The organism is Mycobacterium sp. 29Ha (assembly GCF_032883055.1).
GTDB lineage: Bacteria > Actinomycetota > Actinomycetes > Mycobacteriales > Mycobacteriaceae > Mycobacterium > Mycobacterium gallinarum.
On the sequence record NZ_JAMQTI010000013.1, the window covers coordinates 113,352 to 168,190 of the forward strand.

Genomic DNA, 54,839 nt, shown 5'->3' on the forward strand with positions numbered 1-54,839 from the left:
GCCCTGGTGACGGCTGGGCCATCGTCGAGGGTCCGGCCGCTGAGGTGTCGCGGGCATTCGACGTGCCCATCCACGACTACCGCGGCCGTAAGGGCCAGGTGTTCTACGCGTCCACCCATCAACCGTCGATACCGTCACCCCTGCGTGGCGTGGTGGCGGGGGTGGGCCGGATCAACAGCTACACCCCGCACCACCTGAAGAGCCCCGGGTTCCTGCCCCTCGATGTGCGGTGGGGTGGGCTGACCCCCGACGGTCTGCTGCAGGCTTACAACGCCGACCCGCTGGCCGAGCAAGGCATCACCGGTAAAGGCCAGACGATCGTCTTCTTCGCGTTCGACAGCGCCGACCAGGAGGACTTGGACCTCTTCGCCGACACCTCCGAACTGCCCCGATTCACCCCGGTGATCGTCGGCGGGAAGCCCGAGGAACAGCACGGCGAAACCGCGATGGATCTTCAAGTGGCCCATGCGATTGCGCCGGACGCCCGGCTCGTCGTCGTCAACGCCCGGGCCACGGTCCAGGGCGACGGCGCCTTCGAGAAGATCGGCAAGATGTTCGAAGAGGCCGACCGCCAGTTCCCCGGGGCGGTGTGGAGCCTGTCGATCGGATGGGGTTGCGACAAGCTCGTCACTGCGGCGGATCTGGCGCCGGTGGCGGCGGCGCTCGAAAGGGCGCAGCGTCGTGGCACCTCCGCGTTCGACGCGAGCGGCGACAACGCGGGCCTCGAGTGCAAAGCCAGCGACGCATGGTCGGCCCCACCGGGTCCCGATGACATTGGCCTGGACGCGGTCTCGTCGATACCGGCGATGACGACGGTCGGTGGCACGACGTTGTCGACAAGCCCTCGCGGCGACTGGGTGGGGGAACGCCCATGGGTGGATTCACCGCTGTCCCAAGGCTCGACCGGTGGTGTGTCGGTGCTGTTCGACCGGCCGCAATGGCAGAGCCAGCTGAACATCGAGCAGGACCCCCAGCGTCGCCGCCTCGTGCCCGATGTCGCGGCGGTCGGGGATCCCTTCACCGGCGTCAGGTTCATCTACAAGCAGACCGAGGTGCTCGGCGGCGGCACGTCGCAGTCGGCGCCGATCTGGGCCGCGATGACCGCGCTGATGAACCAGTACCTCGTCGAGCGCGGCGGCCATCAGATCGGGAACGCGAACCCGCTGCTGTACCGCGTGGCCGCCGGTTCGTATCTACCGGGATTCCGTAACGTAGGCCGCGGCGGGAACGCGGTCTACTACTCGAATCCCGGCTACGACCTGGTGACCGGACTGGGTAGCCCGAACATCGACAACCTCGCCCGCAATATCCTCGGACTCCAGAAGGGGGTGGCGCCTCGGTGAGCAGCCCAGGTGGCTCATCCACCATGGTCTGTCGGGCGTGCGAAACCGAAGTACCCGACGCGGGCTTCTGCGGCAGTTGCGGCGCAAAACAGGCCGGCGGACAAGGGCGTTTGCGCCTTGGCGCGTACGCGGTCGCCCCGAACGAACACACTCTGCTGCCATTCTTCGTCACGTCGCTTTTCCCGCAGCTGTCACAGCGGTCGCACATGGTCTTTCGGGTGGGGCTGGCGGTGCCCCTCCTCGGGGTGATCGCGTTCGCATTGCTGCGGTGGCAGGCGCCGCTGATCACGGTGGGCGCGCTCGGACTGCTGATCCTGTTCGTGCTGTTTCTGCGCGAATCCGACGTCGACGACGATCTGCCGCGCGGCTTGTTGGCGCTGACCGCCGCGATGGGAATCGCCTTGGGTGTCGGCTGTGCCTACGCCGTCAACGAGTTCGTCCCCGACGACTACGTCTTGACGCTGGGAAGCGAGTACACCACACAGACGCCGTTCGACAAGGTGCTCGTGATCGTGACCCCGGTCTTCTACGCGCTGCTGATGCTGATTCCGACGGCGGTGATTCGGCTGATCCAGCGCGGACCACGGGAGTCGTTGGACGGCTATGTAATCGGGGCGCTCGGGTCGATCAGTTTCACCTCCGCGGCGACCTTGACGCTGCTGTCTCCTCAGTTCGAGACGGGGATCAGGGCCAGCGACCGAGCGGTCGACACCTTGGTCGTGCAAGCCGGAATTCAGCTGATCGCCGTGCCTCTGACGGCGGCGATGCTCGGCGGGTTGTTCGGGATGGCACTGTGGTTCGGCCGTCGGACCCTCATCGCGATCAGCGTGCTGTTGATCCTCGGCTTGTACGCCCTGTTCGGTCTGATGGATCTCGAGACGATTCCGATATTCGCGGAGTTGGTGCTCTACCTGTTCATCGCGCTGTTCGCCGTGATCGCGCTCAGGCTCGGCGTCCAGTTCGTCTTGATGACCAAGGATCACGACCCGGGAACCCACAGCGGGTTTCTGCGCTGCTTTCACTGTCACTACGTTGAGCCCGACATGCCGTTCTGCCCCAATTGCGGGGTCGCCACGCATGCGGCATCGCGGTCCTCGCGCGATGTTCGACGCACCGCACACGATGTCGAGACCGCGCCGGTGCGTCGCCCGAGCCATGCCCGTCTGATGACGGCGCTGGCCATCGGCACGGCGGTCGCGGCGGCTGCGGGCATCGCCGCCGCGTTTGCGTCCACGCCCGCGGTGGTCGCCTATCAATGCCCGCCCGACTGCGGACGTCCGCCGATCTACGAACCGATCGAATCGTATCCGCGTTACGTCTCCGAGGACGGCGCGTTCTCGGTGCAGTACCCCGGGCCGGGAACGGCTTACGTGGCCACACTGCAGCCGGATGGCGTCGAATTGAAATTCACCGGCGGCGACACCGGCACCATGGAGTTGTTCGGACAGCCCGCCGAGGGTAAGACGGCGAAGCAGATTACGGAAAGCCTTGTCGCCGAACATTTCCCGAATGCGACCGTCGATTATCAGATCCCCAACGCCATGGTCGGCTACGAACCCGGGTATGGCGTCGTCTACGACGAGTATCCACAGGACGCCCGCGGATCGTTCGCCCGGCTGCGGCTCCTCGTCATGGTCGCGGTCAAGAACGACTATGCGTTGGCTGCCGCCGCGATCGGGCCGTACCGCGAGTTCACCCGGGACGACGGGCCGGGCCACCCATCCGCAGCGAATCTGCAGCTTGCCATGGATATGGGCAAGTACGTCAACAGTTTTCGGTGGACAGAGCCGAAGGACTGACCGTCAGATGCTCGAGAAGCAGGAGTCTTGCTCGCTCCTGGGGATCGTCGCGTTCTGGGTGGAGAACTGGGTTTCCACGCCCGCGTCCGTCACCTTCACCGAGTCGGCCTTGATGTCCATCGGCAGCTCCTGCTCCAACTGGGCGGTGAGCGAGTCGAGTGCGGGCTGAATCGTCTCCCGCGGCAACGTGAAACCGAGCCCGGTCAGCTCCGTCACCTCCAGCGTCAGAGCGCCGTTCTTGACCGTTGGCTTGGTGACGATGCTGCCGAGTGCCGCCTCCAACTCGACCGTGCCATCGGACGGGTTGGTTGTGACGCCGGAGATCAACGATCCGACGAGCGGAATGGCGTCCTGAATGGACTGTGACATGCCGGCCGATGTCCAGTCGATCTTCGCGACGAGCGACCCGATCGTGCCGCCGCTACCGGAGCCGGCGTCTTCATTCAGTTTGACGTTCTCGACGGTCACATCGGCTTTCATGCCCTGCAAACTGCCGATCTGATTGCCCGCGGTTTCGATGTGCAGGCTCGAATAGTGCCTGGACATGTGCTGTATCAGGAAGGGCGGCATGAAGGCGAAGGACACCTCGGCCTTGTCCTCGACAAGACATTCGACGGCGGAGGCGACCCTGGTCTCGCCTTCGTTGCGGGCGTACAGCTCGACGCCGATCAGCGCTGCCGCGATGACCGCGACGACGATGACCAGCGTCAGAACGATGGACAGCGGGTCGCGAAGGAAGCCCTTCGACCGCTTCTTGGGGGTGGGCTCCTCCTGCTGCGGCGCCGACGTCTGCGGCCCGGGCCCCTGGGGTGGCGGCGCCGAGTAACCCGGCGGCGGGCCCTGCGGCGGGTGTTGCGGGTACTGCGGCTGGCTCTGCGGGTACTGAGGTGGGCCCTGCGGCTGGTTGCGGCCGTCCCAAGGGTCTGTCATCCCCGCGATTCTGCCTTACGCCATAGGTGATCTGTGCGGTTGTGCATGACCGCGATGGTTTCGCGGACCTTCCGGGCCGCATCGAGGTCGACATCGGTGACGAGCAGAGCCGGATCGTCACCCGCCGATGCGACGACCTCGCCCACCGGAGACGCGACGACGCTGCCGCCCACCCCGGTGGGTCCCAGCGCCGCGATTTCGTCGCCCGGATAGGCCTGATCGACTGCGGCGACGAAACCCGTCGTGTCGATCGCACGGGCGCGGGCCAGCAGCGTCCACTGGTCAAGCTTGCCGGCACCGGTGCCCCACGATGCATGGACGGTGATGAGTTGTGCTCCGCGGCGGGCCAATTCGATGTACAGCTCAGGGAAGCGGACGTCGTAACACAGGGTGAGGCCGACGGTGACTGGACCTGCGTCACCGTCGACCGAGATCACCACGGGCTCGCGGCCCGGCGCCACGGTATTCGACTCGGTGAACCCGAACGCGTCGTAGAGATGGATCTTGTCGTAGTGGGCGTCCACTCCCGGTCCCGTCGCGATCAGGGTGTTCGTCACCCGCGCCCGCCCATCTCGGGTGTCGGCGGGGACGAACATGCCGGCGACGACGACGGTGCCTGCGCGCTCGGCGATCTGCCGCACTCCCGTCGCCCATGGGCCGTCGAGCGGTTCGGCGATCGAGGCCAGCGAAGCGCCGAAGCGGCACATCGTCGCCTCCGGGAACAACACCAGCCGCGCACCGGCATCGGCTGCGCGCCGGGTGTAGTCCTCGACCAGGCCGAGGTTGGCCGCGGGGTCGGTGCCGCTGCGGATTTGTGCCAGGGCCACACGCATGATCACCAGCGTAGGACGTTCAGGCGAGGGGATTAGGCGCCACGGCCTGCCACGGCACCGTCAGCACGCCGTCGCGCATCCGTCGTCGCGGTGGATCGACCTGGAAGCCGCTGTTGCGCAGGAGATCCAGCATTGCCCGCCAGCGCACCCTCGGGCCGAAGACACCGTGGCCCGCGACGCTGGCCCACGCGTGATCGGCCGCCGCGAGCAAAGCGTGGATCGGCTGACCACCGACATTGTGATGGATCAGCACCTTGGGCAGTCGCACGGCGAGGTCGGACGGGCGCTCGATGGCGAACGGGTCGCAGGCCAGCGTGAGGCTCAGCGGACCGTCGGCGTCGAGCAGCACCCAACAGCAGAGCCTGCCGAGTTCATCGCACGTGCCGTCGACGATCAGACCGCCGGGAGCCAACTGCGCTTGCATCGTCGACCACGCCTCGGCCACCGCGACGACGGGATATTGACGCAGCACGTTGAATGCGCGCACCAGGGCGGGGCGCCGCCCCGCCAATTCGAAACCGCCGAGGGCGAATTCAACGGTGTCGCTACCCGCGGCTCGTGCGGACGCGACTCGGTCGGGGTGGATTTCGAGGCCGATGACCCGAACGTCGTTGCGCACCATCCGCAGTCGCTCGGCCAGTTCGAGGGTCGTCACCGGCAACGCGCCGTAGCCGAGGTCGATGACCAACGGGTCGGCGGCGGACAGCAGTGCGGCGCGCACCCGCCGCGAATGCACCAGCCAGCGATCGCTGCGTCGCAGTCTGTTGTAGCCGGTGGTACCTCGCGTGAGCTGTCCAAGGGGGGCAGCCATGAATTCAAGTTTAAGCCGGTGCGGCCCTCGAGCCCCGCACCACGCCGCTGGGCCGACCTAAGTGTTCTCGGCGATCCACACCGTGGTGAAGCGCTGCTCATGGACCAAAAGGTCCACGAGTTGGCTGCCGATGAAGTTCTCGATCTTGCCGCCGACGAGCGGAATGTTCACTTCGACGGTGGCATTGAAGTCCAGCCGCGAGGCGGTGCCGGGATTCGCTGGAGCAAGGGTCGCGCTGCCGTGAAGATGCGCCGGTGCATCCTGAATTCTGAGTTTGACGGTCGCCGCCGCCTGACTGTCGCGGATCGGCGACCACACCTCTTCGCGGATCAACGTCAGGTCTCCGCGATGGAACTGCTGAACCACCCCCGGCAACCGGCTGGCGAGGATCTTCTGCGTGGTCACGATGTCGATACCGCAGTCGTCGCCGAGGATCAGCCGGTCGAGCGAGTAGGCGTCGGCGCCGGACTCCGTCAGGCGGGCCAGCCAGTACCTCTCATCGCGGAATGCGCGGTGGACTTGTTCGACAGTGCCCTCGTACTCGGTCGCCATGTCGAATGAACGCGGCATAGCTGGCCACGCTACCGTTACCGCCCGTGGTCACCTCGCTAATCGGCGGCGCGTCCGTCTCTGAAGCGGTGCCGCTGGCACCGCTGACCACTTTGCGCGTCGGGCCCGTCGCGCGGCGCCTGATCACCTGCGACACCACCCAGAAGGTCGTCGACGTGACGCGCGCGCTGGGCCCCGACAGCGATGCCCTCGTGCTCGCGGGTGGATCGAATGTCGTGCTGGCCGACGACCTCACCGACCTCACCGTCGTCCTGCTCGCCAACACCGAGATCACAGTCAAGGGCAACGTCGTGCGCGCGGAGGCCGGCGCGGCGTGGGACGACGTCGTCGTGACGTCGCTGGCGCACGGGCTGGGCGGGCTGGAATGCCTGTCCGGCATCCCCGGCTCCGCGGGCGCGACACCGGTTCAGAACGTCGGCGCGTACGGCGCCGAGGTTGCCGACACCATCCGGCGGGTTCGCCTGCTCGACCGGCGCACCGGCGCGGACTCCTGGGTGCCACCGTCGGCCCTGCAGTTCGGCTACCGCACCAGCATCCTCAAGCACTCATCGGCAGCGACCGTGCTCGAGGTGGAGTTCGAATTGCGCCCCGACGGACTCAGCGCACCGATGCGCTACGGTGAGCTCGCCAATGCCCTTGGTGCAGAACCGAATTCGCGGATCGACGCCGCCCGTGTGCGGGACGTGGTGCTGGCGTTGCGGGCCGGTAAGGGCATGGTGCTCGACGAGGCAGACCACGACACCTGGAGCGTCGGCTCCTTCTTCACCAATCCCGTCGTCGACCAAGAAGTCTTCGAGAGGCTCAAGGGCAGTGTCGACGGAGTCGTGCCCAACTATCCGGCGCCCGACGGCGTCAAGCTGGCCGCGGGATGGCTCGTCGAGCGTGCCGGCTTCGCCAAGGGCTATCCGGGCAACGACGCTGTAGCGCGGCTTTCGACCAAGCATGCGCTGGCTGTGACCAATCGGGGCACAGCGACGTCATCTGATGTGATTGCGCTGGCCAGGACGGTACGCGACGGTGTCAGAACGACATTCGGGATCGAACTCACCCCCGAACCGATTCTGATTGGCGCCGCTCTCTAGGTACCCTGGGTCCACGTGAGCCCTGCCGATGCCGTGCCCTCAATGCCGGCTATATCCAGACGGCGCGCCTTGACCGCTTTCGCGGTCGGGGTCATCGCGCCGGGCGCTCTGGCGGCCTGCTCCAGGGGGTCCCTGCCCTCGGCCGGCGAGGCGATCGCGCCGCCAGCCCCGTCGCTGACATACCAACCCGCGGACGCCACCGCTGATGTGGTGCCAACCGCGCCGATCGGGATCGAGGTCCGCGACGGCTGGTTCCAGCGGGTCGCGCTGACGAATCCCGAAGGCAAGGCCGTCGCGGGTGCGCTCAACCGCGATCGCACCGCCTTCAACATCACCGAACCGCTCGGCTACGGCGTCGAGTACACGTGGAGTGGCTCGGTGGTCGGCCGTGACGGCAATGCGCAACCCGTCGCAGGCAACTTCACCACCGTCAACCCCAGCGCTCAGGTCAGCGGCCGGTTCCAGCTCGCCGACGGTCAAGTCGTCGGCGTCGCGGCCCCGATCATCATCCAGTTCGACGCGTCGATCAGCGACAAGGCGTCCGTCGAGAAGGCGGTCAAGGTCACCACCGAACCGGCCGTCGAGGGCAGCTGGGCATGGTTGCCCGACGAGGTCGGCGGCTCGCGCATGCACTGGCGCACCAAGGATTACTACCCGGCGGGCACGAAGGTGCACGTCGACGCGAAGCTCTACGGGGTTCCGTTCGGTGACGGCGCGTTCGGCGCGGCGGATTCGACGTTGGCGTTCGAGATCGGCCGCCGTCAGGTGGTCAGGGCCGAGGCGTCGTCGCACCGCATCCAGGTGCTCGACGCCGGCGGCGCGGTCATCATGGACTTCCCGTGCAGCTACGGCGAGGGCGACCTGGATCGCAACGTGACGCGCAGCGGCGTGCACGTCGTCACCGAGAAGTACGAAGACTTCTATATGACCAACCCCGCGGCCGGATACGCCAACGTCCGCGAGAGGTTCGCCGTTCGGATCTCGAACAACGGCGAGTTCATCCACGCCAACCCGGCCAGCCTCGGTTCGCAGGGCAACTCGAACGTCACCAACGGCTGCATCAACCTGTCCGAGTCCGACGCCCAGCAGTATTTCAACAGTGCGATCTACGGCGATCCGGTGGAGGTCACCGGGACCCGGATCCAGCTGTCCTACGCCGACGGCGACATCTGGGACTGGGCGGTTTCGTGGGACGAGTGGACGTCGATGTCCGCGCTGTCGGACCAGGCGTCACCCGTGGGGATTCCCAGCACCGCTCCTGCCACGCCGTCGGGTGCACCGGAGCCCGCCGGCGCAGGTCGCCCCGGCGGCTAGGTCGTTTTCGCCGAACGTGGGTTACCCGCACGCATTCGGGCCTGTCTGCGTGTCACAAGTCCACGCTCGGCGTAGTGGGTTGACTCGTAGCTAGGTCCGGCGGTTGAAGCGCGATCCGCTGGCCCCGCTGACCTGGTCACGCGGCCGCACCACGATCAGATCAAGGTCGACGTGGGACGGACGGCTGGCGACGAATCCGATCACCTCGGCGATGTCCTCGGCCACCAGCGGTGTGACACCTTCGTACACCTTGGCGGCGCGCTCCTCGTCACCGTCGAACCGGCGCAATGAGAAGTCTGTCTTCACCATGCCCGGCGCAACTTCGGTGAGCCGCACCGGCTTTCCAAGCAGCTCGCTGCGCAGCGTGCGGTGCAGTACTCCCTGGGCGTGTTTGGCCGAGGTGTAGCCACCGCCGTTGTCATAGATCTCGACCGCCGCGATCGACGTGACGGTGACGATCAGCCCGTCACCGGAGTCGATCAGCTTCGGCAGCAGTGCGCGGGTGACCCGCAGAGTGCCCAGAACATTGGCCTCCCACATCCACCGCCAGTGCTCGATATCGGCCTCCGCCACCGGTTCCAGGCCGCGCGCGCCGCCGGCGTTGTTCACCAGGACATCGACCCTGTTCAGGCTGTCGGCCAGGGCGTTGACGGCGTCGGAATCAGTGACGTCGGTCACAATTGCGGTGCCACCGATCTCGTCGGCCAGGGCCTGGATCGGCTCGGCGCGCCGGGCTGCGCATACGACATGAAAGCCAAGGGCTGCAAGGGTTCTCGCGGTTGCTGCACCGATACCGGCGCTGGCGCCGGTGACCACCGCGACCCGCCTGTCGGTCTCTGGTGTTGTCATGGGCCCAACTTTAGTTGGCGTGCTAAATTCGCCGTGTGTCCAGGAGTCAGGCTGCCCGCATCACGCGGCATTGTTGTTGTTGCGCACTTCGCCGCTCCTGATTGCGCTGTCCTGATGACAGTCCCCGGGTGTGGCACCGACCCCCCGGCCGACTTCACAAAAGGACACTCCCGTGCGCACCGCATCTCCCACTCTCCATAAGCCCGCCGCCCCCGCTCACGCCAAGCGCGCGCTGCTCGCACGTCACCACGTCGTGGCGCCCTCGCTACGGGTAGCCGAGGCGGCCGCGGGCTCCGTGTTCAGCGCCGCGCGCCTCCGCGGCCCGATCGCGCGTGACGTCATCGCCCAGGTCACCGGACTCAGCATCGCCACGGTCAACCGTCAGGTGACGGCGCTGCTCGATGCGGGAGTCCTTCGGGAGCGCGCCGACCTGGCCGTCTCCGGAGCCATCGGCAGGCCGCGAGTTCCCGTCGAGGTCAACCACGAGCCCTACCTGACCTTGGGCATCCACATCGGTGCGCGCACCACCAGCATCGTGGCCACCGATCTGTTCGGCCGGACGCTCGACGTGGTCGAGACGCCCACGCCGCGTGCCCCACAGGCCGCCGCCCTGGCGTCGTTGGCCGCCAGCGCCCGCCGCTACCTGAGCCGTTGGCACCGCCGCCGCGCTCTATGGGTCGGCGTCGCCGCGGGTGGCGTCGTCGACAGCGCGACGGGTTACCTCGATCATCCGCGGCTGGGCTGGTCGGAGGCTCCCGTCGGGCCGGTGCTCGCCGAAGCGCTCGGCCTGCCGGTGTCGGTCGCCTCCCACGTCGACGCGATGGCCGGTGCCGAACTTCTGCTCGGGGGCCGACGGCTGCCGCTCTCCGAGAGCGCGGGAACAAGCCTGTATGTCTATGCCCGTGAGACCGTCGGCTACGCGCTGTCCATCGGCGGGCGGGTGCATTCGCCGAGCAGCGGACCCGGCACCATCGCCGCGCTGCCCGCGGACTCGGAGCTGCTGGGCGGCACCGGCCAGCTGGAGTCCACCGTGAGCGACGAAGCCGTGCTGATCGCCGCCCGCAGGGCCCGCATCATCAGCGGCGACGGTCCGGCCTCGACGATGCAGGCGGTGCTGCGGGCCGCCCGGCAGGGCAACGAGCAGGCGCAGGGCCTGCTCGCCGAGCGCGCCAGGGTGCTGGGCCAGGCTGTCGCGCTGCTGCGTGACATGCTCAACCCCGACGACCTCGTGGTCGGTGGCCAGGCCTTCACCGAGTATCCGGAGGGCATGGAATTGGTCGAGGCGGCGTACACGCAACGCTCGGTCATGCCGCCGCGTCGGATCCGGGTCACGGCGTTCGGCAATCGGGTGCAGGAGGCCGGCGCCGGCGTGGTGTCCCTCGTCGGGCTCTACGCCGACCCCATCGGTGCGATGAAGCGGGCCCTCAACCGGCGACCCGAGGTGAGTGCGTAGCGGGCCGGTGTCCGGCCACGGTGTAGACATGTGTGTGTGCGCCCAGCCACGGATCTGACAGGCCTTCCGGCTCCGGGGCCTGATGTCGCCGGCCTTCCGGCTCCGGGGCCTGATGTCGCCGGCCTTCCGGCTCCGCGGCCTGATGTTGCTGGCCTTCCGGCTCCGCGGCGAGTAGCCGTTCTTTCGGTCCACACCTCGCCGCTGGCGCAGCCAGGCACCGGAGACGCGGGCGGAATGAACGTTTACGTCCTGCAGAGCGCGCTGCAGATGGCCCGCCGCGGCGTCGAGGTGGAGATCTTCACCAGGGCGACGTCGTCGGCGGATGCGCCCGTCGTGCACGTCGCGCCTGGAGTTCTCGTCCGCAACGTCGTCGCCGGCCCGTTCGAAGGTCTGGACAAGTACGACCTGCCCACCCAGCTGTGCGCCTTCACCGCGGGCGTCCTGCGCGCCGAGGCCACCCACGAACCCGGCTACTACGACGTCGTGCACTCGCACTACTGGTTGTCGGGTCAGGTGGGCTGGCTGGCGCGGGATCGGTGGGCCGTGCCGCTCGTACATACGGCGCACACCCTGGCCGCGGTCAAGAATGCGGCGCTCGCCGACGGCGACGCACCCGAGCCGCCGCTGCGCGCGGTCGGTGAGCAGCAGGTGGCCGACGAGGCCGACCGGATGATCGTCAACACCGAAACTGAGGCACGCCAACTTGTTTCGCTGCACAACGCCGATCCGGCACGCATTGACATCGTCCACCCCGGCGTCGACCTCGAGCTCTTCACACCCGGTGACCGGACCGCGTCACGCACCGCGTTGGGACTGCGCGCCGACGAGCAGGTGCTGGCCTTCGTCGGGCGGATCCAACCGCTGAAGGCGCCCGACGTCCTGCTGCGCGCCGCGGCCCGGCTGACCGGCCGGTTCGGCGCACTGCGGGTACTCGTGGCCGGCGGACCGTCCGGCAGCGGGCTAGCTGCACCCGAGTCGTTGATTCAATTGGCCGACGAACTGGGTATCACCGCACACGTGACGTTTCTGCCGCCGCAGTCGCGCGATCAACTCGTCGACGTGTACCGGGCCGCCGATCTGGTGGCCGTGCCGAGCTATTCGGAATCGTTTGGGCTTGTCGCCATCGAGGCGCAGGCCTGTGGGACGCCCGTCGTGGCGGCCGCCGTCGGCGGGCTGCCGGTCGCGGTGCGCGACGGCGTCACCGGAACGTTGGTCGACGGCCACGACGTGGACGACTGGGCGAACGCCATCGGCGCCGTGTTGGACAAGGGGCCGGAGGCGATGCGCGCGGCCGCCGTCGAGCATGCCGCGACGTTCTCGTGGGCCCGCACCGTCGACGCGCTACTCACCAGCTACGGACGTGCGATGACCGACTACCGCGCCCGTCAGCGCAAGGACGTGGCGGCGCGCCGCAGTGTCCGGCGCTTCACGATCCGGCGCGGGGTGCGTGCGTGACTGCCAGCGTGCGGGACGTCATCGAGCAGACCTGCAAGGAGAACGGCCTCACCTGCACCCGCCATGAAGGCGCCCGCGGCGGGTTACCCGGCATCATCGTCGAACTGCCCGGCGAGCGTCGGCTGACAACCAACACCATCCTGTCCATCGGAGAGCATTCGGTGCGCGTGGAGGCGTTCGTCTGCCGTAAGCCCGACGAAAACCACGAGGGCGTCTACCGGTTTCTGCTGAAGCGCAACCGCCGTCTGTACGGCGTCGCCTACACGCTGGACAACGTCGGTGACATCTACCTCGTCGGGCGGATGGCGCTGGCGTCGGTGACCTCCGACGAGATCGACCGGGTGCTCGGTCAAGTACTCGAAGCCGTCGACTCGGACTTCAACACCTTGCTGGAGTTGGGTTTTCGGTCGTCCATCCAAAAAGAGTGGGAGTGGCGGGTGTCGCGCGGCGAGTCACTGAAGAACTTGCAGGCCTTCGCTCACCTCATCGACGAAGACGAGGCGGACCGCCAAGCCGGCACGAACGGCTCGGGATAGTCTTTCCTCCATGGGAGACTCCACGCTGATTCTGCTGCGGCACGGTGAGAGCGAGTGGAATGCGAAGAACTTGTTCACCGGCTGGGTCGACGTCGACCTCACCGACAAGGGCAGGGCCGAGGCGCTGCGCGCTGGCGAGCTGATCAAGGAGCTCGACCGTCAGCCCGACGTGCTGTACACCTCGCTGCTGCGCCGCGCGATCACCACCGCGAACCTGGCGCTGGACGCCGCGGACCGGCACTGGATTCCGGTGCACCGCGACTGGCGGCTCAACGAGCGGCACTACGGCGCCCTGCAGGGTCTCAACAAGGCCGAGACCAAGGACAAGTACGGCGACGAGCAGTTCATGAAGTGGCGGCGCAGCTACGACACCCCGCCACCGCCGATCGAGGCGGGCAGCACGTTCAGCCAGGACCGCGATCCGCGGTACGCCGATATCGGCGGCGGCCCGCTGACCGAGTGCCTCAAGGACGTCGTCGAGCGATTCGTGCCGTATTTCGAGGGCACGATCGTGCCCGATCTTCGGGCCGGCAAGACCGTGCTGATCGCCGCCCATGGCAACTCGCTGCGCGCGTTGGTGAAGTATCTGGACGGAATGTCGGACGAAGACGTGGTCGGACTGAACATTCCGACCGGCATTCCTCTTCGCTACGACCTGGATTCCGACCTCAAGCCCACGGTCGTCGGCGGCACCTACCTGGACCCCGAGGCCGCGGCGGCGGGCGCGGCCGCAGTTGCTGCGCAGGGCGCGAAGTAGACCGCGACGCAGTGCCGCCGGGCAAACGGCGGGTTAACGGGGGAAAGCCAGGGTTCGAATTTCCTAGATTCCTTCTGTGACTTGTCCCGATTTGGCCGCACGCTGCTGGGATGACGTTCACCGGATGCGTACGATTTTCGCGTGAGTGTGGTAACGGCGCTGCTGCTGTCGGCGCTCGTGGCACTGCTCGCCCTGGTGATCGGTGCGGCGCTCGGGGCGGGGTTGGCGCCCCGTCTGATGGAGCGCAGGCAACGGCGCGCGACCGCGCAGTCGGGGATCACCGTTTCCCAGATGCTCGCCCACATCGTGTCGCAGTCGCCGGTCGGGATCGTCGTGGTCGACACCTACCGTGACGTGGTCTACACCAACGACCGGGCGCGCGAGTTGGGTCTCGTGCGTGACCGGCTGCTCGACGACCGCGCGTGGCTGGCGGCCGAACGCACCCTGACGACCGGCGAGGACGGTGAGGTCGACCTGTCGCCACGAAAGCGTGCTCATCCGGGCCGATCGGGATTATCGATCCGTGGGCACGTCCGCCTGCTGACCGAGCAGGATCGCCGCTTCGCCGTCGTCTACGTCGACGACCAGTCCGAGCATGCGCGGATGGAGGCGACCCGCCGTGACTTCGTCGCCAACGTCAGCCACGAACTCAAGACCCCCGTCGGGGCGATGGGGGTGCTCGCCGAGGCGGTGCTGGCGTCGGCCGACGACCCCGACACAGTGCGCCGGTTCGCCGAGAAGATGTTGGTGGAGTCGAATCGGCTGGGCAACATGGTGGGCGAGCTGATCGAGCTGTCGCGGCTGCAGGGCGCCGAACCGCTGCCCGACCTGGAAGCCGTCGACGTCGACACCGTGGTGGCCGAGGCGTTGTCGCGGTACAAGGTGGCCGCCGACAACGCCGACATCGCGATCACCACCGACGCGCCGACCGGATTCCGTGTGCTGGGCGACCAGCCGCTGTTGGTCACCGCCATCGCGAACCTGGTGTCCAACGCAATTGCGTACTCGCCTAACGGTTCTGCGGTGTCGATCAGCAGGCGCCGCCGCGGCGACAACATCGAAATCGCCGTCACCGACCGCGGTTTCGGCATCGCCAGCGCGGATCAAGAGCGGGTGTTCGAACGGTTCTTCCGCGTCGACAAGGCGCGTTCCCGGGCCACCGGCGGCACGGGACTCGGATTGGCGATCGTGAAACACGTCGCCGCCAACCACAACGGAACCATCCGGCTGTGGAGTCAACCAGGAACGGGATCGACGTTCACCCTGTCGATTCCGGCATATCCGCAGGGTGACGATGACCTAGAAGTGCACGTCGAACGAGAGGACTAGCTAGACAATGACCAGCGTGTTGATCGTGGAGGACGAGGAGTCCTTGGCCGATCCCCTGGCCTTTCTCCTGCGCAAGGAGGGCTTCGAGGCCACGGTGGTGGCCGACGGGCCGTCGGCCCTGGCCGAGTTCGAGCGGGCCGGTGCCGACATCGTCCTGTTGGACCTGATGCTCCCGGGGATGAGCGGTACCGACGTTTGCAAGCAATTGCGTTCGCGCTCAAGTGTTCCCGTAATCATGGTGACTGCTCGCGATAGTGAAATCGACAAGGTGGTCGGACTCGAACTCGGAGCCGACGACTACGTGACGAAGCCGTACTCCGCGCGGGAACTGATTGCGCGTATTCGCGCCGTGCTGCGTCGCGGCAGCGACAACGACGACGCAGCGATCGGCGACGGCGTTTTGGAAGCCGGGCCGGTGCGGATGGACGTCGAACGGCACGTTGTTTCGGTCAACGGCGATATGATCACGTTGCCGCTCAAAGAGTTCGACCTGCTCGAGTACTTGATGCGCAACAGTGGCCGGGTGCTCACCCGCGGTCAGCTGATCGACCGGGTGTGGGGTGCCGACTACGTCGGCGACACGAAAACCCTTGACGTGCACGTGAAACGGCTGCGGTCGAAGATCGAGTCCGACCCCGCGAATCCCGTTCATCTGGTCACGGTCCGCGGCCTGGGCTACAAATTGGAGGGCTAGGAACCCAGGATCTCAAAAACCTCAAAGGTGTTGACCCCCGCGGTGACTGACGGATCGCGCTCCGCGATGGCCAGCACCTCGGCGCGGTCGGCCGCGCGCAGGACGCCAAGGCCCCACACGCCCTCGGGGTCGGCGACCGGACCGTAGACCACGACCCTGCCGTCGGCCTCCAGCTGCTGCCAGTAGTCTTGATGAGCTGCCATGGCCTGCTGTTCGGCCGGTGTCATCGTCTGCGCGAAATCCGCACGGGGCGGAGTGAGGCGAAAGAAGAAGAGGCTCATTCGGCCGCGCGGGTCGCGGGGTGCACGGCGATCAGCCCTAAAGCGCTGCGCCGCTTACACATCGCGGCCAGCTCTGCGTAAGCCTTCTCGCCGAGCAGTTCGGTGAGTTCTGCGGCGTAGGACTCCCAGACCTGTTTCTTCCCGACGTGCGCGTTCGGATCGCCGGTGCAGTACCAATGCAAGTCGGCGCCGCCCTCGCCCCAGCCGCGCCGGTCGTACTCGGTGATCCACGTCTTGAGTATCTCGGTCCCGTCGGGTCGTTCCACCCATTCCTGGGTGCGGCGGATCGGCAGCTGCCAGCAGACCTCGGGTTTGAGGGTCAGCGGTTCGACGCCGATCTTGAGCGCTTTCGAATGCAGCGCGCATCCGATGCCACCGGGGAAGCCGGGACGGTTCAGAAAGATGCAGGCGCCCTTGTACTTCCGGGTGCGCAGATTGGGTTTGTCGTCGTACTCGTCCATTTCGAGGTAGCCCTTTTTACCGAGACCCTTGTCCCGGAATTGCCAGTCCTCGTCGGTCAGGAGTTTGACCGCCTCTTCGAGTTCGGCGATGTCGTTCTTGTCCGACATGAAGGCCCCGTGGCTGCAGCATCCGTCGTCGGGTCTGCCCTCCACGGTGCCCTGACAGGCGGGCGTGCCGAACACGCACGTCCACCGCGACAGCAGCCACGTCATGTCGGCCGCGATCAGATGCTCGGGGTTGTCGGGATCGAAAAACTCCACCCACTCACGGGCAAAGTCGAGTTCAACCTCGCCGGGCCCGAGTGATTTGCTCTTCGCCCGAGGGCTCATCGCTGATGCGCTCACAGTATTCAACGGTAAACCCACTACCGTGTAGAGGTGCGATTAGGCGTGCTGGATGTCGGCAGCAATACCGTCCACCTCTTGGTGGTGGACGCGCGTCGGGGCGGCCACCCGACGCCCATGAGTTCGACAAAGGCGTCGCTGCGCCTGGCAGAGTCAATCGACAACAACGGCAAGCTCACTCGCAAGGGCGCCGACAAGTTGATCGGCACGCTCGACGAGTTCTCCAAGATCGCGGCGAGTTCGGGTTGCGCCGAGTTGATGGCGTTCGCGACTTCCGCGGTCCGCGATGCGAAGAACTCCGAAGAACTACTCGCCAGGGTGCACGCCGAGACCGGCGTGGCGCTGCAGGTGCTCAGCGGGGTCGACGAATCCCGGCTGACGTTCCTCGCAGTGCGTCGCTGGTACGGCTGGAGCGCGGGCCGCATCATCAACATCGACATCGGGGGCGGTTCGCTTGAACTGTCGAACGGCGTCGACGAGGAGCCTGAGGTTGCGCTGTCGCTGCCGTTCGGTGCGGGCAGGCTGACGCGGGAATGGCTGCCCGACGATCCCCCGGGCCGCCGCCGCGTGAACATGCTGCGCGACTGGCTGGCCACCGAGCTGGCCGACGCGGGCGCCGAGATGCTCAAGGCGGGCACTCCAGACCTGGCCGTCGCGACCTCGAAGACGTTCCGCTCGCTGGCCCGCCTCACCGGCGCGGCCCCGTCCGGGGCAGGTCCGAGGGTGAAGCGGACGTTGACGGCCACCGGCCTGCGGCAGCTCATAGCCTTCATCTCTAGGATGACCGCGGCTGACCGTGCAGAGTTGGAAGGGGTGAGCGCCGAACGGGCGCCGCAGATCGTGGCCGGAGCCTTGGTAGCTGAGGCGAGCATGAAGGCTCTGGATGTCGAAAGCGTGGATATCTGTCCATGGGCATTGCGAGAAGGGCTGATTCTGCGGAAACTCGACAGCGAGGCTGATGGAACTGCCTTGGTGGAGACATCTGTCCAGCGACGCTGACCAGCAGACTGGAGGCTTACACGGCGCCGAATCCAGGGGCCCAGAGGCGAGAGACGAATGACAGGACCAGAAGACAGCCAGAGCACGCGACCGATCTCGGTCGCGGAGTTGCTGGCCCGTAACGGCACAATCGGTGCCCCGCCGGTCGGGGGCCGCCGCAGGCGCCGTCGCGGCGACACCGACTCGATCTCCGTCGCGGAGCTGACCGGTGAGATTCCGATCGTCACCGATCGCGACATCGTCGAACAGCCCGTCGCCGAAGAACCGTCGGCCCAGCCGGATGTCGCCGAGCCCGTCGAGGTCCCTGTCGAACAGGGCGAATCTGTCGAGCCGCCGGAGCTGACCGGCCCCGCTGTGAGTAACGGCGCCGTCGACCATCAGGACACCGACGTGGTCGAAGCGGTCGAGGCCGATGAGGCCGATGAGGCCGTCGAACAGGACGCGGCCGATGAGGCCGTCGAACAGGACGCGGCCGACGAGACCGACGATGACTATGCCGACGCGGTCACCGACTACGCCGCGCACATCCAGCAGCGGGACACCGACGCCGACGTCGACTTCTTCGCGCCACCGCGGCGCTCGAATTACGCGCCGCGCCGGTTCGGCGCGCTGGTCGACGCCGAGGAGATGAGCCCCGATCCGGACCCGGTCGACGACGACACCGCCCTGGACTGGTCGGCGCCCGAGATCGAGTCCGAGGACGACATCGACGCCCTCGATACGGTCGGCGACCTCGAGGACGACGCCAAGGATTCCGACCGCTCGCCTTCCTATCCGCGCCCCGTCGAGGGTGCGTTGTTCGGCGGCCAGACCGTCGCCGACGACATCGCGCGCAGGGGCGCAGCGCCAACGCCCGAAGACATCGAACTCGACGACCCGGATCACGAGATCGAAGCGGCCGAGCCGACGACCATGTCGTCGTTCATGCACGGTGTGTGGATCGTGGGGCAGTGCGTCCTGGCGGTCGCGTTCGGCGCCGGCCTGTTCGTCGCTTTCGACCAGCTGTGGAAGTGGAACAACATCGTCGCGCTGGTGCTGTCGGTCCTGGTGATTCTCGGCCTCGTCGTCGGGGTGCGGGTGGTGCGCAAGACCGAGGACATCGGCAGCACGCTGATCGCAGTGGCTGTAGGGGCTCTCGTCACGTTGGGTCCCTTGGCGCTGCTGCAGTCGGGTTGACGGCGACCACCGCCGCCGAACAGCCAACGTGCGCCCCGCAATCAAGGTCGGTCTGTCGACGGCCTCGGTCTATCCGCTGAGGACCGAGGCTGCTTTCGAGTACGCCGCAACCCTGGGCTACGACGGTGTCGAGCTGATGGTGTGGGCCGAAACCGTTTCTCAGGACATCGATGCCATCGCCGAGCTGTCCGAGCGCTACGAGATGCCGGTGCTGTCGGTCCACGCACCCTGTCTTCTGATCTCGCAGCGCGTGTGGGGCGCCAATCCGATCCCGAAACTGGAGCGCAGCGTGCGGGCCGCCAAACAGCTCGGCGCCCAGACCGTCGTCGTCCATCCGCCGTTCCGGTGGCAGCGCCGGTACGCCGAGGGGTTCAGCACGCAGGTCGCCGAATTGGAGGCGTCCAGCGAGGTGATGGTGGCGGTGGAGAACATGTTCCCGTTCCGTGCCGACCGGTTTTTCGGTGCGGGCCAGACGTCGATCGAGCGGATGCGCAAACGCGGGGGTAAGCCAGGACCGGGCATCTCGGCGTTCGCGCCGTCCTACGACCCGCTGGACGGCAACCACGCGCACTACACGCTCGACCTGTCACATACCGCGACCGCGGGCACCGACGCCCTCGAGATGGCCCACCGGATGGGTGAGGGCCTGGTGCACCTGCATCTGTGCGACGGCAGCGGCGCGTCGACCGACGAACACCTGGTCCCCGGCCGCGGCACCCAGCCGACCGTCGAGGTGTGCGAGATGCTGGCGGCAAGCGACTTCTCCGGGCATGTGATCCTTGAGGTGACGACGTCGGGGGCGCGGTCGGCGAGTGAGCGCGAGGCGCTGCTGGCCGAGTCCCTGCAGTTCGCTCGCGCCAATCTGCTGCGCTGACCGAGGTGAGGATCCCCATGCCGAGCTCGACCCTGTTCACCGATGCCATGGCGCTGACGAGCCCCGGCGACGGCGTGTACGACGGTGAGCTGAACGAACATTGGACGATCGGCGAAAAGGTGCACGGCGGGGCGATGCTGGCGCTGTGCGCCAACGCTGCGCGCACCGAGCATGGGGGAGATGTTCAGCCGATTGCGATCTCGGGCAACTTCCTGTGGGCACCCGATCCCGGCCCGATGCGTCTGACGACGACCGTGCGCAAGCGGGGCCGTCGCGTCAGCCTCATCGACGTCGAACTCCATCAAGGTGACAGGACAGCGGTGCGGGCGTCGGTGACGCTGGGGGAGCCAGAGCATCACGTGCCTCCGCTGCTTTCGGTGAATCCCGTCATCCCGCTGATGCAGCCGGAACCGCCGCCTGGGCTGGACCCGATCGGCCCCGGCCACCGGATGGCCGACATCGTCCATCTGGCGCACGGGTGCGATATCCGTCCGTCGCTGACGACGATGGAGCCGCGCGCCGACGGAGGGCCGCCGGTGATCGAGTACTGGGTTCGCCCCAAGGGGGTGGCACCCGACGTGCTGTTCGCACTGCTGTGCGGCGATGTGTCGGCTCCGGTGACGTTTGGGGTCAACAGGTTCGGTTGGGCGCCTACCGTGCAACTGACCGCCTATCTGCGGGCATTGCCTGCCGACGGCTGGCTGCGGGTGCTGTGTACGACGGTGCAGATCGGCCAGGACTGGTTCGACGAGGACCACATCGTCGTCGACTGTGCGGGGCACATCGTCGTGCAAAGCCGCCAGCTGGCGTTGGTGCCGCCCCCGCAGTAACCGCGCGCTGCGTCTGCAATGCTTGCCCGCATGGCCAGAATCGCGATCATCGGTGGCGGGAGTATGGGCGAGGCGCTGCTGTCGGGCATGCTGCGCGCCGGTCGGCAGGTCAAGGACCTGGTGGTTGCCGAGAAGGATCCCGACCGCGCCAAGTTCCTGTCGGAGACGTACTCGGTGCTGGTCACGACGGTGGGTGACGCGGTCGACACCGCGACGTACGTCATCGTGGCGGTGAAGCCGTTCGACGTCGAGGGGCTGGTCGCCGAGATCGCCGATGCCGCGGCCAGGGCCGAAACCGATACTGCCGAAAAGGTTTTCGTGACTGTCGCGGCCGGCGTCACGGCGGCGTTCTATGAGAACAAGCTGCCTGCGGGGTCGCCTGTCATCCGGGTGATGCCCAACGCCCCGGTCGTCGTCGGGGGCGGGGTGAGCGCCTTGGCGCCGGGCCGCTTCGCTACTGCAGACCACCTCAAAGGGGTGTCGTCGATCTTCGACGCGGTAGGCGGTGTGCTCACCGTGCCGGAGTCACAGCTCGACGCCGTCACCGCCGTGTCCGGATCGGGTCCGGCCTACTTCTTCCTGATGGTCGAGGCCTTGGTGGACGCGGGCGTGGCCGCGGGTCTGTCGCGGTCGGTGGCGACCGATCTGGTCGTGCAAACGATGGCGGGTTCGGCCGCTATGTTGCTGGAGCGGCTCGATGAGGCGCAGCCGTCGGGGGAAGTCGCGCTGGGGACGGCGATCGACACCACGGCGGCTCAGCTACGCGCGACAGTTACCTCGCCCGGGGGTACCACCGCAGCTGGTCTGCGAGAACTCGAACGAGGCGGTTTGCGGGCCGCCGTAGCTTCCGCGGTCGAAGCCGCAAAAACCCGGTCTGAGCAGCTGGGAATTACATCCCAGTAATTCAATCAATTCAAATTGATTAGCCCACACCCGTCGCAGTAACCCCATACGCCACGCTATTCTCCTCGTGTAAGCACGGGTTGGTGCCAGCGGTGGGGAAGCTGCTGGGACTGCTCGTGCCTGAACTGAATGGGTTGCGATGACGTCTATGAACGGGCCATCGGGTCGTGATTCGGCGAGCGGCAAGCGGGACAGCAGCGCTTCCGACGGCCAGCCGCCTCGTGCTCAATTTCTCACCGTCGCGGAAGTGGCCAGCCTGATGCGGGTCAGCAAGATGACGGTATATCGCTTGGTGCACAACGGAGAGTTGCCCGCAGTGCGTGTCGGCCGCTCTTTCCGCGTGCACGCCAAGGCAGTGCACGACATGCTCGAAAGCTCGTACTTCGACGCGGGCTGATTGTTTGGTTGTCCTCGCCCCGCACCGCTGACCACCGAGCCCGATATCACCGAGCCTTCCGGCTCCGTCACGCGCTTTTCGTTTAGCCTGACCGCCCAGGTAAGGTAGCGGGTCGAGTCACGTGCGCGGAAGTGCACAAACATCATCTAGATTGCGGAGTTCATGGGTTCAGTCATCAAGAAGCGGCGCAAGCGTATGTCGAAGAAGAAGCACCGCAAGCTGCTTCGTCGCACCAGGGTCCAGCGCAGAAAACTCGGCAAGTAGTTCTCGCGCTCGGTCGCTAGGCTGACCGGATGGATTCTGAGGGTCGTTCTCCAGACGACACCGTCCACTACCCGAAGGTCGTGCTTGTCACAGGCGCATGCCGATTTCTCGGCGGGTATCTGACGGCACGGTTGGCCCAGAACCCGCTGATCAATCACGTCATCGCCGTCGACGCCATCGCCCCGAGCAAGGATCTGCTGCGCAGAATGGGTCGCGCCGAGTTCGTGCGTGCCGACATCCGTAACCCGTTCATTGCGAAGGTCATCCGCAACGGTGAGGTCGACACCGTTGTGCACGCCGCCGCGGCCTCCTACGCGCCGCGAGCCGGGGGGCGGGCCGTGCTCAAAGAGCTCAACGTGATGGGCGCGATCCAGCTGTTCGCCGCCTGCCAGAAGGCACCGACGGTGCGCAGGGTGATCGTGAAGTCGACGTCGGAGGTCTACGGCTCACACCCGCACGATCCCGTCCTGTTCACCGAGGCCAGCGGTGCGAGGCGGCCACCGGGCGAGGGCTTCGCCCGCGACAGCATCGACATCGAGGGCTACGCCCGCGGTCTCGGTCGGCGAAGGCCCGACATCACGGTCACGATCCTGCGGCTGGCCAACATGATCGGTCCCGCGATGGACACCGCGTTGTCGCGGTATCTCGCAGGTCCGGTGGTGCCGACGGTCATCGGCCACGACGCGCGACTGCAGCTGCTGCACGAACAGGACGCGCTCGGCGCTTTGGAGCGCGCGACGATGGCGGGCAAGTCGGGCACCTTCAACATCGGTGCCACCGGGATCATGATGATGAGCCAGGCCATCCGGCGCGCCGGGCGCATCGCCCTGCCGGTACCTCGGTCCGCGCTCTCCGCTGTGGATTCGCTGTCGCGCGCAACTCGCTACACTGAGGTCGATCGAGAGCAGCTTGACTACTTGAGCTACGGCCGCGTCATGGATACGACACGTATGCGTAACGAGCTTGGCTACAGCCCGAAGTGGACAACCTTGGAAGCGTTTGACGATTACGTGAGAGGTCGCGGGTTGACTCCGATCATCGACCCGAAATGGGTACGCTCAATGGAGAGTCGCGCCGTGTCCATGGCGCAGCGGTGGGGAAGATAACAGCAACGATTCGAATCGGGTCGGGGAGAAGGTACGAAGGTGGCGGGCGAGTCGAAGGCCAAAGTCATTCCGCTGCATTCCAATTCGGGTCGATCGACGGCCCAGCGGCGGGCTGCGGCAGCGCGCGCGGAGAGTTCCCGTCGACATCCGTCCGTGTTCTCCGACAGCGGTGCGCACGCCTCCGCTGAGCAGATCGCCGCGGTCGTTCGCGAAATCGATCAGGCCCGTGGCGGCGCCGCGGGTGCCGGCGCCACCGACGCGACTCCCTCCGAACTCGCCAAACGAATAGGTGCGGGAGCTGAATTCATCCGCCAGCGGATGATGGGCGACTACACCGTCGACGAGTTCGGCTTCGATCCCCACCTCAATAACGCAATCTTCTTGCCTTTGCTGCGAGGGCTTTTCAAGTCGTGGTTCCGGGTCGAGGTCAGCGGTATCGAGAACCTCCCGGAAACCGGTGCCGCGTTGGTCGTCGCCAACCATGCCGGGGTGTTGCCCTTCGACGGGCTGATGACCTCAGTGGCGGTACACGACAACCATCCAACCAATCGCGATCTGCGCCTGCTGGCCGCCGACATGGTATTCGACATGCCCTTTCTCGGGCAGGCTGCGCGCAAGGCCGGGCACACCATGGCCTGCACGTCCGATGCGCACAGGCTATTGGCAGCCGGGGAACTCACCGCGGTCTTCCCCGAGGGCTATAAGGGTTTGGGCAAGCACTTCAAGGACCGCTACAAGCTGCAGCGGTTCGGCCGCGGCGGGTTCGTTGCCGCGGCCCTGCGGACCAAGGCGCCGATCGTGCCGTGCTCGATCGTCGGATCCGAAGAGATCTATCCGATGATCGCCGACGTCAAGCTGTTGGCCCGCCTGCTCGGCCTGCCGTACTTCCCCGTCACACCGCTGTTCCCGCTGGCCGGGCCCGTCGGCCTGGTGCCGCTTCCGTCGAAGTGGCACATCCAGTTCGGCGAGCCGATCTACACGTCGGATTACGACGAAGCGTCCGCCGATGATCCGATGGTGACCTTTGAGCTGACCGACCACGTCCGCGAGACCATCCAGCAGACGCTCTACCAGCTGTTGGCCAACCGGCGGAACGCCTTCTTCGGGTAGCGGCGCGTAACGGAAGCTAGCTCTGCTTAGAGCTTTGCTTGGCAATCATTTTCGCGATGGCGTCGTCGCGCGCCGCGGCGATCCGTGCGCTCACCTCGTCGGCCTCGGTGTCGGATTCGGCTTCGCCCATCACCGTGACGATGCTGGTGATCACCGGCTTGCCCTCGGCGTCGGTCACCTCACCGCGGATCTCGGTGAGAATCGCGCCGTGCGACTCCATGACCGAGTCCAGATAGGAATCGAAATACAGCTTGTCGCCCGCCAGGATGGGCCGGTGGAAGACCAACTTCTGATCGCGGTGCAGTACCCGCTCCATGTTGATCGGCACATCGAACTGGTTGAAGAGCTCCATCTGTACCCGACGGCCCGCCACCGCCAGGAACGTCAGTGACGCGACGAGGGCGTCGTGGCCGTACTCCTTGGCGGCTTCCTCGGAGTAGTGCGCCGGGTGCTCGTCTTTGACCGCACGCGCGAACTCACGGATCTTCTCCCGGTTGACCTCGAAATAGTCGGGGTAGCGGTAGTGGGTCCCGATGATGTCTTCAGCGATAGCCATGGCGTTCTCTTCGTCTCGTGATGTGCGGGCGCGAGCCTATCAGCGCTGGTCTCAGCGGCCGTCCTGGCGCCGCGACACTACCGCCGCCAATGCGCCGCCTGCGGCGCCCAGCGCCAGCGCCGACGGCACCCCGATGCGCGCGGCCTTACGCGCGGTGCGGAAGTCGCGGATCTCCCATCCGCGCTCCCTTGCGAGATCACGCAAGGCGGCGTCCGGATTGATCGCCACCGCGGTGCCGACCAGCGACAGCATCGGGACGTCGTTGAAGCTGTCCGAATACGCGGTGCAGCGCCGTAGGTTCAGGCCCTCCCGGATGGCCAGCGCCCGTACCGCATGCGCTTTACCTGCACCGTGCAGAATGTCGCCGACGAGCCGGCCGGTGAACACACCGTCGATCGATTCGGCGACGGTGCCCAGCGCACCGGTCAGCCCGAGCCGCTTGGCGATGGTGGCCGCCAGCTCGTAGGGCGTCGCGGTGACCAACCACACTTGTTGGCCGGCGTCGAGGTGCATCTGTGTCAGGGCGCGAGTGCCCGGCCAGATCTTGTCGGCGATGATCTGGTCGTAGATGTCCTCGCCGAGGGCCATCAGTTCCTCGGTCGACCGGCCCTCGATGAACGCGAGCGCCTTTCGCTTACCGGCGGCGACGTCGTCGCTGTTCTCCCGGCCGAGAAGTTGAAACTTGGCTTGCGCGTAAGCGAATCGGCCAAGATCGCCGTAGGTGAAGTACTTGCGGGCGGCCAGCCCACGCGCGAAATGCACCAGCGACGACCCGTGTACGAGCGTGTTGTCGACGTCGAAGAACGCCGCTGCGGTCAAGTCGGGCGGCGGGGCGCCTGCTGCGCTGGGCTCATCCAGGTCGAAGACCGCCGCACCCGCACTGGCCTCGCCTGCGAGCTTTTGATCATCGGCGTCTGTCCCCCCGGAGGGCTCGATGACGTCGGAGTCGGACACGAATTCAGCCTAGGTCACCGTGCGGAGATACTTGCGCCATGGGAAGACGGGTGGAACTGCTCACGCGTGCCGGCTGCACAATCTGCACCGGCGCCGCGGCGCGGCTCGCGGAGCTGGCCGACGAGCTGGGCTTCACGTTGACGATCACCGACGTCGACACCGCTGCGGCCGATGGGGACCCGGCGCTGCGGGCCGAGTTCGGCGATCGGCTGCCGGTGGTGCTGCTCGACGGCGCCGAACACAGCTACTGGGAAGTCGACGAGCCTCGGTTGCGGGCGGATCTCCGGAAACTGCCGCCGAAATAGGGTTCCGGTACGGATTCTGGCCGTCAGACGTGTCGAATGTCCCATCTCGGCAACGTCGATAATTTGGTGAGCTCGCTGGTCAACGATTACCTTGGATGACGTGGTGGACAAGCCGTGAGCGTGCTGCTTTTCGGGGTTTCGCACCGCAGCGCGCCGGTGTCTGTTCTCGAGCAGTTGAGCACCGATGAGGCCGAACAGGCCAAAATCATCGAGAAGGTCCTGCAGTCGTCGCTGGTGACTGAGGCCATGGTGCTGTCGACCTGCAACCGGGTCGAGGTCTACGCCGTCGTCGAGGCCTTCCACGGCGGACTGTCGGTGATCGGGCAGGTGCTTTCGGAGCACTCCGGTATGGGCCTCAACGACCTTACGAAATACGCCTACGTGCGCTATGCCGAGGCGGCCGTCGAGCACCTGTTCGCGGTGGCCAGCGGCCTGGATTCCGCGGTGATCGGCGAGCAGCAGGTGCTCGGGCAGGTGCGCCGAGCGTACGCCACCGCGGAGTCGAACCACACCGTGGGCCGCACGCTGCACGAACTGTCCCAGCGCGCCCTTTCCGTCGGCAAGCGGGTGCACGCCGAAACCGGTATCGACGCCGCCGGCGCGTCCGTGGTGTCGGTGGCGCTCGATATGGCCGACGCCAAGCTCGGTTCGCTGGCGGGCCGCAGCGCCGTTGTCATCGGCGCGGGCTCGATGGGTTCGCTGTCGGCGAAGTACCTGGTGAAGGCGGGTGTCGAGCGTATTCACGTGGTGAACCGCACGCTGCCGCGCGCGAAGCGGCTGGCCGAGAAGATCCGTGAGCTCGGTGTCACGGCCGACGCGTTCCCGTTCGACCACCTCACGCCGACGCTGACCGACGCCGACGTCGTCGTGAGCTGCACGGGCGCTGTCCGACCGGTGGTGTCGCTTGCCGATGTCCACCGCGGTCTCGCGCACGGTCAGACGCCCAAACAGCTGGTGATCTGCGACCTTGGCATGCCCCGCAACGTCGACCCGGCCGTCGCCGGTCTTCCCGACGTCTACGTCGTCGATATGGACAGGATCCAGCGCGAGCCGTCGGCGCGCGCCGCGGCGTCGGACACCGAGGCGGCCCGGACCATTGTCGCCGCCGAGGTGGCCAATTACCTTTCCGGCCAGCGGATGGCCGAGGTCACGCCCACCGTCACCGCGCTGCGCCAGCGCGCCGCCGACGTGGTCGAGGCCGAGCTGTTGCGGCTGGACAACCGGCTGCCGGGGCTTGAAGCGGCCCACCGCGACGAGGTCGCCAAGACGGTGCGACGGGTCGTCGACAAGCTCCTGCACGCTCCGACAGTCCGGGTCAAGCAGCTGGCCAGCGCCCCGGGCGGCGACAGCTACGCCGAGGCGTTGCGGGAGCTCTTCGAGCTCGACCAGCAGGCCGTCGACGCTGTCGCTGCGGGCGAATTGCCTTTGATGGCAACCGATCTCGACAAGACCGAGTAGAGCTTGACTGTATCTTCCCCCGGGTCACTACGTTCCTACCCCCAGGGACCCATCCGGATAGGCACCCGGGGCAGCCTGTTGGCGACAACCCAGGCCGGTCTCATCAAAGACGCGCTCGAGGGCAGGGGCCACGCCGCCGAGTTGGTCATCGTGTCCACCGAGGGCGATCGATCCGACGCGCCAGTGGCCGAGATCGGTATCGGCGTGTTCACCGCGGCGCTGCGGGAGGCGATTCACGACGGCCGTGTGGACATGGCGGTGCACTCCTACAAGGATTTGCCGACCGCGCCCGACGATCGATTCAAGATCGCTGCGATACCCCCGCGAGAGGACGCTCGCGACGCCCTGGTGGCCCGCGACGGCCTGGTCCTGGGAGAGTTGCCTGCCGGGTCGGTCATCGGCACATCGAGCCCGCGACGGGCCGCGCAGCTTAGAGCATTGGGTCTCGGTTTGGAAATCCGCCCCCTAAGAGGCAACCTTGACACCAGGTTGAACAGGGTAAGCAATGGTGACCTCGACGGCATCGTCGTCGCCCGGGCGGGTCTGGCCCGCATCGGACGATTAGCCGATGTCACCGAGACTCTGGAACCGGTGCAGATGTTGCCAGCGCCGGCTCAGGGTGCCCTCGCGGTCGAGTGCCGCGCAGGCGACACCGAGCTCGCCGCGCTGCTGTCGGAGTTGGACGACGCCGACACCCGCGCAGCGGTCACGGCGGAGCGGGCCCTGCTCGCCGCACTGGAGGCGGGTTGTTCCGCGCCGGTGGGTGCGATCGCCGAGGTGGTCGAGTCCATCGACGAGGACGGCCGGGTCTTCGAAGAGGTGTCGTTGCGCGGTTGCGTGGCGACGCTGGACGGATCCGACGTGATCCGCGCGTCCGCGGTAGGGACTACCGATCGGGCACGGGAGCTGGGGCTCTCGGTGGCCGAGGAGTTGTTCGAGCTGGGGGCGCGCGAGCTCATGGCGGAACGCGACGGCAGTAGCTAGAGCTGCGACAAGCATCGAGGTGAGTGATAGATGACAGGCCAAGGGAGCGGGCGAGGGCGTAAGCCGAAGCCGGGCCGCATCACGTTCGTCGGTTCGGGCCCGGGTGATCCGGGTCTGCTGACGACGCGGGCCCGCACGGTGTTGGCCAACGCCGCCCTGGTGTTCACAGACCCCGACGTGCCGGAAGCGGTGCTCGCCCTCGCGGGTTCTGAGCTGCCGCCGCCGTCGGGCCCCGAACCCGCCGATCCGCCGGCACCCGTCGACGGCGACGCAGCCGAGAATCCGGCACCCACGATTTCAGGCGGTCCCGACATCCGGCCCGCGCTGGGCGATCCGGCCGAGGTCGCCAAGACACTGGCGGCCGAATCGCGCACCGGTGCCGACGTCGTGCGTCTGGTGGCGGGTGATCCACTTTCGGTGGACGCGGTGATCACCGAGGTGACGGCGCTGGCGAAGACCCATCTGGATTTCGAGATCGTGCCGGGACTGCCCGACACCACCGCGGTGCCCACATATGCGGGTCTGCCGCTGGGGTCGGCGCACACCGTCGCGGACGTCCGCGGCGACGTGGACTGGGAGTCGCTGGCCGCCGCGCCGGGCCCACTGATCCTGCACGCCACCGCATCTCACCTTCCCGACGCGGCGCGCACGCTGATCGAGTACGGCATTGCCGAGAACACCCAAACCGTGGTGACCGCGAACGGCACGACGTGCCAACAGCGTTCGGTCGAGACGACGCTGGCCGGGCTGCTGGACAAGGCGACGCTGATCGGCGCCGAACCGGCGGGACCATTGGCCGGACCGCTGGTGGTCACGATCGGCAAGACCGTCGCCAACCGCGCCAAGCTGAACTGGTGGGAGAGTCGCGCACTGTACGGCTGGACCGTATTGGTGCCGCGCACCAAGGACCAGGCCGGCGAGATGAGCGAAAAGCTGGTGTCCCACGGCGCATTGCCGATCGAGGTACCCACCATCGCCGTCGAGCCGCCGCGCAGCCCCGCGCAGATGGAGCGTGCGGTCAAGGGTCTCGTCGACGGCCGGTTCCAGTGGGTGGTGTTCACCTCCACCAACGCGGTGCGTGCGGTGTGGGAGAAGTTCAACGAGTTCGGCCTCGATGCCCGCGCATTCTCGGGAGTGAAGATCGCGTGCGTCGGTCAGGCGACCGCCGATCGGGTGCGCGCTTTCGGTATCAACCCCGAGCTGGTACCTGTCGGTGAACAGTCATCGATCGGCTTGCTCGACGAGTTCCCGCCCTACGATGACGTTTTCGATCCGGTGAACCGAGTGCTGCTGCCGCGCGCCGACATCGCCACCGAGACGCTGGCCGAAGGTCTGCGTGAACGCGGTTGGGAGATCGAGGATGTCACCGCGTACCGCACGGTGCGTGCGGCGCCGCCGCCTGCGCACACACGCGAGATGATCAAGACCGGTGGCTTCGACGCAGTGTGCTTCACCTCGAGCTCGACGGTGCGCAACCTCGTCGGCATCGCCGGCAAGCCGCACGCACGCACGATCGTGGCGTGCATCGGGCCCAAGACCGCTGAAACCGCTGCGGAATTCGGCCTACGCGTGGACGTGCAGCCCGAGGTCGCCGCGGTCGGTCCGCTGGTTGAGGCGCTCGCCGAGCATGCGGCCAGACTGCGTGCCGAGGGTGCGCTGCCCCCGCCGCGTAAGAAGAGCCGTCGCCGCTAGCCGCAACCATCTCGTAGGAATGGCATTACATGTCCTATCCGAGTCACCGACCCCGTCGACTTCGATCGACACCCGCGTTGCGTCGGTTGGTGGCGCAAACCTCGCTGGAGCCAAGGCATTTGGTGTTGCCGATGTTCGTCGCCGACGGGATTTCGGAATCGCGGCCCATCGCTTCCATGCCCGGCGTCGTACAGCACACTCGTGACTCGTTGCGCCGCGCCGCCGCTGACGCGGTCGCCGCGGGCGTGGGCGGCCTGATGCTGTTCGGTGTGCCGCGCGACCAGGACAAGGATGCCGGGGGGTCGGTCGGGGTTTCTCAGGACGGCATCCTCAACGTCGCGCTGCGGGATCTGGCGAAGGATCTCGGCGAGGACACGGTGCTGATGGCCGACACCTGCCTCGACGAGTTCACCGACCACGGTCACTGTGGTGTCCTCGACGCGACCGGCAGGGTCGACAACGACGCGACCAACGAACGTTACGTCGAACTTGCTGTGGCACAGGCTGATTCAGGTGCTCACGTCGTCAGCCCCAGTGGCATGATGGATGGCCAGGTCGCGGCCATCCGCGCCGGTCTGGATGCGGCCGGCCACATCGACACCGTGATCCTGGCTTACGCGGCCAAATTCGCTTCGGGCTTTTACGGCCCGTTCCGTGAGGCGGTGTCGTCGAGCCTGCGGGGCGACAGGCGCACCTATCAGCAGGAGCCGGGCAACGCTCGCGAAGCGCTGCACGAGGTGGAACTCGACATCGACGAGGGAGCCGACATCGTGATGGTCAAGCCCGCGATGGCCTACCTCGACGTGGTTCGTGCGGCCGCCGACATCTCTCCGGTGCCCGTGGCCGCCTACCAGGTCTCAGGCGAATACGCGATGATCTGCGCCGCCGCCGAGAAGGGCTGGATCGACCCGCAGACCGTCGCGCTGGAGACGTTGACCGGCATCCGCAGGGCGGGTGCGGACATCGTGTTGACGTACTGGGCGGCCGACGTCGCCGCTTGGCTGGCGTGACACCGCCGGTCGAGCCCTCCGGCCGGCCGGTGGATGTCGACACCGGATTCTGGCTGTGGGTGGCGTCCCTACCGCTGCTGTTGGCCGGCCACATCATCGACATGGTCGCCGCTCCGAATGATCGGTTGCCCACTGCGGTTCTGGCGCTGTCGATACTTTTCGTCGTCGTGCTGGCGGCCGTCGTGCTGACCTTCCAGATCCTGATGCGCCACGGCTACCGATGGGCTCGCACGGTGCTGACCGGCGGTGGGGTCGCGACGGTCGTGTACGTCGCGACGAACCTCTTCACGGTCACCCGGCCCACCGTCGCGGCGATGGTCTACGCGGTCTGCGGCATCCTGGGATCGGTCCTGATCGCGGGCGGGGTGTTCCTGTTGCACCGCAAGGACGCCCAGGCGTTCTTCACGCGGTGAAGCGTTACGCTGGCCCGATCATGACAGCTCAACAGTTGCGACCCCGCGTCGTGTCCGCCGGGTTCTGGTGCTGGGCGGCCGGCGCGGTGCTGCTGGTGGCATTCGGGCTACTGCTCGCATTCTCGCCGGACGCCCTCCCCTCGCTGTTCCGCGGTATGGGGGCGCTGTTGGCCGCATCGGGTCTCGGCCTGGGATTTCTGGCCGGCCGGGCCCGCCTGGGCGACGAGCGGTTCCGGCGCGCGGCCATCGCGCTGTCGCTGGCGGTCGTGGTGGTTCTCGCGCTCTTTGCGCTGTACAGCCGCGGGCCGATCTGGCTGCTCATCATGATCCTGACCATGGTCGGCGCCGTCCTGATGATGCGGCCACCGGCGCTGGAGTGGTTCGCACGAGATCAGAAAGACGAGCCCACGTGACCGACACGAGTTCGCCGCCCCAGATCCTGTTCTACGAGCCAGGTGCCACGTGGTGGTGGATCCTGGCCGGCCCCGTCGCGGGCATCTCCATGGCGCTGATCCAGCTCTCGGCCGGGTTGGGCATCCAATGGGTGGTGCCGGGCATCTTCTTCGTCCTCGTGACGGGGTTTCTGTGGATCCAGATCAAGGCGGCCCGGATCCACACCTCGGTGGAACTGACGCCGGATCATCTGCGCCAGGGCGAAGAACGCATCAGCATCGACGACATCGTGCGGATCTATCCCGAGGCCACCGGTGCTGAAACGCCGAAATGGCAGTCATCGCGTGCACTCGGTGAGCTCACCGGAGTGCCGCGTGGACGTAAGGGCATCGGCCTCAAGCTGACCAACGACCGCAGCGCCCAGGCATGGGCACGCAAGCATCAGCGGTTGCGGACCGAACTGACCCGGCTGGTCGAGGAACGCATCCCGCCGGAGCCGGCTTCGTGAAGGCCCGCGCCATCGTCCAACTGGTGCTGGCGGCGGCCGCGGCCGTCGGCTGTGTGCTGAGCTGGCTGGCCGCGATCACGACGGTCGAAGTGCCCCCGATCATCGAGGGTGAGCCGATGACCACGTCGTCGGTTTACAGTGCGCCCCTGCTGAGTTTGGCTCTGCTGCTGGCGACCGTCGCGGGCGTGCTTGCCGTGCTGGGGATCGCGCGGTGGCGACGCGTCAATCGCGGTCGAGTCGATGGTACGGCTCCAGTGTCCGCGTGAACGAGCGGCGTTCGGCTCAGGCCAGCTTGTCCAATTCGTCGAGCGCGTCACCGGTGTACACCGCCAGGCGCTGCAGGTGTGGCAGGGCGTCCCGGCATCCGATGAATCCGAAGTTCAGGGTGTCGGCGTAGCTCTCCAGTGTGATGTTGAGTGCCATCCCGTGCATCGGAATCGAAACCGGATAGGTGGCTTCCAGACGACTTCCATTGAGATACAGGGTTTCTCGCGGCCCAGGAACGTTGCTGACGCACAGGTTGAACGTGAATGGCAACGGTCCCCTGACGCCGGTCATGGCGCTGGCGAGCTGAAATGCCGTCGGCGCCATCAAGCCTGCGGTGTAGGCCAGCACCTCGGTCTGTGACATGTTCTGCAGCTGACCTTTCGCCGCCCGCGTCGACGCGGTGATCGCGTGCAGCCGTTCGACCGGGTCTTCGATGTCGGTGCCCATCGTGGTCAAAATCGTCCCCACCGCGTTGCCACCGCCGACGTCGTCCTTCGGTCGGATGTTGACCGGCAGAAATGCGACCAGGGGTTTGCCGGGCAATTCCCCGAGTTGATCGAGAAACGCGCGCAGACCCCCGCCGATGATCGTGAGCGCGACGTCGTTGACTGTGGCGTCGTGCTTGCTGCCGATGCTCTTGAGGCGCTCGAACGGGTAAACCTGCGTAGCGAACCGGCGATTGCGACTGATGTGCTTGTTCAGGATCGAATGCGGGGCCTGGAAGGAGTTGGTTATCTGTCCGTATTCGTCATCGCTGCGGATTTGAGTGTTGTACAACGCCTTTCCGACGTTGACCACCGACTGTGCTCCGCCTACGGCGCCGCCGAGCAAGCCGCCGACCAGACTCACGATGGGATTGCGGGGCGGCGCTGGTGTCTTCGAGCGTTTTCTCGACGGCGGGCCGACGTTGAAGAACAGGGGCTGATCCCGCAGCGTCGGGTCGGTCGACATGCTTCGCTCGAGAATCTTGTTCCCGGTGTAACCGTCCACCAGCGAGTGGTGGATCTTCATGTAGATCGCGAACCGCCCGCCCTCGAGCCCTTCGATGAAGTGAAGTTCCCACGGCGGCCGGGTGAAGTCGATGTTCTGGCTGTGCAGCCGGGAGACCAGGATGCCCAGTTCGCGCTCGTCGCCGGGACTCGCGAGCGCCGACCGGCGGACGTGGTAGTCGATGTCGAACTTCTCGTCTTTGACCCACGACTGGTCCGGGCGAAACAACATGCGGGGATGGGACAGCTTGAGATTCCAGGGCTCGACGACTTCGAGGTGTCGGGTTTCCTCGAACATCTGGCGCAGATAGTTGGCCGGTGCGTCGTCCGGCGGGGTGAATGGCATCAGCGCGGCGACGTGCATCATCGAACTGGGAGTCTCGCCGTAGAGGAAGAGCATGTCCTGCGGAGTCAGACGCTTCGCCACCGGGCGCTCCTTGATTGTTGGAAGCAGTGGCTTCGACGATATGCCTGCGGACGCATTCAAGTGCGACAGGAGTCACACCCCGTTGTGGTTGGTACAAAGTTCGAAATTTGTAACACTGTTCCACATGACTCTCCAGGCCGAGAATGCCGAACAGACGCTCGACGCCCTGCCACTGGGCCCGGACTCGCTGGTCTGGAGGTATTTCGGTGACAACCGGATGTACCTGATCGGGCCGCGGCCCGCCGTCCTGCAGAACATGCTCGCCGAACTCGGCCAGGGCGTGCTGGACCACTCGGTGTTCTTCGCCGACACCGCCGCGCGGGTCAAGCGGTCGCTGCCACCGATCTTCATGACGGTCTACGGCGCCGACGACGACAACGAGGGGACCCGGGTCCGCGACTTCCACACCAACATCAAGGGCGAGATGCCCGACGGTTCTCGCTACCACGCCCTGGATCCGGACACGTTCTTCTGGGCGCACGCCACATTCGTCGAGCAGGTGCTCTACTTCGCCGACACATTCGTCAAGCGTTTGACGCGCGCGGAGAAGGAGCAGATCTACCTGGAGTCCAAGACGTGGTATCGCCGCTACGGCGTGAGCGAGCGGCCGATGCCCGCCGACTACGACGAGTTCGAGCGGTACTGGAACCGGATGATCGACGAGATCGTCGTCGCGCATCCCACCGCCAAGTACGGCGTCGGCTATGTCACCAAGGGCTTCCCGCGCCCCAAAGGGGTTTCGCCCGTGCTGTGGCGGCTGATCGCGCCGGTCTTCAACCCCGTGGCAGCGTTCCTCACCACCGGCGGCATGCCGCCGCGGACCAGGGACCTGCTCGGACTGCCGTGGAGTGAGCGCCAAGAACGCCGATACCAGCGCTTCGCCGCGCTGTGGCGCACCCGGCCGGTGAACTGGCTGTGGGATCATCTGCCAATGCGGTTGCGCTACAACACGTTCGCCCAGACCGGCTATGCCAGGGGCTGACTCCACGACGGTGCCTGATTCGTCGTCCACGACGGAAGCCATCCTCGACGCCGCCGTCGTCGAGTTCGAACAACACGGATTCCGCCGGGTGGCGCTCGACGATGTCGCGCGGCGCGCCAAGGTCAGCCGCACGACCATCTACCGGCGGTTCCGCAACAAGGACGAGCTGGTCGCGGCCGTCATCGAACGCGAGAACGTAACGCTGTTCGCCGACATCGCCAACGAACTGAAACAGGCGGGCCCGCAGGCGAACTACTACGTCGAGGCCTTCACCCTGGCGATCCTGAAGTTCCGCAGGCACCGCGTTCTCGACCGGATGATCAGGGACGAGCCGGCGCTGGTCCTCGAACTGGCGGCTCAGCACCACGGTGCCGCGATCGTCCGAATGGCCGAGGCGCTGCGGGTCATTTTCCCGACCGGCTTCGCCGAGCGGATCGGTGAGCAGGCCGTCAACGAATTCGCCGACACGATTCTGCGCTATGCGGCGATGGCGCTGCTCCTGCCCAGCGCTCAACCGCTGGACAGCGCTGACGACATCCGGGCCTTCGCCACGCAGCACTTCCTCCCCAGCTTGCCTGCCGCGCTGCGTGCCGCTCTAGCTGCTGATTAGCGCACCTCTGTTTGGTGGGTCACACCACGGGGCAAACAGACAGGCATGGCTACCGAACAACAGCAGAGCAACGACGAGCTACAGAGCACCGAGGAACGGCGCAACGCCGAGCCCGAAACCGACGAACACCACAACGTCATCAACGCACCCGATCGGCCGGAACCCACGGAGAAGCCCGAGGTAACCGACGAGCACCGGGAAAAGGCCAAGGCAATGGCCAAGGACAACAACGACGACCGGCCGACGATCTCGATGCCGGGCACCGACGGCGCAGTATCGGGTACCGCGGTCAACGACTGGGTCGACGACGACGGCAATCCCAAGTTCAGCGAGGAAAGTGGCAAGCAGGACAAAACATAGACCGCGTTAGAGTTCCGGCGTGACCTCTCTCGAGAAGATCGCGCCCCCGTTCATCGACATGGCCCATTCGATCGTGTGGGCCTCCGCCGCCACCGTCGACGCCAACGGCCATCCACGCAGTCGGGTGCTCCACCCGATCTGGGAGTGGGACGGCACCGACCTGTTCGGGTGGATCGCGACGGTGCCGAGCCCGATCAAGAAGGCGCACCTTGCGGTACACCCGCAGATGTCGCTGAACTACTGGACCCCGAGCCAGGACACCTGCAGCGCCGAATGCCTCGTCGAGTGGTATCTCGATGACGAGACCCGCGCCGCGGTGTGGGACAAATTCGCCAGTGCTCCAGCACCGGTGGGCTACGACCCCCGGATCATTCCGCAATGGGCCGACGGGCCCACGTCCGCGGATTTCGCGGCGTTGCGGCTGGCCCCGTACCGGTTGAGGGTCATGGCAGGCGCGGTCATGATGAAAGGTGAAGGCGCACCGCTGCTCTGGAGTGCGCAGTGACCTCCACCGTCGACGTCGGCGCCCTGCCGTTGGTCCCGAAGAATCCCCTGCCGATCCATCGGTTGGTGAAGCTGGTGCGCAGGCTGGATACCGGGCAGGAAGTCATCCGCGATGCCGGTGGCACCATTACCCGCATCCAGTTCGGACCGAAGAACTTCATACCGCCGATCGTGGCGGTGATGTCGCCCGAAGCGATGCGTGATGTGTTGGGGCGCAGCGACGCATCGTCTGACCGGTGCGTCATCCACGACGAAGTGCGGAACATGGCCGGCGACAGCCTGTTCGTGCTGCCCAACGAACAGTGGCGGCCCCGTAAGCGGGCGCTGCAACCGGTGTTCACCAAGCACAATGTCCGAAACTTTGGTGGCCATATGTCTAGGGCCGCACAGCATTTCGTCGATCGCTGGCCGGCAGGCGGCGATGTCGACCTCGACGTGGAATGCCGCAAGATCGCCATGCAGTCGCTGGGCCGCTCGGTGCTGGGTGTCGACCTCAACGAACGTGCCGACACCATCGCAAACTGCATGCACGTGGCGTCCTCCTACACCGCCGACCGGGCGTTACGGCCGGTGCGCGCACCGCGATGGATGCCCACACCGGCGCGCCGCCGGGCCAGGGCCGCGGTCAGGAAAATGCGCACGATCACCGACGAGATGGTGCGGGCCTGCCGCGCCGACCCGACGCGGGACGCGCCGCTGGTGCAGGCCCTGCTCGCGGCGACCGATCCGGAAACCGGGCAGCCGATCTCGGACGACGACATCTCCAATGACCTGCTGATCTTCATGCTCGCCGGCCACGACACCACCGCGACGGCGCTCACCTACTCGTTGTGGATCCTGGGCCACCATCCCGACGTCCAGGATCGGGTGGCCGCCGAGGCGGCGGCCATCGGCGATCGAGAGCTCACGCCCGACGACGTGCCCGCACTCGGCTACACCGTGCAGGTGCTGCACGAAGCGTTGCGGCTGTGTCCTCCCGCGGCGGGTGTCGCGCGGCTCGCGACTCGCGATATCGCGGTCAACGGATACCGAGTGCAGGCGGGCAGCCTCATCGCCGTGGGCATCTATGCGCTTCATCACGATCCGACGTTGTGGCCCAATCCAATGGACTTCGACCCCGACCGGTTCAGCCCGGAGAACGTCAGGTCCCGTGATCGCTGGCAGTTCCTCCCGTTTCTCGGCGGTGGGCGCCCCTGCATCGGCGAACATTTCGCACGGCTGGAGACCACGCTGGCGCTGGCCACCATCGTCCGGGCGATGAAGGTCAGCTCGCTGGACAAGGACTTCGACTGCGAGGTGCCGTTCACCACGGTCGCCAAGGGGCCGATCCGCGCGCACGTCGACCTGCGGCACTGAGGGCTCCTAGACCCTGGTGAGCAGCACAGCTTGCTCGAACGGCAGCCGTGCGAAGAGTGGCCGCCCCAGACCTGTCACCGATGCCGCTGCCTGGGCCTTCGGCATGACCCGCGGATCGCGCACCTCAAAGGTCTTGCCGTAACGCCTGATTCGGCCGCCACCAGCCGCGGTGATGTTCTTGAGCCAGTCCCGGTTGGGTCCGTAGGTCAGGAGGATCGCCACGCCGTCCTCGGTGGAGAAGACCGTCAGCGGGGTTCGGTACTGTTGGCCCGATTTGCGGCCGACGTGCTCGAGAATCCCCATCGTCGGCGCCCAACCAGCCCACAGCCGCTGGATCGGATTGGTCACGTGCCTGTTGAACCGCGCCAGCCATTGCGGTAGTTGCATACCGGCCATCAAACTCTTCAGGGCATGGCGTACCTCAAGCCCCCGTGGTTCACGCGCACGATATTCAACAAGATCGCGATGGCGACCGGTATCGGCGGCAGCCAGACGCTGACCGTGACCAAGCGCCTCAGCAGGCAACCGCAGAAGATCCCCGTGGTCGTGCCCGAGGTGGACGGGGTGAAGTACCTGGTGTCCACGCGCGGCGAGGCGGAGTGGGTGAAGAACGTGCGCGCTGTCCCCGACGTCATCGTCGGTGACCAGCGTTACGTCGCCAGCGAGATTCCGGTGGCGCAGCGGGCGCGCGTCATCGCCGCTTATCGCCCCCTGGCAGGCAAGGTCGTCGAGGGCTACTGGCGCCAGCTGCCCGACGATGCCGATCACCCGGTCTTCGTGTTGACCCCGAAGGGCTAGCCACTACACCCTGTAGTTGACGCATTTGGCCCGGCTGGGAGACTGGTGGCATGCGCAGCACCTCCTCAGCGACGGCGACCTCCGCTGCGCTGTTCGCCGACGCCTGCGCCCTCATCCCAGGTGGGGTGAACTCCCCGGTCCGGGCGTTCAACTCGGTCGGCGGCACCCCGCGGTTCATCACCTCGGCCAGCGGCTACTGGCTCACCGACGCCGACGACAACAAATATGTCGACCTCGTGTGCTCCTGGGGACCGATGATCCTCGGACACGCGCACCCCGCCGTCGTGGAGGCCGTTCAACGTGTCGCCGCCAATGGCCTGTCGTTCGGCGCCCCCACCCCGTCGGAGACCGAGCTCGCCGCAGAGATCATCGGGCGCGTCGCGCCCGTCGAGCGGATCCGCCTCGTGAACTCCGGTACCGAGGCCACCATGAGCGCGATCAGGCTCGCCCGCGGATACACGGGCCGGGCCAAGATCATCAAATTCTCCGGCTGCTATCACGGGCACAGCGATGCCCTCCTCGCCGACGCCGGGTCCGGTGTCGCCACGCTCGGCCTGCCTTCGTCGCCCGGTGTCACCGGGGCCGCCGCAGCCGACACGATCGTCATGCCGTACAACAACGTCGCTGCGATCGAGGACATCTTCGCTCAATTCGGCGACGAGATCGCCTGCGTCATCACCGAGGCCAGCCCCGGCAACATGGGCACAGTCCCGCCGCTGCCCGGCTACAACGCGGCGCTGCGACGCATCACCGCCGACCACGGCGCGCTGCTGATCTCCGACGAGGTCATGACAGGGTTCCGGGTCAGCCGATCAGGTTGGTACGGAGTCGATCCCGTCGATGCCGACCTTTTCACGTTCGGCAAGGTCATGAGCGGCGGCCTGCCCGCCGCGGCGTTCGGGGGCAGGGCAGAGGTGATGGAACGACTGGCCCCGCTCGGCCCCGTCTACCAGGCAGGCACCCTGTCGGGCAATCCGGTGGCGATGGCCGCTGGGCTGGCCACGCTGCGCGCGGCCGACGACGCCGTATACGCAAGCCTGGATGCCAACGCCGACCGCCTCGACGGCCTGTTCACCGAGGCGTTGACCGAAGCGGGTGTGGCGCACCGGGTTCAGCGCGCCGGCAACATGCTCAGCGTGTTCTTCACCGATCAGCCGGTGACCGACTTCGCATCAGCGCGGGCGTCGGAAACCTGGCGCTTTCCCGCCTTCTTCCACGGACTGCTCGATGCGGGGATCTATCCGCCGCCCAGCGCATTCGAAACCTGGTTCGTCTCAGCCGCTCTGGATGACGACGCATTCGACCGCATCGCCGCCGCCCTGCCGGGCGCCGCGCGTGCCGCAGCGGAAGCGACACCGCCCGCATGACAGTGAAAACGGTGGTGCACGTGATGCGCCACGGCGAGGTGCACAACCCGGAGAAGATCCTGTACGGCCGGCTGCCGGATTACCACCTCTCGGACCGGGGTCGGGCCCAGGCGCAGGCGGTCGCCGACTGGTTGGCCGAGCGCGACATCACCTACGTCGTGGCATCGCCGTTGGAGCGCGCACAGGAGACAGCCGGGCCGATCGCGGCCGCACACAATCTGCCGATCGACACCGACGGCGATCTGATCGAGTCGACGAATATCTTTCAGGGCCAACGGGTATCGCCGGGCGACGGTGCGCTGCGCAATCCGAGGAACTGGTGGCACCTGCGGAATCCGCGGCAGCCGTCGTGGGGTGAGCCCTACCGGGAGATCGCCGACCGGATGACGGCCGCACTTGAGCGGGCCCGCGGCGAGGCGGCCGGTCATGAAGCGGTGTGCGTCAGCCACCAGCTGCCGGTCGAGACATTGCGGCGCGCCATGACGAAGCGGAACCTGCATCACTTCCCGACCCGTCGGCTGTGCAACCTGGCTTCGCTGACGTCCTTCTACTTCCACGACGATGCCCTCGCCGGCTGGGGTTACGCGGAGCTGGCCGGGCAGTGAAGTCGTTGGTGGCCAGCTCCGGCGTTCGGCTCCTCGCGCTCATCGCTGCGGGTGCCGTGTGCATCGCGCTGGCCGGTTGCTCCACCGGAACCGACGCCGTCGCCCAGGGCGGCACGTTCGAGTTCGTCGCCCCCGGCGGTAAGACCGACATCACGTACGACCCGCCCGAAAGCCGCGGCCGCCCAGGCCCGTTGTCCGGTCCCGACCTGATCGATCCCGAGAGGACGATTTCGCTCGACGACTTTGCGGGCAAGGTCGTCGTGATCAACATCTGGGGGCAGTGGTGCGGGCCCTGCCGCACCGAGATGCCACAGTTGCAGCAGGTGTACGACGCGACGCGCGCGCAGGGTGTGGCGTTCCTCGGCATCGACGTCCGCGACAACAACCGGCAGGCCGCGGTCGATTTCGTCGTCGACCGCAAGATCACCTTCCCGTCGATCTACGACCCGCCGATGCGGACGATGATCGCGTTCGGTGGCAGATACCCCACCACCGTCATCCCGTCGACGGTGGTGCTGGATCGCGAGCACCGCGTCGCCGCGGTGTTCCTGCGCGAACTTCTCGCGCAGGACCTGCAACCGGTCGTGGAACGCCTGGCCGCCGAGGCGCCGGAGCCGGGTGAGGGCGGCACGTGAGTCTCGACCAGATCGACGAGCTGATGGCGGGTGGTCCGGTCCTGCTGGCCTTCCTCGTCAGCGCACTGGCCGGGCTGGTGTCCTTCGCCTCTCCGTGCGTGGTGCCGCTGGTACCGGGCTATCTGTCGTACCTCGCGGCCGTCGTGGGTGTGGAGGACCGGTCCGCACTGGGCACCTCGTCGGGGGAGAAAGGCGTCGCGGTCCGCACGGCGCGGGTGCGCGTCGCGGGAGCCGCAGCGCTGTTCGTCGCCGGGTTCACCGCGGTGTTCGTGCTCGGCACCGTCGCGGTGCTGGGCATGACGACGACGCTGATCACCAATCAGCTTCTGCTGCAACGTATTGGCGGCGTGGTCACCATCATCATGGGCCTGGTGTTCGTCGGCTTCATTCCGGTCTTGCAACGAGACACCCGGTTCGCGCCGCGTCAGCTCTCCACGCTCGCCGGCGCTCCGCTGCTCGGCGCGGTATTCGCGCTCGGCTGGACGCCGTGTCTGGGACCGGCGCTGACCGGCGTCATCGCCGTGGCGTCGGCGACCGACGGTGTCAACGTGTGGCGGGGCGTGGCACTGGTCATCGCGTACTGCATGGGACTGGGAATCCCGTTCGTGCTTTTGGCTTTCGGCTCCGCGCGTGCCGTCCAGGGCATGGCGTGGCTGCGCAGGCACGCGCGTGCCATCCAGATCTTCGGCGGCGTGCTGCTCATCGCCGTCGGCATCGCGTTGGTCACCGGACTATGGGGCGATTTCGTGTCCTGGGTGCGCGACGCCTTCGTCAGCGACGTGACATTGCCGATATGACCGACACATCCGCGCGAACCGGGCCCCCGCGAGAAGACGTGAAAGCCCCTAAAAGGACCCATTTCAAGGGGATTTCGCGTTTGCTTGCGCTGATGCGCAACACCTGGCGCACCTTGACGTCGATGGGCACTGCGCTGGTGCTGCTGTTCCTGCTCGCGCTCGCCGCCATCCCGGGTGCGCTACTGCCGCAGCGCAGCCTCAACGAGGCCAAGGTCGCGGAGTACATCGCCGAGCATTCGACGATCGGCCCGTGGCTGGACCGCCTGCAGGCGTTCGATGTGTTCTCCAGCTTCTGGTTCACCGCCATCTATGCGCTGCTGTTCATTTCACTCGTCGGCTGCCTGACGCCGCGGATGATCGAGCACGTCCGCAGCATGCGCGCGGTCCCGGTCGCGGCGCCGCGAAACTTCGGTCGGCTGCCCAAGCACCACACCGCCGAGGTGAGCGGCGAACCGCAGGCACTGGCGACGGCGATGACCGGCCGGCTGCGTGGGTGGCGCAAAGTCACTGACGTCCGCGACGGCAGCGTCGAAATATCGGCCGAGAAGGGCTATCTGCGCGAGTTCGGCAACATCGTCTTCCACTTCTCGCTGCTCGGCCTGCTCGTCGCCGTGGCCGCAGGGAAGCTGTTCGGCTACGAGGGAAACGTCATCGTCGTTGCCGACGGCGGGCCGGGTTTCTGCTCGGCGTCACCGGCGGCGTTCGACTCGTTCCGCGCCGGTAACACCGTCGACGGCACGTCCCTGCATCCGATCTGCCTGCGGGTCAACGACTTCCAGGCCGACTATCTGCCGTCCGGACAGGCTGTGTCGTTCGCCGCGGATATCGACTACCAGGCCGGGACGGACCTGACCTCGGACACCTGGCGGCCCTACCGCCTAGAGGTGAACCACCCGTTACGCGTCGGCGGCGACCGGATCTACCTGCAGGGCCACGGCTACGCCCCGACGTTCACCGTCACTTTCCCCGACGGGCAGACCCGCACGCAGACGCTGCAGTGGCGGCCCGACGATCAGATCACCATGCTGTCCTCGGGTGCGATGCGCTTCGACCCGCCGGCGGGCACCTACCCCGATGCGGATGAGCGACGAAAGAACCAGATCGCCATCCAGGGTCTGTTCGCGCCCACCGAGCTGCTCCACGGGACGCTGCTGTCGTCGAGCTTTCCCGCGCCCAACGATCCGGCCGTCGCCATCGACATCTACAAGGGCGACACCGGCCTGGACACCGGCAGGCCGCAGTCGCTGTTCACCCTCGACCCACGCCTCATCGGGCAGGGCAGGCTGACCAAGCAGGCCAGGGTCAACCTCGGCGTCGGCGAGTCGACCCGCCTCGACGACGGCACCGTCGTGCGGTTCGACGGTGCGGTGCCGTTCATAAACGTGCAGGTGTCACACGACCCCGCCCAGATCTGGGTGCTGGTGTTCGCGCTGACCATGATGGCCGGTCTGCTGGTGTCCCTCGTCGTGCGGCGACGGCGGATCTGGATTCGAATCGGCCCCGGTGGGCCGGGTACCGTGAGCGTCGAGCTGGGCGGGCTGGCCCGTACCGACAACTCTGGTTGGGGCGACGAGTTCGAGCGGTTGACCGAGCGCCTGTTAGCCGGTGCCGACGATGCGCAGCGAGAGGAACCTGAGATGACCGAGCGAGAAGCGAAGCGGGATCGCGCATGACGAACGCCGAGCGCCCATGAACACCGACCACATCGACATCGGCCTGGCCCGGTACTCGGACTGGGCCTTCACCACGTCGGTCGTGGTGCTCGTCGGCGCCCTGCTCCTGCTCGCGGTCGAACTGGCGTACAGCCGAAGCCGCAAGGTCATCGAGCGTGAGGCGGTGGGTGCAGGTGTCGGCCCCGGCGGCGGCGGACCGGGCATCGTGGTCGAGCAGCCGCGGCGCAGTGTCGACGAGCGGATCGGCGGAGCGGGCCTGGCACTGACCTATCTCGGGATCGCCCTGTTGCTGGTCTGCATCGTGCTGCGCGGTATGGCCACCGCACGCGTGCCGTGGGGCAACATGTACGAGTTCATCAACCTGACGTGCTTCTCGGGCCTGGTGGCCGCGGCCATCGTGTTGCGCCGCCCCCAGGTCCGTGCGCTGTGGGTTTTCGTGTTGCTTCCGGTGCTGATCCTGCTCACGGTGTCGGGCCGCTGGCTCTACACCAACGCCGCTCCGGTCATGCCCGCACTGCAGTCCTATTGGCTGCCCATTCACGTTTCGGTGGTCAGCCTCGGGTCGGGTGTCTTCCTCGTCGCGGGCGTCGCGAGCATCCTGTTCCTGCTGAAGATGTCCAAGCTGGGAGAGCCCGATCGAGAGGGCCTGGTTGCCCGAGTCGTCCAGCGACTGCCTGACGCGCAGACGCTTGACCGCATTGCGTACCGCACGACGATCTTCGCGTTCCCGGTGTTCGGCTTCGGTGTCATCTTCGGCGCGATCTGGGCCGAAGAGGCGTGGGGTCGGTACTGGGGCTGGGATCCCAAGGAAACGGTGTCGTTCATCGCATGGGTGATATACGCCGCGTACCTCCATGCCCGCTCGACGGCCGGCTGGCGTGACAAGAAAGCCGCGTGGATCAACGTCGCCGGCTTCATCGCGATGGTCTTCAATCTGTTCTTCATCAACCTCGTGACGGTGGGTCTGCACTCCTACGCCGGAGTTGGCTAGAAGGGGACAAGAAGCTGGATACGGACGCTAGCGCACCTAGAAACTCTTCTGGCGCAACGGGATTTCGTGGCCAGAATCGGTTTACGAACCCGGCGGAGGACGTGCCGCAGGACTGGACGGCGCCGACGCCACCCACCGGGTTGCCGGTGGTGATCCCGCAGACACCGTCACCGTCGGCCGCGCCCCCACCGCCCGCCCCGGATCCGCCGCCGTATCTGGATCTGTCCACGGTGGCGCTGCTCGGACAGCGCAAGCGGGCCCCGTCGGCGGGCTGGCGCAAATGGCTGTATCTGGCGTCTTTCAAGTTGATCAACGTCGGCGAGAGCCCGAAAGTGATCCACCGTGACGCCCTGATCGCGCAGGCGCAGCACCCGCTGCGTGGCTGCCACCGCATCGCCGTCCTGTCGCTCAAGGGTGGGGTCGGCAAGACGACCGTTACCGCGACGCTCGGTGCCACGCTGGCGTCTGTCCGCGGCGACCGCGTCATCGCCGTCGACGCGAACCCCGACCGCGGCACGTTGAGTCAGAAGGTTCCGCTGGAGACGCCGGCGACGGTCCGTCACCTATTGCGCGACGCCGAGGGTATCGAGGCCTACAGCGATGTGCGCGCCTACACCTCGCAGGGCGCGAGCCGGCTGGAGGTGCTGGCGTCGGAGAGCGACCCCGCGGTGTCGGAGGCGTTCAGCTCCGAGGACTACACCCGCACCCTCGAGGTCCTCGAGCGGTTCTACAGCCTGGTGCTCACCGACTGCGGCACAGGGCTGATGCATTCGGCGATGGCGGCGGTGCTGGCCAAAGCGGATGCGTTGATCGTCATCAGCTCCGGATCGGTCGACGGCGCGCGCAGCGCGTCGGCCACACTCGACTGGTTGGACGCGCACGGGCACGAGGATCTGGTGCGCGATTCGATCGCAGTCATCAACGCCGTCCGGCCGCGCTCCGGCAAGGTCGACATGAACAAGGTCGTCGATCACTTCACCCGGCGCTGCCGGGCCGTCTTGCAGGTGCCTTTCGACCCGCACCTCGAAGAGGGCGCCGAAATCAGCCTCGAACGACTGAAGCCCGAGACGCGGGAGGCGCTGCTGGAACTGGCGGCAGTGGTGACAGCGGGCTTCCCGGGTGCGCGGCGCGACCCGATCTGAGCTACCGCGGTTTGTTCTCAGGGCCGAGTCGACGCAGGAAATCAGGATCGTCGTCCGGACCGATGGTGCGGGTCCGCGGAGTCGCGTTCGCGCGCATCAACCGGTAGCCCACATAGACCACGACGGCCAAGACGAGAATCGCGAACAGGTAAACCACAACAAACCTCCTTGCTCCGAATATACGCGTCGTCGGTAGGCTCGGGCCGTGTCTGATAGTCGGCCGGGATCTCGCCTCGTCGCAGACCTGGTGCTTTACGTGCTGGCCCGGTTACTTCTCGTCGTCGCGCTGACCGCGGTGATCGTCGGAGCGGCCCACCTGCTCGGGGTGCGCGAGTTTCCGCTCGTGGTCGCGCTTCTGTTCGCCATGGTGATAGCGCTGCCACTGGGCATCTGGATGTTCGCCCCCCTGCGCCGTCGCGCCACCGCCAGCATCGCCCTACTCGACGAGCGGCGTCGCAAGGACCGCGAGCAACTGCAGGCCAGACTTCGTGGCGACGAGCCTCCCACGCCATGACGCGGGAAGCATTCGGCGCCGAATTCCTTGGAGCCGATGGATTTCTCAACTCACCCACCTATGGCCTGCCGCCGCAGTTCCTCGTGGACGCGTTGCTGGACTGCATCGGCAAGTGGCAGAACGGGACGATGGACGTCCCCTCGTTCGACGCCCACGTCGCCGCCGGGCGCGAAGGCTACGCCGCGCTGACGGGCCTTCCCGTCGGCTCGGTGGCGATGGGCAGCACCGTTTCCTCGGCGCTGGGGCTGGTGGCTGCGGCCATCCCCGACGGTGCGCGTGTCCTCACACTGGCGGGTGAGTTCACCAGCACCACATTTCCGTTCGCCGCCCAGGCGCGGCGCGGGGTCACCGTCACCGAGCTGCCCGCCGACGAATTGATTACGGCAGCAGCCGATTTCGATGTCGTCGCCGTGAGCCTGGTGCAGTCGGCCAACGGTGTGGTGCTCGACATCGATGCGCTGCGCAGCCACGTTGCCGGTACCGAGACGCTGACAGTTATCGACATCACGCAGGCGCTCGGATGGAAGCGCGTCGAGCTGGACTGGGTCGACGTCACCGTCGCGGCGGTGTACAAGTGGCTGCTGTCACCTCGGGGTACGGCATGGGTTTCGTTGAGCGACAGAGTAAGTCGCGCGATGACGCCGCACGCTGCTAATTGGTACGCCGGCGTTGACCCCTGGCAGACGATATACGGGCTGCCGCTCCGATTGGCAGACGATGCTCGCCGGTTCGACCTGTCGCCCGCGTGGTTCAGCGTCCTGGGCGCCGGGCTCGCGATGCCGTGGCTGGCCTCGCTCGACGGCGCCGCCGTGCAGTCGCATTGTCTGGGGCTCGCCAACCGTCTGCGCGCCGAACTGGATCTGCCGCCGCATGATTCGGCGATCGTCTCGCTGCCTATCGAGGGTGCGGCCGAGGCGCTTCAGCGGGCCGGTATCCGCGCGTCGGTCCGCGCCGGGGCGATTCGGGTGGGTTTTCATCTCTACAACAACGAGAACGACCTGGACCGGTTGGTCGACGCGCTACGGCCCTGATGGCTCGACGATGTCGAGGCGTGGACGGTGAATTCCAGCTATCCGCAATGCGGAACTCGCGAATTGATGGGCACGATGAAGGAATGTTGTTGCGGGTTCGGCTATGCGCTGTCTGATCGTCGACGACAGTCAGAGCTTCCGTTGTGCGGCGCTCGGGATGCTCGAGCGTAGCGGCATCGCGGTGGTCGGCGTTGCGTCCAACAGCGCCGACGGTCTGCAGCGCTACCTCGATCTGCGGCCAGACGTCACGCTCGTCGACGTCGATCTCGGTGAGGAAAGCGGATTCGATCTCGTCGAGCAACTGTGTGCGAGCGGCATCCCGCACCTGTCGCCGGTCATCTTGATCTCGGCCCACGCGGAGCGGGACCTCGCCGATCTGCTCGCCAACAGTGCTGCGGTGGGGTTTCTGCCGAAGATCGAGTTGTCGCCCGAAGCGATCGTTGATTTGGTCCGTGGCCGTGGCGACAGCAACGGGGATTCGGCTACAAACCGATCGTTCAGCGCGCCTCCAGAAACGTGATGACAGCACGGACCCTGCGGTGATCGTCGCCGGTTTCGGGCAGGTTCAACTTGGCCAGGATGCTGCGGACGTGTTTTTCGACGGTGCCCTCGGTCACCCACAGCCGTCGCGCAATTCCCGCGTTGGAACGGCCCTCTGCCATCTGCGCCAGCACCTCCAACTCGCGCGAACTCAGCACGCCCAGTGGGTCGTTACGCCGGCGCGTCGAAAGGAGTTCGGCAACCACCGCGGGATCCACCACCGACGCTCCCTTGGTGATGCGCGTGAGCGTGTCGATGAAGTCGCCCACATCGGTGACGCGGCTCTTGAGCAGGTAGCCGATCGCGCGATCGCCGCCGAGAAGCTCCATCGCATGGTCGACCTCGACATGGGCCGACAGTACGAGGATGCCGGTGTCCGGCGACTCGGAGCGGATCGCGCGGGCCGCGTCGAGTCCTTCGCTGCTGTGCGTCGGCGGCATCCGGATGTCCACGATCACCAGGTCGGGCCGGTGGGTGCCCACCAGCGACAGCAACTCCACGCCGCTGCCGGCCTGACCGACCACCTGAAAGCCCGATCGATCCAGGAGACTGGCCAAACCTTCGCGCAGCAGCACGTCGTCGTCGGCGACGATCACCCGAGCCCCGGCCGTCTCGGCCTCCTGTACTGCCACCGCCACCAGCACACCGGATCGCGAGTGCACCGACAATGCAGCTAGCAGGCATTCCTGGGTCGGGTTGGCGGGGAACAGCGGGGGACAGGTCGGTGGGCGTATTTTTGCGCTTGACGGGGTAGTAAATCCGCATGTCTTCTATGAAGGAGTGCGTGATCTCTGCGAAAGAGCTTTACGGGCGCTGGATTGACGAACTGTGGGCGGGCAAACCAGTGGCGAATGACCTGGTGTCCGAAGATTTCGTCGGGCATTGGCCGGACCATGAGGTCCACGGGGCCGATGAGTTGAATGCGATGGTCGACAAGACCAGGTCGATGTTGACCGATCTGCGTTTCGTCATCGAGGTGGAACCGTTCGTCGAAGGCGACATGCTGGCGGCTCGCTGGATCGGGACGGGTGCCACGCCGGACGGTCCGAAGCGATTCACGGGCAACGACATTCTCAGGATCGCCGACGGTCGAGTGGTCGAGTACTGGACGGGAACCTCGGCAGGCTGACCTTCTGGCCCGTCACGCCAGGAAGCGTTCGGCATACGGGCTGAACCGGGCCCGCATGTCGCGCTCGTCCAGCCCGAACATCTCGGCTGACGTAGCGACACGGCCAAGGCGACCTCGCTGGTGTCCGGCGAGGTAGTCCTGGATCGAGGTCCGTGCGTCGTCGGCCAACGGCTCTCCCGCGAGGTCGTATATCTGTTCGACGACGCCCATTTCGTCGGCCATGAAGTCGTCGAAGCGGATGTCGACCGAACGTTGCGGCGCAATGACGGCACGGTCGCGCACCAATGCATTGAGCATCAGCTCGAGACGATCGATCCACGTCGCCGCGATCTCGTGCACCGGAACCGGATAGCGGTGCATGCGGGCGCTGTAGGTCAGCATCGCGAGCATGGAGAGCACCACGGGCACCGGGTCGCGATGAGTGAACACGACGACCACCCCGGGGAAGACGGCGTTCAGGACCGGCAGCTGCTCCAGGTGTTGCGGGGACTTGAGCAGCCAGCGCCGTCCGCCGCGCAGGAACTGCAGCGCCTTCAGCTGGACGGCGAGGTATTCGTAGTGCGACGTCTGATCATGGGACAGGTAGTAGTCGCGCCATGCCGGCACATGGCCGAGGGTCTCGAAAAGCATCGTCGAGAAGTCGTTGGCCAGCAGCTGAATCTCTTCGTGCACATGGTCTGTGGTCATCTCGTGCATCAGCGCGAAGTGCGGCATCACGATGTTCATCACCTCGACTGCGACGTCCATTCGCGTCCGGCGAGGATCCGGCTCGATGCCCGCCTCCGACGGTAGGGGGAACGGCTCGTTGCTCTCCCAGTAGGGGATGGTGCGAAACGTCGCCTCCGGCCGTCCGGACGGAGAATTGGAGGAGGCCGCGCCGAGGAGGTTGTGCAGATGGGTGGTTCCGGTGCGGGGTAACCCGGCGATCACGACCGGCGGAGCGAGCTCGATGTCGTGGATCTCGGGATGGCGGGTCAGCAGGTCGGTGAGCAGCAGCCTGTTCTTCAGCCACTGCAACAACTGGGCGTGGAAGTTCACGATGCCCGCGTCATGCATGCCCGGAATGTCTTGCAGCGCTCCAAGAAACACGTCGAGGCGTTCGCGGTAGTCGTCGGGGCCGAAATCGTCGAGCCCGGTTTCGGCGGCGGCCTTGGTGTGCAGTGCGTCGGCGTCCAGCGGGCAATCCGCCGCCATTGCTCCCATCATCTCGCGAATGGGCTCGGCCTCTGGTGAGAAACGGGGTTCGGCGAGGTCGTCGAGGTGCACCGTGGGAGGCGCTGAGTGGGCATCAGTCACGGCAAGTTATGTTACTGTCAGTTCCATAATGATGGTGGAAATTGGGCGACCGCGCGATCCACGGATCGACAGTGCGGTTCTTCAAGCGACGGCCGAGTTGCTCGGCGAGACCGATTACGCATCGCTGTCGGTGGACGCGATCGCGAAGCGTGCGGGCACCAGCAAGCCGGCGATCTACCGGCGCTGGCCGAGCAAGGCGCATCTCGTGCATGAGGCGGTCTTCCCGGTCACCGAATACACCGAATTACCTTCGACGGGAAGCACGCTCGGTGACGTGCGCGAGATGATGGCCCGGACGTTCGCGCTACTGACCACCCCGGCGGCGCTGGCAGCACTGCCCGGGCTGGTGGCGGAGATGGCCGTCGACTCGACGCTGCACGCCGCGCTGCTCGAGCGGTTCGTCGACGTGCTGTCCTACGGGTTGGACGACTGGCTGGAGACGGCCCGCAAGCGCGGTGAGGTTCGCGCCGAGGTCCGTCCCGCCGATGTGATCGACGCGCTCGCCGGCATCATCTTCCTCGCTCTCATCACGCACCCCGAGACACTCGACGAGGCCTGGATGGACCGCACCGCCGAGTTCATCGCGAGAGGAATCGGCGCATGACCGAACACGAATCCACGGCGGCTTGGCGCGAACTTCTGGAAACCCTTGGGGGCCTTGACCGCACCTTCCTCGAAGGTGATCGTGCGGTGACCGATGACCGCCATATCGCCGACGGCTACCGCATGCTCGCGACCACCCTCGGCGTGGCGTTCGACACGTACCTGTTCGCCGACCCCAGCCGGCCGCTGTGGGTGGAGGTCAACTCGCCATTTCGGCCCGACCGCCGGTGGGGTGGCGACAATACCGACGCCTACTACTTCATGTGCCCTGTCGATCCGAATCGGCGATACCGGATCAGCGGGAACAAGGGCGACAGCGTCTACTTCTCGGTGACTGCCTACAACGAGCCGTCGCCGGGTGCGTGGTCCGACCGGATCGTGGCCATCCTGCGCGACGACGACCTGGACATCGATGCCGACGGCAACTTCTCCTTCGACTTCGGTCCGACGCCCGACGCGGCGGTGCTGATGACACGTGACTACCAGGGCAATCCGCAAACCGGGCGCCCGGTGAAGTGGCAGATCGAAGCACTCGACGAACCCGATCCATTCCGGCATGGCGACGCGGAGACGGCGGCTGCGCTGCGCTCCAGTGCGGCCTGGTTGCGCACCATGTTCGCGATCCTGCCGCTGGGGGTGGGTGTGCGCAGCGAGCAACAACACACGCTGGGACACGAGATTGCGACGGCCGCAAATGAATTCGCTGATCCTTACCAGGTACCCGATGCGAACTTCGGCTGGTCGGCGCGCGACGCCTGCTATGCCTACGGCAGTTTCGTACTCGACGAGGATGAGGCGCTCGTCGTCACCCACCGCCCGCCGTCGTGCCGATTCTGGAACCTGGTGGTGTGGAATCAGTTCATGGCGACGCCGGGTGTCGCCGACGCGCGCAGCTCGGTTAACGGCTACTCGGCGGTCCCCAACGCCGATGGCTCAGTGACCGTCGTCATCTCACGGGGTATGACCAAACATCCGAATTCGATTACGACGCTTGACTATCCGCGTGGCAATCTCGCCTTCCGCTGGTTTCTGGCCGACGAGGTTCCGGCTCGACCCGAGGTCGCACTGGTGAAGGTGTCGGAAGCGCCAGTTGCGATTTCGGTGTAGACAGTCGCGGACAGCGCGACCAGCTACACCGAAATCGCGGTCAGCTAGACCTTTGTCAGCGTGAAGGTGAACTGGTCGTAGGGCTGCGGCGGTTTGCCATATGCCTCGGTTGACGAGAATCGGAAGTTCATTCCACCGGTCGCGGTGGTGCCGTCGGGGCACTTCACCACGTCGGGCAGGTTTTCCACCGTCAGTACCCAGCCCCGGAAGTTCGTCGCCTGTCCGCTGAAGCCGGGCTTACCCGCGCCGGGAGAGGCGACGATGTTGATGCAGACGGGCTCGCAGGGGGTGGCCACCTACTGCTGGGTGCTGACCCCGTCGGAATAGATGGAGGTGCCGTCGAGGTCGCGGGGATTCTCGGCCCCGGCCGGACCCGCGAACCCCACGGCGGCGATTGCCAAGATAACCGCTGAGTGTATTGCTCGACTCGTCGTCATGACGTGCCTCCGCATCAGCTTCTTCAGCTATCGCAGCAGTTCGGGGCTCGGTTCGGACGGAATCAGCCAAAAAACAGCGCCGCAGAAACGGCGAGCGACCAAACCAGCATGGTCAACCCCGTATCGCGCAGAACCGGGATCAGATCTTTGCCACCGGAACCTTTTCGCACCGGAGAAGCGGCCCGCATCGCCAGGGGGAGCGCCACCAGGCCGACGGCGGCCCACGGCGTCGCGAGGATCAGCACCAGCGTCAGGGCGAACGCCACCGCCAGCAGCGTCTGGTACAGCAGCCGCGTGCGCGGGTCGCCGAGCCGGACGGCGAGGGTGATCTTGCCGGATTCCTTGTCGGTCGGGATGTCTCGCAGGTTGTTCGCCACCAGCACCGCCGACGACATCGCGCCCATCGCGACGGCCATCGCCGCGCCGACCCAGTCGATCCGCAGCGCCTGGGTGTACTGGGTGCCGAGGACGGCGACGAGACCGAAGAACACGAACACCGCGACCTCGCCCAGCCCGAGGTAGCCGTACGGCTTCGAGCCGCCCGTGTACAGCCACGCGCCGGCGAGACACAGTCCGCCGACCAGGATCAGCCACGGGGCACTGAACCACGCGAGCGCGAGTCCGGCGAGGGCCGCGATGGTCAGGCTGACGATCGCGGCGGTCAGCACCGAGCGCGGGCTGGCGACCTTCGACCCCACCAGCCGCAACGGTCCCGCCCGCACGTCGTCGGTGCCGCGGACGCCGTCGGAGTAGTCGTTGGCGTAGTTCACCCCGATGATCATCGCGACCGCGACGACCATCGCCAGCAGAGCTTTCCACCAGCACCACGCGTGCAACCAGGCCGCCGCGCCGGTACCGGCGATGACCGGGGCGATCGCATTCGGCAGCGTTCTGGGCCGGGCACCCTCCACCCACTGCGCGAAACTGGCCACGAGCGCCAGTCTTGCACGGTCGTTGTTTTCCTCTTCGGGTCCGGCGCCCGTACGCGTGGCAGACTGTGCTCATGGAGGACCGACTCAGTAAGACCGAGATCCGCAAGGACGCCGTGCAGGAGATCGTCGAGTCCGGCGCGGCAACCGTCGGCGATGTGGCCTCGATCATCACCACCGCAGTCAAGGACGTCGCAAACGCCATCGGCGGCTTCGCGACCGATGTATTCGAGATCCGCGACGGAGCACGACGCGCCTCGCAGCAGTCGGTGGTCGAGGACGAAACACCGGGCGTGTAGCCCTTGCTCGGAGTCATCGGCGGCAGCGGGTTCTACACGTTCTTCGGTTCTGACGCCCGCGCGATCAGCTTGGACACCCCCTACGGCGAGCCGAGCGCGCCGATCACCGTCGGCACCGTCGGCGACCACGAGGTTGCGTTCCTGCCACGACACGGTGCCGGGCACGAGTTCTCCCCGCACACCGTCCCGTACCGCGCCAACATGTGGGCGTTGCGCGCGCTCGGTGTGCGGCGCATCTACGGGCCATGCGCCGTCGGCAGCCTGACGCCGGACCTGGGGCCGGGTGCGATGGTGGTGCCTGATCAACTGGTCGACCGCACCAGCGGCCGCGACGACACCTATTTCGACTCGGGCGGCATCCACGTCGGGTTCGCCGACCCGTACTGCCCGACACTGCGCGCCGCGGCGGCCGACCTACCCGGGGTGGTCGACGGCGGGACGATGGTGGTGGTGCAGGGACCGAGGTTCTCCACCAGGGCTGAGAGCCGCTGGTTCGCGAGCCAGGGTTTCAGCCTGGTCAACATGACCGGATACCCAGAGGCGGTCCTCGCCCGTGAGCTCGAAATGTGTTATGCGGCAATCGCTTTGGTGACGGATGTGGACGCGGGGATCGACAGCGGAAGCGCGGTCCGCGCGGTCGACGTCTTCGCGGAGTTCGAGCGCAACCTGGTGCCCTT

At 66.6% G+C, this 54,839-nt stretch carries 65 protein-coding genes (2 of these 65 cut by a window edge); 49 read left to right on the plus strand and 16 right to left on the minus strand.

All coding sequences use genetic code 11. The features are described 5' to 3' along the window. Positions 1-1,343, plus strand: partial view of a protease pro-enzyme activation domain-containing protein gene (locus M1248_RS18235; protein ID WP_410506689.1) — the 3' portion only. It extends 265 nt beyond the left edge of the window; only the last 1,343 of its 1,608 coding nucleotides appear in the window; its start codon lies off the left edge, out of view; the stop codon is at positions 1,341-1,343. Further along, complete coding sequence (locus M1248_RS18240; RefSeq protein ID WP_317149277.1) at positions 1,340-3,142, plus strand: zinc ribbon domain-containing protein; 1,803 nt, start codon at positions 1,340-1,342, stop codon at positions 3,140-3,142. The genes M1248_RS18235 and M1248_RS18240 overlap by 4 nt, the downstream gene beginning before the upstream one ends. A gap of 3 nt (positions 3,143-3,145) precedes the next feature. On the opposite strand, the gene M1248_RS18245 is transcribed toward M1248_RS18240, so the two are convergent. The 4 genes from M1248_RS18245 to M1248_RS18260 are packed head-to-tail and all read right to left on the minus strand — an operon-like array spanning position 3,146 to position 6,286. Next, complete coding sequence (locus M1248_RS18245) at positions 3,146-4,072, minus strand: DUF2993 domain-containing protein (protein WP_317149278.1); 927 nt, start codon at positions 4,070-4,072, stop codon at positions 3,146-3,148. Further along, positions 4,069-4,905 carry a carbon-nitrogen hydrolase family protein gene (locus tag M1248_RS18250; RefSeq protein ID WP_317149279.1) on the minus strand — a complete coding sequence of 279 codons (837 nt, stop codon included), beginning with the start codon at positions 4,903-4,905 and terminating at the stop codon, positions 4,069-4,071. Before M1248_RS18250 ends, M1248_RS18245 begins: the two co-directional genes overlap by 4 nt. 19 nt (positions 4,906-4,924) lie before the next feature. Then, positions 4,925-5,716 carry a class I SAM-dependent methyltransferase gene (locus tag M1248_RS18255; RefSeq protein ID WP_317149280.1) on the minus strand — a complete coding sequence of 264 codons (792 nt, stop codon included), beginning with the start codon at positions 5,714-5,716 and terminating at the stop codon, positions 4,925-4,927. Between the two features lie 57 nt (positions 5,717-5,773). Then, complete coding sequence (locus M1248_RS18260) at positions 5,774-6,286, minus strand: DUF2505 domain-containing protein (protein WP_317149281.1); 513 nt, start codon at positions 6,284-6,286, stop codon at positions 5,774-5,776. A 26-nt stretch (positions 6,287-6,312) separates the two neighbouring features. Here M1248_RS18260 and M1248_RS18265 point away from each other — a divergent pair, with 26 nt between their 5' ends. Continuing rightward, the gene (locus M1248_RS18265; RefSeq protein WP_317149282.1) at positions 6,313-7,368 is read left to right on the plus strand and encodes a UDP-N-acetylmuramate dehydrogenase; all 1,056 of its coding nucleotides are present in this window, start codon (positions 6,313-6,315) and stop codon (positions 7,366-7,368) included. Between the two features lie 15 nt (positions 7,369-7,383). Further along, positions 7,384-8,682 carry an Ig-like domain-containing protein gene (locus M1248_RS18270; RefSeq protein WP_317149283.1) on the plus strand — a complete coding sequence of 433 codons (1,299 nt, stop codon included), beginning with the start codon at positions 7,384-7,386 and terminating at the stop codon, positions 8,680-8,682. 90 nt (positions 8,683-8,772) lie between these two features. On the opposite strand, the gene M1248_RS18275 is transcribed toward M1248_RS18270, so the two are convergent. Next, complete coding sequence (locus M1248_RS18275) at positions 8,773-9,531, minus strand: SDR family oxidoreductase (RefSeq protein ID WP_317149284.1); 759 nt, start codon at positions 9,529-9,531, stop codon at positions 8,773-8,775. 172 nt (positions 9,532-9,703) lie between these two features. Between M1248_RS18275 and M1248_RS18280 the strand changes: the two genes are divergently transcribed. The 6 genes from M1248_RS18280 to regX all read left to right on the plus strand — a co-directional run bounded on the left by M1248_RS18280 (position 9,704) and on the right by regX (position 15,755). Next, entirely contained in the window at positions 9,704-10,984 is a 1,281-nt protein-coding gene (locus M1248_RS18280; RefSeq protein ID WP_317149285.1) for an ROK family protein, read from the plus strand. A gap of 36 nt (positions 10,985-11,020) precedes the next feature. Then, on the plus strand, positions 11,021-12,439 hold the full coding sequence (mshA, locus tag M1248_RS18285; RefSeq protein WP_410506687.1) for a D-inositol-3-phosphate glycosyltransferase: 1,419 nt from the start codon (positions 11,021-11,023) through the stop codon (positions 12,437-12,439). Continuing rightward, the gene (locus M1248_RS18290) at positions 12,436-12,975 is read left to right on the plus strand and encodes a YbjN domain-containing protein (RefSeq protein ID WP_317149286.1); all 540 of its coding nucleotides are present in this window, start codon (positions 12,436-12,438) and stop codon (positions 12,973-12,975) included. Before mshA ends, M1248_RS18290 begins: the two co-directional genes overlap by 4 nt. A gap of 10 nt (positions 12,976-12,985) precedes the next feature. Continuing rightward, positions 12,986-13,732 (plus strand): phosphoglyceromutase, encoded by a 747-nt coding sequence (locus M1248_RS18295; RefSeq protein WP_163734500.1) that lies wholly within the window; start codon positions 12,986-12,988, stop codon positions 13,730-13,732. A 141-nt stretch (positions 13,733-13,873) separates the two neighbouring features. Further along, positions 13,874-15,061, plus strand: a complete 1,188-nt coding sequence (locus M1248_RS18300; RefSeq protein ID WP_163734503.1) for a sensor histidine kinase — start codon at positions 13,874-13,876, stop codon at positions 15,059-15,061. A gap of 7 nt (positions 15,062-15,068) precedes the next feature. Next, positions 15,069-15,755, plus strand: coding sequence for a two-component sensory transduction protein RegX (gene regX / locus M1248_RS18305; protein WP_163734506.1), 687 nt, complete (start codon positions 15,069-15,071; stop codon positions 15,753-15,755). On the opposite strand, the gene M1248_RS18310 is transcribed toward regX, so the two are convergent. Continuing rightward, entirely contained in the window at positions 15,752-16,036 is a 285-nt protein-coding gene (locus M1248_RS18310) for a YciI family protein (protein WP_163734508.1), read from the minus strand. The two genes, regX and M1248_RS18310, sit on opposite strands and share 4 nt — an antisense overlap. Further along, entirely contained in the window at positions 16,033-16,827 is a 795-nt protein-coding gene (locus tag M1248_RS18315) for a hypothetical protein (protein WP_163738212.1), read from the minus strand. Before M1248_RS18315 ends, M1248_RS18310 begins: the two co-directional genes overlap by 4 nt. Before the next feature lie 48 nt (positions 16,828-16,875). On the opposite strand from M1248_RS18315, the gene M1248_RS18320 reads away from it, so the two are divergent. The 9 genes from M1248_RS18320 to M1248_RS18360 all read left to right on the plus strand — a co-directional run bounded on the left by M1248_RS18320 (position 16,876) and on the right by M1248_RS18360 (position 24,501). Beyond that, positions 16,876-17,841 (plus strand): Ppx/GppA phosphatase family protein, encoded by a 966-nt coding sequence (locus M1248_RS18320; RefSeq protein ID WP_163734511.1) that lies wholly within the window; start codon positions 16,876-16,878, stop codon positions 17,839-17,841. Positions 17,842-17,898: 57 nt separating this feature from the next. Then, positions 17,899-19,017, plus strand: a complete 1,119-nt coding sequence (locus tag M1248_RS18325; RefSeq protein ID WP_317149287.1) for a hypothetical protein — start codon at positions 17,899-17,901, stop codon at positions 19,015-19,017. A 28-nt stretch (positions 19,018-19,045) separates the two neighbouring features. Further along, a complete protein-coding gene (locus tag M1248_RS18330) occupies positions 19,046-19,891 on the plus strand; it encodes a sugar phosphate isomerase/epimerase (RefSeq protein ID WP_317149288.1) in 846 nt (281 codons plus the stop codon). 17 nt (positions 19,892-19,908) lie between these two features. Further along, positions 19,909-20,721: a thioesterase family protein gene (locus M1248_RS18335; protein WP_317149289.1), complete on the plus strand. Its 813-nt coding sequence runs from the start codon at positions 19,909-19,911 to the stop codon at positions 20,719-20,721. Positions 20,722-20,751: 30 nt separating this feature from the next. Then, positions 20,752-21,624: a pyrroline-5-carboxylate reductase gene (gene proC / locus M1248_RS18340; protein WP_174262162.1), complete on the plus strand. Its 873-nt coding sequence runs from the start codon at positions 20,752-20,754 to the stop codon at positions 21,622-21,624. Positions 21,625-21,763: 139 nt separating this feature from the next. Then, the gene (locus M1248_RS18345) at positions 21,764-22,021 is read left to right on the plus strand and encodes a helix-turn-helix domain-containing protein (protein ID WP_083124197.1); all 258 of its coding nucleotides are present in this window, start codon (positions 21,764-21,766) and stop codon (positions 22,019-22,021) included. A gap of 162 nt (positions 22,022-22,183) precedes the next feature. Beyond that, complete coding sequence (locus tag M1248_RS18350; RefSeq protein ID WP_003402602.1) at positions 22,184-22,285, plus strand: 30S ribosomal protein bS22; 102 nt, start codon at positions 22,184-22,186, stop codon at positions 22,283-22,285. A 29-nt stretch (positions 22,286-22,314) separates the two neighbouring features. Continuing rightward, the gene (locus M1248_RS18355) at positions 22,315-23,391 is read left to right on the plus strand and encodes an SDR family oxidoreductase (protein WP_317149290.1); all 1,077 of its coding nucleotides are present in this window, start codon (positions 22,315-22,317) and stop codon (positions 23,389-23,391) included. Positions 23,392-23,430: 39 nt separating this feature from the next. Then, positions 23,431-24,501: a lysophospholipid acyltransferase family protein gene (locus M1248_RS18360; RefSeq protein ID WP_163734530.1), complete on the plus strand. Its 1,071-nt coding sequence runs from the start codon at positions 23,431-23,433 to the stop codon at positions 24,499-24,501. Positions 24,502-24,517: 16 nt separating this feature from the next. On the opposite strand, the gene M1248_RS18365 is transcribed toward M1248_RS18360, so the two are convergent. Both M1248_RS18365 and M1248_RS18370 read right to left on the minus strand, forming a co-directional pair. Further along, positions 24,518-25,057 carry a MaoC family dehydratase N-terminal domain-containing protein gene (locus tag M1248_RS18365; protein ID WP_163734535.1) on the minus strand — a complete coding sequence of 180 codons (540 nt, stop codon included), beginning with the start codon at positions 25,055-25,057 and terminating at the stop codon, positions 24,518-24,520. 51 nt (positions 25,058-25,108) lie between these two features. Continuing rightward, positions 25,109-25,993, minus strand: coding sequence for an HAD family hydrolase (locus M1248_RS18370; protein WP_410506690.1), 885 nt, complete (start codon positions 25,991-25,993; stop codon positions 25,109-25,111). Positions 25,994-26,049: 56 nt separating this feature from the next. Here M1248_RS18370 and M1248_RS18375 point away from each other — a divergent pair, with 56 nt between their 5' ends. The 9 genes from M1248_RS18375 (at position 26,050) to M1248_RS18415 (ending at position 33,040) form a co-directional block, all read left to right on the plus strand. Continuing rightward, the gene (locus M1248_RS18375; protein WP_163734541.1) at positions 26,050-26,316 is read left to right on the plus strand and encodes a glutaredoxin family protein; all 267 of its coding nucleotides are present in this window, start codon (positions 26,050-26,052) and stop codon (positions 26,314-26,316) included. A gap of 114 nt (positions 26,317-26,430) precedes the next feature. Further along, a complete protein-coding gene (locus tag M1248_RS18380; RefSeq protein WP_163734544.1) occupies positions 26,431-27,774 on the plus strand; it encodes a glutamyl-tRNA reductase in 1,344 nt (447 codons plus the stop codon). Positions 27,775-27,825: 51 nt separating this feature from the next. Then, positions 27,826-28,758, plus strand: coding sequence for a hydroxymethylbilane synthase (hemC, locus tag M1248_RS18385; RefSeq protein WP_317149325.1), 933 nt, complete (start codon positions 27,826-27,828; stop codon positions 28,756-28,758). 30 nt (positions 28,759-28,788) lie between these two features. Then, positions 28,789-30,450: a bifunctional uroporphyrinogen-III C-methyltransferase/uroporphyrinogen-III synthase gene (locus M1248_RS18390; RefSeq protein ID WP_317149291.1), complete on the plus strand. Its 1,662-nt coding sequence runs from the start codon at positions 28,789-28,791 to the stop codon at positions 30,448-30,450. Between the two features lie 29 nt (positions 30,451-30,479). Continuing rightward, entirely contained in the window at positions 30,480-31,460 is a 981-nt protein-coding gene (hemB, locus tag M1248_RS18395; RefSeq protein ID WP_317149292.1) for a porphobilinogen synthase, read from the plus strand. Next, positions 31,457-31,873, plus strand: coding sequence for a hypothetical protein (locus tag M1248_RS18400; protein ID WP_317149293.1), 417 nt, complete (start codon positions 31,457-31,459; stop codon positions 31,871-31,873). The genes hemB and M1248_RS18400 overlap by 4 nt, the downstream gene beginning before the upstream one ends. A gap of 20 nt (positions 31,874-31,893) precedes the next feature. Beyond that, the gene (locus M1248_RS18405; protein WP_083124310.1) at positions 31,894-32,286 is read left to right on the plus strand and encodes a hypothetical protein; all 393 of its coding nucleotides are present in this window, start codon (positions 31,894-31,896) and stop codon (positions 32,284-32,286) included. Beyond that, the gene (locus M1248_RS18410; protein WP_163734555.1) at positions 32,283-32,774 is read left to right on the plus strand and encodes a DUF3093 family protein; all 492 of its coding nucleotides are present in this window, start codon (positions 32,283-32,285) and stop codon (positions 32,772-32,774) included. The genes M1248_RS18405 and M1248_RS18410 overlap by 4 nt, the downstream gene beginning before the upstream one ends. After that, the gene (locus M1248_RS18415; RefSeq protein WP_317149294.1) at positions 32,771-33,040 is read left to right on the plus strand and encodes a hypothetical protein; all 270 of its coding nucleotides are present in this window, start codon (positions 32,771-32,773) and stop codon (positions 33,038-33,040) included. Before M1248_RS18410 ends, M1248_RS18415 begins: the two co-directional genes overlap by 4 nt. A 16-nt stretch (positions 33,041-33,056) precedes the next feature. Here the strand turns inward: M1248_RS18415 and M1248_RS18420 are convergent, their stop codons facing one another. Next, positions 33,057-34,430 (minus strand): WS/DGAT/MGAT family O-acyltransferase, encoded by a 1,374-nt coding sequence (locus M1248_RS18420; protein ID WP_163738221.1) that lies wholly within the window; start codon positions 34,428-34,430, stop codon positions 33,057-33,059. A gap of 151 nt (positions 34,431-34,581) precedes the next feature. Between M1248_RS18420 and M1248_RS18425 the strand changes: the two genes are divergently transcribed. Genes M1248_RS18425 through M1248_RS18445 form a run of 5 tightly spaced genes read left to right on the plus strand, consistent with a single transcriptional unit; the run spans position 34,582 to position 38,269 of the window. Further along, entirely contained in the window at positions 34,582-35,439 is an 858-nt protein-coding gene (locus M1248_RS18425; RefSeq protein WP_317149295.1) for an oxygenase MpaB family protein, read from the plus strand. Beyond that, positions 35,426-36,049, plus strand: a complete 624-nt coding sequence (locus M1248_RS18430) for a helix-turn-helix domain-containing protein (protein WP_317149296.1) — start codon at positions 35,426-35,428, stop codon at positions 36,047-36,049. Before M1248_RS18425 ends, M1248_RS18430 begins: the two co-directional genes overlap by 14 nt. A gap of 45 nt (positions 36,050-36,094) precedes the next feature. Next, positions 36,095-36,409, plus strand: coding sequence for a hypothetical protein (locus M1248_RS18435; RefSeq protein WP_163734567.1), 315 nt, complete (start codon positions 36,095-36,097; stop codon positions 36,407-36,409). A 19-nt stretch (positions 36,410-36,428) separates the two neighbouring features. Continuing rightward, on the plus strand, positions 36,429-36,914 hold the full coding sequence (locus M1248_RS18440) for a pyridoxamine 5'-phosphate oxidase family protein (protein ID WP_163734570.1): 486 nt from the start codon (positions 36,429-36,431) through the stop codon (positions 36,912-36,914). Next, positions 36,911-38,269, plus strand: a complete 1,359-nt coding sequence (locus M1248_RS18445; RefSeq protein ID WP_317149297.1) for a cytochrome P450 — start codon at positions 36,911-36,913, stop codon at positions 38,267-38,269. Before M1248_RS18440 ends, M1248_RS18445 begins: the two co-directional genes overlap by 4 nt. Positions 38,270-38,275: 6 nt before the next feature. Here the strand turns inward: M1248_RS18445 and M1248_RS18450 are convergent, their stop codons facing one another. Continuing rightward, the gene (locus M1248_RS18450) at positions 38,276-38,656 is read right to left on the minus strand and encodes a nitroreductase family deazaflavin-dependent oxidoreductase (protein ID WP_317149298.1); all 381 of its coding nucleotides are present in this window, start codon (positions 38,654-38,656) and stop codon (positions 38,276-38,278) included. A gap of 24 nt (positions 38,657-38,680) precedes the next feature. Here M1248_RS18450 and M1248_RS18455 point away from each other — a divergent pair, with 24 nt between their 5' ends. The 8 genes from M1248_RS18455 (at position 38,681) to M1248_RS18490 (ending at position 46,277) form a co-directional block, all read left to right on the plus strand. Next, complete coding sequence (locus M1248_RS18455) at positions 38,681-39,067, plus strand: nitroreductase/quinone reductase family protein (protein WP_317149299.1); 387 nt, start codon at positions 38,681-38,683, stop codon at positions 39,065-39,067. A 50-nt stretch (positions 39,068-39,117) separates the two neighbouring features. Then, positions 39,118-40,434: a glutamate-1-semialdehyde 2,1-aminomutase gene (gene hemL, locus M1248_RS18460; protein WP_317149300.1), complete on the plus strand. Its 1,317-nt coding sequence runs from the start codon at positions 39,118-39,120 to the stop codon at positions 40,432-40,434. Continuing rightward, positions 40,431-41,039 carry a histidine phosphatase family protein gene (locus M1248_RS18465; protein WP_163734583.1) on the plus strand — a complete coding sequence of 203 codons (609 nt, stop codon included), beginning with the start codon at positions 40,431-40,433 and terminating at the stop codon, positions 41,037-41,039. Before hemL ends, M1248_RS18465 begins: the two co-directional genes overlap by 4 nt. Positions 41,040-41,047: 8 nt before the next feature. Continuing rightward, complete coding sequence (locus M1248_RS18470) at positions 41,048-41,674, plus strand: TlpA disulfide reductase family protein (RefSeq protein ID WP_174262294.1); 627 nt, start codon at positions 41,048-41,050, stop codon at positions 41,672-41,674. Between the two features lie 23 nt (positions 41,675-41,697). After that, the gene (locus M1248_RS18475) at positions 41,698-42,471 is read left to right on the plus strand and encodes a cytochrome c biogenesis CcdA family protein (protein WP_163738231.1); all 774 of its coding nucleotides are present in this window, start codon (positions 41,698-41,700) and stop codon (positions 42,469-42,471) included. 92 nt (positions 42,472-42,563) lie between these two features. After that, on the plus strand, positions 42,564-44,144 hold the full coding sequence (locus tag M1248_RS18480; RefSeq protein WP_317149301.1) for a cytochrome c biogenesis protein ResB: 1,581 nt from the start codon (positions 42,564-42,566) through the stop codon (positions 44,142-44,144). A gap of 16 nt (positions 44,145-44,160) precedes the next feature. After that, positions 44,161-45,135 carry a c-type cytochrome biogenesis protein CcsB gene (gene ccsB / locus M1248_RS18485; RefSeq protein WP_317149302.1) on the plus strand — a complete coding sequence of 325 codons (975 nt, stop codon included), beginning with the start codon at positions 44,161-44,163 and terminating at the stop codon, positions 45,133-45,135. A 14-nt stretch (positions 45,136-45,149) separates the two neighbouring features. Beyond that, positions 45,150-46,277 (plus strand): MinD/ParA family protein, encoded by a 1,128-nt coding sequence (locus M1248_RS18490; protein WP_163738237.1) that lies wholly within the window; start codon positions 45,150-45,152, stop codon positions 46,275-46,277. Between the two features lies 1 nt (position 46,278). On the opposite strand, the gene M1248_RS18495 is transcribed toward M1248_RS18490, so the two are convergent. Beyond that, positions 46,279-46,434: a hypothetical protein gene (locus tag M1248_RS18495; protein WP_174262164.1), complete on the minus strand. Its 156-nt coding sequence runs from the start codon at positions 46,432-46,434 to the stop codon at positions 46,279-46,281. Positions 46,435-46,482: 48 nt separating this feature from the next. Between M1248_RS18495 and M1248_RS18500 the strand changes: the two genes are divergently transcribed. The 3 genes from M1248_RS18500 to M1248_RS18510 all read left to right on the plus strand — a co-directional run bounded on the left by M1248_RS18500 (position 46,483) and on the right by M1248_RS18510 (position 48,342). Continuing rightward, on the plus strand, positions 46,483-46,791 hold the full coding sequence (locus M1248_RS18500) for a DUF4229 domain-containing protein (protein ID WP_163734589.1): 309 nt from the start codon (positions 46,483-46,485) through the stop codon (positions 46,789-46,791). Beyond that, on the plus strand, positions 46,788-47,822 hold the full coding sequence (locus M1248_RS18505; RefSeq protein WP_317149303.1) for an aminotransferase class V-fold PLP-dependent enzyme: 1,035 nt from the start codon (positions 46,788-46,790) through the stop codon (positions 47,820-47,822). Before M1248_RS18500 ends, M1248_RS18505 begins: the two co-directional genes overlap by 4 nt. A gap of 103 nt (positions 47,823-47,925) precedes the next feature. After that, positions 47,926-48,342 carry a response regulator gene (locus M1248_RS18510; RefSeq protein ID WP_317149304.1) on the plus strand — a complete coding sequence of 139 codons (417 nt, stop codon included), beginning with the start codon at positions 47,926-47,928 and terminating at the stop codon, positions 48,340-48,342. On the opposite strand, the gene M1248_RS18515 is transcribed toward M1248_RS18510, so the two are convergent. After that, positions 48,320-48,994 (minus strand): response regulator transcription factor, encoded by a 675-nt coding sequence (locus tag M1248_RS18515; protein ID WP_317149326.1) that lies wholly within the window; start codon positions 48,992-48,994, stop codon positions 48,320-48,322. The genes M1248_RS18510 and M1248_RS18515 overlap by 23 nt on opposite strands. A gap of 131 nt (positions 48,995-49,125) precedes the next feature. Between M1248_RS18515 and M1248_RS18520 the strand changes: the two genes are divergently transcribed. Next, positions 49,126-49,491, plus strand: coding sequence for an ester cyclase (locus tag M1248_RS18520; RefSeq protein WP_232076316.1), 366 nt, complete (start codon positions 49,126-49,128; stop codon positions 49,489-49,491). A gap of 12 nt (positions 49,492-49,503) precedes the next feature. Here M1248_RS18520 and M1248_RS18525 read toward each other — a convergent pair whose 3' ends face one another. Then, positions 49,504-50,757 carry a sulfotransferase family protein gene (locus tag M1248_RS18525; RefSeq protein WP_163738245.1) on the minus strand — a complete coding sequence of 418 codons (1,254 nt, stop codon included), beginning with the start codon at positions 50,755-50,757 and terminating at the stop codon, positions 49,504-49,506. 58 nt (positions 50,758-50,815) lie between these two features. On the opposite strand from M1248_RS18525, the gene M1248_RS18530 reads away from it, so the two are divergent. Together M1248_RS18530 and M1248_RS18535 are read left to right on the plus strand one after the other, a co-directional pair. Next, entirely contained in the window at positions 50,816-51,391 is a 576-nt protein-coding gene (locus M1248_RS18530) for a TetR/AcrR family transcriptional regulator (protein WP_163734597.1), read from the plus strand. Then, positions 51,388-52,497 (plus strand): DUF1214 domain-containing protein, encoded by a 1,110-nt coding sequence (locus M1248_RS18535; protein WP_317149305.1) that lies wholly within the window; start codon positions 51,388-51,390, stop codon positions 52,495-52,497. Before M1248_RS18530 ends, M1248_RS18535 begins: the two co-directional genes overlap by 4 nt. A gap of 44 nt (positions 52,498-52,541) precedes the next feature. On the opposite strand, the gene M1248_RS18540 is transcribed toward M1248_RS18535, so the two are convergent. Next, positions 52,542-52,793 carry a hypothetical protein gene (locus tag M1248_RS18540; RefSeq protein ID WP_317149306.1) on the minus strand — a complete coding sequence of 84 codons (252 nt, stop codon included), beginning with the start codon at positions 52,791-52,793 and terminating at the stop codon, positions 52,542-52,544. Between the two features lie 203 nt (positions 52,794-52,996). After that, a complete protein-coding gene (locus tag M1248_RS18545) occupies positions 52,997-53,866 on the minus strand; it encodes a 1,4-dihydroxy-2-naphthoate polyprenyltransferase (protein ID WP_317149307.1) in 870 nt (289 codons plus the stop codon). Between the two features lie 71 nt (positions 53,867-53,937). On the opposite strand from M1248_RS18545, the gene M1248_RS18550 reads away from it, so the two are divergent. Further along, positions 53,938-54,162: a hypothetical protein gene (locus tag M1248_RS18550; RefSeq protein WP_083124226.1), complete on the plus strand. Its 225-nt coding sequence runs from the start codon at positions 53,938-53,940 to the stop codon at positions 54,160-54,162. Between the two features lie 3 nt (positions 54,163-54,165). Beyond that, positions 54,166-54,839: the 5' portion of an S-methyl-5'-thioadenosine phosphorylase gene (locus tag M1248_RS18555; RefSeq protein WP_163734609.1), read on the plus strand. The gene runs 103 nt beyond the window's last position; only the first 674 of its 777 coding nucleotides appear in the window; its start codon is at positions 54,166-54,168; the stop codon falls past the right edge of the window.

What these genes read in the sequence shown, in the direction of transcription:
- M1248_RS18430 (WP_317149296.1), top strand. Translation starts at nt 35,426, where the DNA reads ATGCCAGGGGCTGACTCCACGACGGTGCCTGATTCGTCGTCCACGACG.
- M1248_RS18520 (WP_232076316.1), top strand. Translation starts at nt 49,126, where the DNA reads ATGTCTTCTATGAAGGAGTGCGTGATCTCTGCGAAAGAGCTTTACGGG.
- M1248_RS18455 (WP_317149299.1), top strand. Translation starts at nt 38,681, where the DNA reads ATGGCGTACCTCAAGCCCCCGTGGTTCACGCGCACGATATTCAACAAG.
- M1248_RS18350 (WP_003402602.1), top strand. Translation starts at nt 22,184, where the DNA reads ATGGGTTCAGTCATCAAGAAGCGGCGCAAGCGTATGTCGAAGAAGAAG.
- M1248_RS18275 (WP_317149284.1), bottom strand. Translation starts at nt 9,531, where the DNA reads ATGACAACACCAGAGACCGACAGGCGGGTCGCGGTGGTCACCGGCGCC.
- hemL (WP_317149300.1), top strand. Translation starts at nt 39,118, where the DNA reads ATGCGCAGCACCTCCTCAGCGACGGCGACCTCCGCTGCGCTGTTCGCC.
- M1248_RS18295 (WP_163734500.1), top strand. Translation starts at nt 12,986, where the DNA reads ATGGGAGACTCCACGCTGATTCTGCTGCGGCACGGTGAGAGCGAGTGG.
- M1248_RS18335 (WP_317149289.1), top strand. Translation starts at nt 19,909, where the DNA reads ATGCCGAGCTCGACCCTGTTCACCGATGCCATGGCGCTGACGAGCCCC.
- M1248_RS18480 (WP_317149301.1), top strand. Translation starts at nt 42,564, where the DNA reads ATGCGCAACACCTGGCGCACCTTGACGTCGATGGGCACTGCGCTGGTG.
- M1248_RS18475 (WP_163738231.1), top strand. Translation starts at nt 41,698, where the DNA reads ATGGCGGGTGGTCCGGTCCTGCTGGCCTTCCTCGTCAGCGCACTGGCC.
- hemB (WP_317149292.1), top strand. Translation starts at nt 30,480, where the DNA reads ATGTCCTATCCGAGTCACCGACCCCGTCGACTTCGATCGACACCCGCG.
- M1248_RS18390 (WP_317149291.1), top strand. Translation starts at nt 28,789, where the DNA reads ATGACAGGCCAAGGGAGCGGGCGAGGGCGTAAGCCGAAGCCGGGCCGC.
- M1248_RS18405 (WP_083124310.1), top strand. Translation starts at nt 31,894, where the DNA reads ATGACAGCTCAACAGTTGCGACCCCGCGTCGTGTCCGCCGGGTTCTGG.
- M1248_RS18420 (WP_163738221.1), bottom strand. Translation starts at nt 34,430, where the DNA reads ATGCTCTTCCTCTACGGCGAGACTCCCAGTTCGATGATGCACGTCGCC.
- M1248_RS18245 (WP_317149278.1), bottom strand. Translation starts at nt 4,072, where the DNA reads ATGACAGACCCTTGGGACGGCCGCAACCAGCCGCAGGGCCCACCTCAG.
- M1248_RS18365 (WP_163734535.1), bottom strand. Translation starts at nt 25,057, where the DNA reads ATGGCTATCGCTGAAGACATCATCGGGACCCACTACCGCTACCCCGAC.
- M1248_RS18465 (WP_163734583.1), top strand. Translation starts at nt 40,431, where the DNA reads ATGACAGTGAAAACGGTGGTGCACGTGATGCGCCACGGCGAGGTGCAC.
- M1248_RS18250 (WP_317149279.1), bottom strand. Translation starts at nt 4,905, where the DNA reads ATGCGTGTGGCCCTGGCACAAATCCGCAGCGGCACCGACCCCGCGGCC.
- M1248_RS18425 (WP_317149295.1), top strand. Translation starts at nt 34,582, where the DNA reads ATGACTCTCCAGGCCGAGAATGCCGAACAGACGCTCGACGCCCTGCCA.
- M1248_RS18530 (WP_163734597.1), top strand. Translation starts at nt 50,816, where the DNA reads ATGATGGTGGAAATTGGGCGACCGCGCGATCCACGGATCGACAGTGCG.
- ccsB (WP_317149302.1), top strand. Translation starts at nt 44,161, where the DNA reads ATGAACACCGACCACATCGACATCGGCCTGGCCCGGTACTCGGACTGG.
- M1248_RS18450 (WP_317149298.1), bottom strand. Translation starts at nt 38,656, where the DNA reads ATGCAACTACCGCAATGGCTGGCGCGGTTCAACAGGCACGTGACCAAT.
- M1248_RS18510 (WP_317149304.1), top strand. Translation starts at nt 47,926, where the DNA reads ATGCGCTGTCTGATCGTCGACGACAGTCAGAGCTTCCGTTGTGCGGCG.
- regX (WP_163734506.1), top strand. Translation starts at nt 15,069, where the DNA reads ATGACCAGCGTGTTGATCGTGGAGGACGAGGAGTCCTTGGCCGATCCC.
- M1248_RS18255 (WP_317149280.1), bottom strand. Translation starts at nt 5,716, where the DNA reads ATGGCTGCCCCCCTTGGACAGCTCACGCGAGGTACCACCGGCTACAAC.
- M1248_RS18550 (WP_083124226.1), top strand. Translation starts at nt 53,938, where the DNA reads ATGGAGGACCGACTCAGTAAGACCGAGATCCGCAAGGACGCCGTGCAG.
- M1248_RS18260 (WP_317149281.1), bottom strand. Translation starts at nt 6,286, where the DNA reads ATGCCGCGTTCATTCGACATGGCGACCGAGTACGAGGGCACTGTCGAA.
- M1248_RS18505 (WP_317149303.1), top strand. Translation starts at nt 46,788, where the DNA reads ATGACGCGGGAAGCATTCGGCGCCGAATTCCTTGGAGCCGATGGATTT.
- M1248_RS18345 (WP_083124197.1), top strand. Translation starts at nt 21,764, where the DNA reads ATGACGTCTATGAACGGGCCATCGGGTCGTGATTCGGCGAGCGGCAAG.
- M1248_RS18310 (WP_163734508.1), bottom strand. Translation starts at nt 16,036, where the DNA reads ATGAGCCTCTTCTTCTTTCGCCTCACTCCGCCCCGTGCGGATTTCGCG.
- M1248_RS18375 (WP_163734541.1), top strand. Translation starts at nt 26,050, where the DNA reads ATGGGAAGACGGGTGGAACTGCTCACGCGTGCCGGCTGCACAATCTGC.
- M1248_RS18435 (WP_163734567.1), top strand. Translation starts at nt 36,095, where the DNA reads ATGGCTACCGAACAACAGCAGAGCAACGACGAGCTACAGAGCACCGAG.
- M1248_RS18315 (WP_163738212.1), bottom strand. Translation starts at nt 16,827, where the DNA reads ATGAGCCCTCGGGCGAAGAGCAAATCACTCGGGCCCGGCGAGGTTGAA.
- proC (WP_174262162.1), top strand. Translation starts at nt 20,752, where the DNA reads ATGGCCAGAATCGCGATCATCGGTGGCGGGAGTATGGGCGAGGCGCTG.
- M1248_RS18535 (WP_317149305.1), top strand. Translation starts at nt 51,388, where the DNA reads ATGACCGAACACGAATCCACGGCGGCTTGGCGCGAACTTCTGGAAACC.
- M1248_RS18325 (WP_317149287.1), top strand. Translation starts at nt 17,899, where the DNA reads ATGACAGGACCAGAAGACAGCCAGAGCACGCGACCGATCTCGGTCGCG.
- M1248_RS18355 (WP_317149290.1), top strand. Translation starts at nt 22,315, where the DNA reads ATGGATTCTGAGGGTCGTTCTCCAGACGACACCGTCCACTACCCGAAG.